Source organism: Streptomyces sp. NPDC006624, assembly GCF_040611555.1.
Taxonomy (GTDB): domain Bacteria; phylum Actinomycetota; class Actinomycetes; order Streptomycetales; family Streptomycetaceae; genus Streptomyces.
Genome location: NZ_JBEXOM010000003.1, coordinates 57120 through 112281 on the forward strand (window position 1 = coordinate 57120; position 55162 = coordinate 112281).

Genomic DNA, 55162 nt, shown 5'->3' on the forward strand with positions numbered 1-55162 from the left:
GCCTTCGGCTCGCCCGCCAACGCCCCCGTCGGGCCGCCTATTCCGGAATTGGCGAACACTTGGGAAGTGGCTTATCTCACCGCCCGTCAACCCCTTCCTACGGTCGCGTAGGTCACATTCGAGGGTGAATCATGAACGGCTGTGGCAGACGATTCGAAGAGTGACAGCAGAGTAGTGATCGGGTCGTACGTGGCGGTGGGGGACAGCTTCACCGAGGGCGTCGGTGACCCCGGCCCCGACGGGGCGTTCGTCGGCTGGGCCGACCGGTTCGCCGTCCTGCTCGCCGACCGCCGGCCCGAAGGCGACTTCCGGTACACGAACCTCGCCGTGCGCGGGAAGCTCCTCGACCAGATCGTGGCGGACCAGGTGCCGCGGGCCATCCAGATGGCTCCGGACCTCGTCTCGTTCTGCGCCGGGGGCAACGACATCCTCCGTCCCGGCACCGATCCGGACGAGCTGGCCGAGCGCTTCGAGCGGGCCCTCGCCCCGCTCGCCGCCGCGGCCGGCACGGTCATGGTGACGACCGGGTTCGACACGCGCGGCATGCCCGTGCTGAAGCATCTGCGCGGCAAGATCGCCACCTACAACGGGCACGTCCGTGCCATCGCCGACCGGTACGGCTGCCCGGTGCTCGACCTGTGGTCCCTGCGCAGTGTGCGGGACCGCAGGGCGTGGGACGCGGACCGGCTGCACCTGTCGCCGGAGGGGCACACCCGGGTCGCGCTCCGCGCGGGCCAGGTGCTCGGCATCGAGGTACCGGCCGACCCCGAGCAGGAGTGGCCCCCGCTCCCGCCGCGCGGCACCCTCGAGGTCCGGCGCGACGATGTGCACTGGGCTCGGCAGTTCCTGGTGCCGTGGATCGGGCGGCGGTTGCGCGGGGAGTCGTCGGGCGACCACGTGACCGCGAAGGGCGCGCTGTCCCCGGACGACATCCGGTCGCGGATCGCGGCGGTGGCGTAGCGGCGACGGCTTGATGGGGCGGTGGTCCGTGGCGGTTCCGGTGGGAGGCGCCACACCGGCTGACGGGGAGTGGACGCGCTCATGGCTGAGGGCGGACGCGCCTGTCGGCCACGTCCCGTGTGCGAAGCGGCAGTTGGGGGTGCCGTGCCGTGGGCGCGTCCCGGTGAGGGCGATCCGCGATCCGCTGCCCTCGTGCCGCCGGGGCAGCGGCGCGGTATGTCTCGCTGTCGGCCACGTGCCGTGCGTAGATGAGAAGTCGGGGCCCGCCCGCCCCAGGCCCGCATGGCGCCAGGGGCGGTCGGCAGCCCCTGCCGCCGTCCCTCAGCGGTACGCCGGGTCGCTCACCGGTGGGCGGGCGTCGCGCCCAGTTCGCGGGTCAGGGCCTCCTCCGCCCACTGCTGGGCCCGGGCCCGGGGCAGTGAGCCCGGATAGGACGTCAGCTGAACGGCCAGGCCGTCGAGGAAGGCCGTGAGGCGAAGGGCCGCGGCCCGGGGGTCCGGGCAGGGGAACTCGCCGGCCGCCACGCCCTCCGCGATGACCTCGGCGAGAGCCGCCTTCCACCGCCGGTCGAGGTCCTCGGCGACCTCCCGCAGGGCGGGCTCGCGCAGGGCGACCGCCCAGCCCTCGATCCACAGCCGCCAGCCCTTGGCCTGACCGGTCGGGGCGTACCACCGGACGGCCGACCGCAGCCGGCGCAGCGCCGACGTGCGGCGGCCGAGCAGTTTGCGCAGCCGCGCGAGGTCGGCCTCGGCCGCGTGCCGGAACGCGGCGGCGACCAGCTGCTCCTTCGTGGAGAAGTGGTACAGCACCAGCGCGTTGCTCACCCCGAGCGCCGAGGCCACGTCGGCGATGCGCACCGCCGCCACACCCCGGGCCTCGATCTGCTCGACGGCGGCCCGCAGCAGTTCCCCACGCCGCTCCGCCACGCTCAACCGGACTCTCGTCACGCCGTCACCCTACCCACGCCCCCGCGGCCGGCCGGCGCGCGGATCCGCCGCCGCGGCGGCGCTGCCTCAGCGGTACCAGCCGAAGCGTTCCGCCATCACCGGGAGCCGGTCCGCGGCGATCGCGTGCGCGGCGGCCCGCGGGGTCGTCCCGTCGGCCTCCGCGCGGGCCAGCATCCGCCCGACCAGAGCCCGCATGGAGCGGCGCGTGTGGGTGAACGCCTCCTCGGCGTCGGCCCCGATGTCCCCGAACAGGGTCCACCACCACCAGGCGTTCGTACCGGAGTTGACCACGACGTCCGGCAGCACGGTCACGCCCCGGGCGGCCAGCAGCGGCTCCGCCTCCGGCAGTACCGGCATGTTCGCCGCCTCCACCACCCAACGGGCGGTGATCCGCTCCTGGTTCCCGGTGTCGATCGCGTACGACACCGCCGCCGGCACCAGCACCTCCGCGTCCGCCGACAGCCAGGCGTCGCCGGGCAGTTCGAGGTCGCCGGGGCGCAACGCGCAGCGGTCGACGATGCCGTGCGGGTCCCGGGCGGCGAGCAGCGCCTCGACGTCGAGGCCCGCCGGGTTGGCGATCGTGCCCTTGAGGTCGGCGACCGCCACGACCGTGAGTCCCGCGCGCGCGAGGAACCGCGCGCTCGCCCCGCCCATGGTGCCGAACCCCTGGAGGGCGACCCGGGTCCCCGCGTACGGCACCCCGGCCCGGTCCAGCGCGGTGAGCGCCGCCTCGGCGACGCCGCAGCCGCCGGCCAGCTCGTCCAGCCCGATGCCGTCCACCTCGACGGCGAAGGCGTCCGCGAGCCGTCGCCGGGCCTCGGCCTCGTCGTCCAGCAGCGGATACACGGCCTGGATCGAGGAGACCAGTCCCGCCTCGGCGGCGGCCCGGTCGATCAGGTCCTGGGAGAGCCCGAGGTCCTCACCCGTCGTCCAGCAGCTCTCGAGGTACGGCCGCATGGCGCGCAGGTAGCGCACCAGCAGCGGGTACGCCTCCGGGTCCCGCGGATCGCAGTCGATGCCGCCCTTGGCGCCGCCGAGCGGGACGTAGCGCGCGGCCGGGTCGTAGTGCAGGGCCTCCTTCATCGTCATGCCGCGCGCCAGGCCGGTCACCTCCTCCAGGGTGCAGCCGGGGCGCATCCGCAGACCGCCGCTGGCGACGCCGCGCACCAGCCGGTCGACGACCAGGTGGCCCTGCCGTCCGGTGACGTGGTCGGTCCAGGTGAGGGACAGCAGAGGGCCGGCCATGGAGGGCTCCTTCGGTGGGTTGCTGAATCGCCGATCAGTATCGTGCCCGGTGGGGCCCCTGCGCCCGGGGGTTGCCGAAGAGACGGACCATAATGGAAAACCTGACCGACTCCACCTGGAGGTACCGTGGCAGGCTTCCGTCCCCTGAGCTCCGGGCTGCGCGCACTGCGCCCCGAAGCGTTCGGCGCGGACCCGCGCGGGGAGCGCATGGCGCGCATCCGCAGATCGCCCCACTTCAAGGACGGGGTCTTCCAGAACCCCGGCGGCCCCGCCCGGACCCGGCCCTCGGGCTCGACCCTGGACTTCGCGAAGGCCTTCTTCGACAAGGACACCCGGCCCCGCCGCTCCCCGAAGGGCGCGGTGCCGGTGTACGCCTCCACCCTGGCCGACCTCGCCCGGCCCCCGGCCACCGGTCTGCGGCTGACGTGGACGGGGCACTCCAGCGTGCTCGCCGAGATCGACGGCCGGCGGGTGCTGTTCGACCCGGTGTGGGGGCGGCGCTGCTCCCCGTTCTCCTTCGCCGGACCGAAGCGGCTGCACCCGGTGCCCGCGCCGCTGGCCGCGCTCGGCCCGGTCGACGTGGTGGTCATCTCGCACGACCACTACGACCACCTGGACCTGCCCAGCATCAAGGCGCTGGCCGGCACGGACACCCTGTTCGCCGTGCCGCTCGGCGTGGGCGCGCACCTGGAGCACTGGGGCGTGGCCGCGAGCCGGCTGCGCGAACTGGACTGGCACGAGTCCACGGAGATCGGCGGCCTCACCCTCACCGCCACCCCGGCCCGCCACTTCTGCGGCCGCGGCCTGCGCAACACCCAGCACACCCTGTGGGCCTCCTGGGTCGTCGCCGGTGAGGAGCACCGGATCTACCACAGCGGAGACACCGGCTACTTCGACGGCTTCCGGCAGATCGGCGCCGACCACGGCCCGTTCGACGCGACGATGATCCAGATCGGCGCGTACTCGGACTTCTGGCCCGACATCCACATGACGCCCGAGGAGGGCATGCGCGCCCACCTCGACCTGCAGGGCGGACCGGAGCACGGTCCGATGCTGCCGATCCACTGGGCCACCTTCAACCTGGCCACGCACCCCTGGGCGGAGCCCGGTGAGGGGACGGTCGCGGCCGCCCGTGCGGCGGGGGCCCGGATCGCCCTGCCCCGGCCGGGCGAGCCCTTCGAGCCGACGTCCGGAGCCGTCCCGTCCGAGCCGTGGTGGCGCGGGGTGGCGGTCGAGGCGCCGGGCGGCGGTCCGGCCGCGGAGGTCGTCACCGAGGCCGTGGTCAAGAGCGCCACGGACGCGGCAGCCATGGCCCAGGCCAATGCGGAGAGTGACCGCAATGAGGGCGCCTCGGACGGCTCCGGAAGCCCGGAGCGGCTGCCGACGGGCTGACCCGGGGCGTACGGCGGACACACGGCGAGGGCCGGGGAGCGTGAGGCTCCCCGGCCCTCGCCTTTGCGTGTGACCACTGCTGACCAGGTCTGATCGGTTCGTTTCTCTTCGAGTTCGGGTGTGCGGCGCGGTTATCGGTCTGTCGTACGAGCGCTCATACCAGAGCGGGACGCTCACCGCATGAGTTTGTCAACTGCCCACCGCACATGATGCGGTGGCAACTACTGTCAGTGGCCGTCGGGAAGCAGGACGGATCAAGGAGCGGGGGGCCGGCACGTGCGGGCGCAAGGCGGACGAGGGAGTCGCGGCGGCGGGGATCCCCGCTGCCCGCGCACCACCGACGCCGGTACCGGCGCCGCCCCGGCTCCCGGCTCCGGGCGGCACGCGGAACCCGCACGCGCCGGCGCCGGCCGGCCGCGAGGCGAGTCCGGGCACACGGCCCGGGACGCACGGCAGCGGCCGCGCGAACCCGGCCGCACCCCCGCAAGCCCCCCCGGCACCCAGGCCCGACGGACCAGTACGAGGACACCGATGTCTCACCTCCGCGCCCCGGCCGCACGCGCAGACCGCCGTGAGGGCGGGCGGCACGGGCGTCCGGCCGCCCGCACCGCACCCGCGCTGCCCGAGACCCACATACGGCCCCAGCTGCTGCGCCTGGCCGTACTGCCGCCCGTCGCCGTCGCCCTCAGCGGCTGCGCCGCCGTCCTCTTCACGGTCCGCTCCACCGGAGCCCGGCCGGGCCCCACCCTGTGGGCCGTGCTCGGCGGCGCGGTGTTCGTGACCCTCGTCGCCATCGCCGTCGCCGCCGTGGCCGCCAACCGGGCCGCCAGGTCCGTGCGCGACCGCATCGGCGTCCTGCGCCGCACCACCGCCCGCCGCGAGGCCGACCTGCGCACCCTGGTCGAGACACTGCGCCGCGGCGACGGACCCCCACAGCACAGCCCGCAGGGCCACCGCGGCCAACCCGCCGAGGACGCCGACGAGTTCGACCTCCTCGGCGCCGACCTGGCCCGCGCGCACGACGGCGCCGTCACCGCCGTCGTGCAGGCCTCCCAGCTGTCCAGCCAGGCGGGCAGCGAGCAGAAGCTCGAGGTCTTCGTCAACCTCGCCCGGCGTCTGCAGTCACTCGTCCACCGCGAGATCTCCCTCCTCGACGAGCTGGAGAACGAGATGGAGGACCCCGAGCTGCTCAAGGGGCTCTTCCACGTCGACCACCTCGCCACCCGCATCCGCCGCCACGCCGAGAACCTCGCCGTGCTCGGCGGGGCCGTCTCCCGGCGGCAGTGGAGCAGACCGGTCTCCATGACCGAGGTGCTGCGGTCGGCCATCGCCGAGGTCGAGCAGTACTCGCGGGTGAGACTCGTCCCGCCGATCGACGGCACCCTGCGCGGCCACGCCGTCGCCGACGTCATCCACCTGCTGGCCGAACTCGTCGAGAACGCCACGGTGTTCTCCGCCCCGCACACCCAGGTGCTGCTCCGCGCCAGCCTCGTCACCTCCGGGCTCGCCGTCGAGGTCGAGGACCGCGGACTCGGCATGCCCGTCGAGGAGCAGACGCGGATGAACGCCCTGCTCGCCGACCCGGACCAGGTGAACGTCGCCCGGCTCCTCGCGGACGGCCGGATCGGGCTGTTCGTCGTCTCGCAGCTGGCCCGGCGGCACGGCATCACCGTCCGGCTGCAGAGCAACATCTACGGCGGTGTGCAGGCGGTGCTCGTCGTGCCGCAGGCGGTGCTGGGCGCCGAGGCAGGGGCGCTCGAAGCCGGACCGGGGACCGGAACCGGGCGGGCGGGGCAGGACGGACCGGCCGGTGCCGCTGCCGGGCAGGGCTCCCGAGCCGGTGGCACGACCGGCGGAGGGCTGATCCCGGTCACGGGCGGCACGGCCGTACCGCCCTCCGCAGCACCCGTGCCCGCGCCCGGGACCCGGCGGCCCGTCCCGCCCGCGCCCGGGACCCGGCTGTCCGACCCGCCCGCGGCACCCCCCGCGTCCCGGGGACGGCACTCCGCGCCCGCCCCGGCCCCCGGCCGGACCGCCGACGGCGCCCGCCCCGCCCCGCTGCCCGTGCGCGGGGCCCGCCGGGAACGGCCCACCCCCGCCGAGGCGCGGCCCGGCATCAGCCCCGGCGACCGGCGCGTCCTCGCCGAGCACGGCACCGCGCCGCCCACCCCGCGCAACGGCGCGGTACGCGGCACCATGGGCAAGCCCCAACTGCCCCGCCGCCGCGCCCAGGAGCACATCGCACCGCAACTGCGCGACGGCCCCCTGCCGCGCCCGGACGACGGACTCCCGGCCGGCCACGACCCGGGCCTGATAGCGGCCTTCCAGCGCGGCATCGGCCTCGCCGAGGCCCAGCAGCACATGGAGACCGAGCCGCGTGGCGCGGAGCCCGCGCACCCGGAGCCCGCCCACGGCGATCCCGTCCCCCTGCAGCCGGTCCGCCTGGAGCCGTTCCCCGCCGAGCTGTCCCCACCGGCCGGCCAGGCCCGCGGGCGCGGGGACGCCGCGCGCGCGACCGGGGCAGCCGGCACGCACGGCGAGACGGCCGCGTCCCGCACCGACCACACCCCCACCCGGCACGACGGGAGCGCACCCGCCGGATGACCACCTCCGTGTCCACCCCCACCCCCAGCGCTCCCGCAGACCTTCGTACCCCAAGGAGTCGATCCACCATGGCGAGCGACGCGCCGACCGCCCAGGTATCCGATCTCGACTGGCTGATGAGCGGCCTCGTGCAGCGTGTGCCGCACACGACCGCGGCCGTGCTGCTGTCCTGCGACGGGCTCGTGAAGTCCGTGCACGGCCTCGACCCGGACAGCGCCGACCACATGGCCGCCCTGGCCTCCGGCCTGTACTCCCTCGGCCGCAGCGCCGGTGTCCGCTTCGGCGACAGCGGCGACGTACGGCAGGTGGTGGTCGAACTCGCCTCGACCCTGCTGTTCGTCACCACCGCCGGCTCCGGCACCTGCCTGGCTGTGCTGGCCGGCCGGGAGGCCGACGCGGCGGTGCTCGGCTACGAGATGGCGATGCTGGTCAAGAGCGTCCGGCCGTACCTGGTGACCGCTCCCCGGCAGTCCGTCGAATCCCCGGCGATGAGGCCTTGAGCGTGACGGCGGCCGGTGACGGGCCCTGGCTCGACGACGCGGCCGGGCGGCTGGTGCGCCCGTTCACGGTCAGCAACGGCCGCACCCTTCCCACCGTCGCGCTCGACCTCATGTCGCAGCTGATGGCCACCGGGGCGACCCCCCTCGGCTACCTCGGCCCTGAGCACGCGCAGGCGCTCGACCTGTGCCGCGCGCCCGTCCCGGTCGCCGAGGTCGCCGCCCATCTGGGACTGCCGGTGGCCGTCACCAAGGTGCTGCTGGCGGACCTCGTCGACTGCGGGGCGCTCACCACCAAGCCCCCCGCGTTCCACCACAACCCGACGGACCGGGCCCTTCTGGAGGCAGTGCTCGATGGACTACGACGACAGCTTTGACCACGCCGGCGGACCGGGCCACGGCGCCGACCCGTTCCCCACCGCGCTGAAGATCCTCGTGGCGGGCGGATTCGGCGTGGGCAAGACGACCTTCGTCGGCGCGGTCAGCGAGATCGCGCCGCTCAGCACGGAGGAGCTGCTCACCACCGTCAGTGCCGCGACCGACAACCTCGACGGCATCGAGAACAAGGTCGAGACGACCGTGGCCATGGACTTCGGCCGCATCACCCTCGACCCGCGCAACGTGCTGTACTTGTTCGGCACCCCCGGGCAGGAGCGGTTCTGGTTCATGTGGGACGAGTTGTGCGAGGGCGCGCTCGGAGCGGTGATCCTCGCCGACACCCGCAGGCTGCAGGAGTGCTTCGCGGCCGTCGACTTCTTCGAGCAGCGCGGGCTCGGCTTCATCGTCGCCGTCAACGAGTTCGACGGCGCCCACCGCTACGACCCCGAGGAGGTGCGAGGCGCCCTCGACCTGCCCGACGAGGTCCCCGTCGTGTGCTGCGACGCCCGGATCTCCAGCTCCGGGGTGCAGACCCTGCTGACCCTGGTACGCCACCTCATCGACCACACGCCCGCCCCCGCGACGGGGTCCGGCGCCCACCGGTGATCCGCCCGACCCGTCAGGAGTCCCGTATGACGCATGCCCACACCCCGGGAGCCCGCCCATGAGCTACGACCCGCCGCGCCCGGCCGGTCGTCTGCTCCTCACACCCGAGGACACGGAGGCCCCCGCCCGCGCCCGCCGGCTGCGCGGGCTGGGCCTGGGGGAACACCCCGAACCCGCACTCGACGCCTTCGCGTACCGCCTCGCCGAGCTCACCGGGGCGCCGTACGCCATGGTCAACTTCCCCGGTGAACAAGGCCAGTTCTACGCGGGCCTGTGCGTGCCGGCCGTGGCGCCCCTGGTGCGCGACGACGGCACCAGCCCTCACCTCGGCCGCACCCTGCCCCGCGACCATGGTTTCTGCCCCCACGTGGTGGCGCGTCGCAAGGCCCTGGCCCTGGAGGACGTGCGCGACTACCCGCGGTTCGCGGGCAACCCGGTCGTCGACGAGTTCGGAGTCCGCTCCTATCTGGGGGCGCCCCTCATCGACGGCGCCGGGCTGGTGCTCGGCACGGTCAGTGTCGCCGACGTCGAGCCCCGGGCCTGGGGCACGGCGGGGCTGACGGCGATCAAGGAGCACGCCGCGCGGCTCGCGCTGCAACTCCAGGGGCGGGACGACCTGCTGCCCTACTGACGCCCCGGTCCCCGGCCGTTACCGGCGACGGCGTGAAGGAAAGCTGAGGCGGCGCTTAAGAAAACCTCGATGGACCCGTGCCACCGCCGTACGGCAGATTGCTGTGCGATTCCACTCCTCTCCCGGCCAGGGGCTGCTTCGGCGTGCCCGGAGCCGGGACCCACCTTCAGGAGCCGCAGCGGTGAAGGCACTGGTCAAGCAGAAGGCGGAGCCCGGACTCCGGCTCACGGACGTCCCCGAGCCGGTGATCGGGCCGGGCGACGTCCTGATCAAGGTGCTGCGCACCGGCATCTGCGGCACGGACCTGCACATCCGCGCCTGGGACGGCTGGGCGCAGCAGGCCATCCGCACCCCGCTGGTGGTCGGTCACGAGTTCGTCGGCGAGGTCGTCGAGACCGGACGCGACGTCACCGACATCGCCGTCGGCGACCGGGTGAGCGGCGAGGGCCACCTGGTGTGCGGCAAGTGCCGCAACTGCCTGGCCGGCCGCCGCCACCTGTGCCGGGCCACGGTCGGACTGGGCGTGGGCCGCGACGGGGCGTTCGCCGAGTACGTCGCCCTGCCCGCCGGGAACGTCTGGGTGCACCGGGTGCCCGTCGACCTGGACGTGGCCGCCATCTTCGACCCGTTCGGCAACGCGGTGCACACCGCGCTGTCGTTCCCGCTCGTCGGCGAGGACGTGCTGATCACCGGCGCGGGCCCCATCGGCCTGATGGCCGCCGCCGTGGCCCGGCACGCCGGCGCCCGCAACGTCGTGATCACCGACGTCAGCGAGGAGCGGCTGGAGCTGGCCCGCAAGATCGGCGTGAGCCTGGCGCTCGACGTGTCCGGGGCGGCCATCGCCGACGGACAGCGCGCCCTGGGGCTGCGCGAGGGCTTCGACATCGGCCTGGAGATGTCCGGCCGCCCCGAGGCGCTGCGCGACATGATCGCCAACATGACGCACGGCGGCCGCATCGCCATGCTCGGCCTGCCAGCCGAGGAGTTCCCCGTCGACTGGGCCAGGATCGTCACCTCGATGATCACCCTCAAGGGCATCTACGGCCGGGAGATGTTCGAGACCTGGTACGCCATGTCCGTGCTGCTCGAAGGCGGCCTCGACCTGGCGCCCGTCATCACCGGCCGCTACAGCCACCGCGACTACGAGGCGGCGTTCGAGGACGCGGCGAGCGGCCGCGGCGGCAAGGTCATCCTCGACTGGACCGCGTAACTCCCCCTTTCCGCACGCCTTTTCAGGAGCCTTCCCATGTTCGACTCCGTGCGCGACGACCTGCGCGCCACCCTCGACGAGATCCGCGCCGCCGGACTGCACAAGCCCGAGCGCGTGATCGGCACCCCGCAGTCCGCCACCGTGAACGTCACCGCGGGCGGCCGTCCCGGCGAGGTCCTCAACTTCTGCGCCAACAACTACCTCGGCCTCGCCGACCACCCCGAGGTGATCGCCGCCGCCCACGAGGCCCTGGACCGCTGGGGCTACGGCATGGCCTCGGTGCGCTTCATCTGCGGCACGCAGGAGGTGCACAAGGAACTGGAGGCCCGCCTGTCGGCGTTCCTCGGCCAGGAGGACACGATCCTGTACTCCTCCTGCTTCGACGCCAACGGCGGTGTCTTCGAGACGCTGCTCGGCCCCGAGGACGTGGTCATCTCCGACGCCCTCAACCACGCGTCGATCATCGACGGCATCCGGCTCTCCAAGGCCCGCCGCCTGCGGTACGCCAACCGCGACCTCGCCGAGCTGGAGGCGCGGCTGAAGGAGGCCTCCGACGCGCGCCGCCGCCTGATCGTCACCGACGGCGTCTTCTCCATGGACGGCTACGTGGCCCCGCTGCGCGAGATCTGCGACCTCGCCGACCGCTACGACGCCATGGTCATGGTCGACGACTCGCACGCCGTCGGCTTCGTCGGCCCCGGCGGTCGCGGCACCCCCGAACTGCACGGCGTGCTGGACCGCGTGGACATCATCACCGGCACCCTCGGCAAGGCCCTCGGCGGCGCCTCCGGCGGCTACGTCGCCGCCCGCGCCGAGATCGTCGCCCTGCTGCGCCAGCGTTCCCGGCCGTACCTCTTCTCCAACACCCTGGCCCCGGTGATCGCGGCCGCCTCCCTGAAGGTGCTCGATCTGCTGGAGGCCGCGGACGACCTGCGCGTCCGGCTCGCCGAGAACACCGCCCTGTTCCGCCGCCGGATGACCGAGGAGGGCTTCGACGTCCTCCCCGGCGACCACCCCATCGCCCCGGTGATGATCGGGGACGCGGCGGTGGCCGGGCGCATGGCCGAACTCCTGCTGGAGCGCGGCGTGTACGTGATCGGCTTCTCCTACCCGGTCGTGCCGCAGGGCCAGGCCCGCATCCGCGTCCAGCTGTCGGCCGCGCACTCCACGGACGACGTGAACCGCGCCGTGGACGCCTTCGTCGCGGCCCGGACGGAGCTGGAGGCCGAAAACAGCCGATGACCTGAGAGAATCGGTCGCATGATCGAGGCACGGCGGCTCCACATCCTCCGTGCGGTGGCCGACCACCGCACGGTCACGGCGGCTGCCGCCGCGCTGTACCTGACCCCGTCGGCCGTGTCCCAGCAGCTCGCCGCGCTGGAGCAGGAGACCGGCCACCGGCTCGTCGAGCGCGGCGCCAAGGGCGTACGGCTGACCCCCGCGGGCGAGATCCTGCTCAACCACACCAACGCGGTCCTCGCCCAGCTGGAGCGGGCCGAGGCGGAGCTGGCCGCCTACAGCTCGGGCGCGGCCGGCACGGTCACGGTGGCCTCCTTCGCCACCGGCATCGCCCTGGTCGTGGCGCCCGCGGCGGCCCGCCTCGCCGCGTCGGCGCCCGGCATCCGCATCCGCGTCCAGGACGCCGAGGGCGACGCCAGCCTGCCGATGGTGCTGGACCGGCAGGTCGATGTCGCCGTGGCCGTCGAGTACCGGGGCGCCCCGCCCGCCGACGACCCGCGACTGGCCCACGTACCGCTGTACGCGGAGCCGTTCGACGCGGTCGTGCCGGTCACCCACCGCCTGGCCGACGCGGCCGAGGTGCCGCTCGCCGAACTGGCCAAGGACTCCTGGATCGGCCCCTACCCGGGCAACCCCTGCCATGACGTCGTCGTCCTGGCCTGCGAGAACGCCGGATTCCAGCCCCGTATGGAGCACTCCTCGGACGACTTCCGCGCGGTCGTGGCCCTCGCCTCGGCCGACGTGGGCGTGGCCCTCGTGCCGCGCTCGGCGCTGCGCGGCATGGACCTCGCCGGGGTCGTCGTCCGCCCCGTCGACGGCACGGCACCCACCCGGCGGGTCTTCGCCGCCGTGCGGCGGGGGGCCGAGGAGCACCCCCTGATCAGGCCGGTGCTGGACGCGCTCGCCGCCGCGGCCCGGGTGTGAGGACTCCGTAACCCCGCCGTCTCATATCCGGGATAGCGTCCCGGATATGAGAAGCGACGACGATCCGGACCCCGTCGACACCCGGCTGGGTGCCCGCCTGGCCGAACTGCGGGCCGGACAGGGCTGGTCCCTGGGGGAGCTGGCCGAGCGCAGCGGGGTGAGCCGGTCCACCCTGTCCCGGGCCGAACGGGCGGAGATCAGCCCCACCGCCTCCCTGCTGAACCGCCTCTGCGCCGTCTACGGACGCACCATGTCCCAGCTGCTCAGCGAGGTCGAGGCCGGGCCCGAGCCCGTGGTCCGGACCGCCGACCAGCCCGTCTGGCAGGACCGGGCCTCCGGGTTCACCCGGCGTTCGGTGTCGCCGCCGCACTCCGGGCTGCGCGGGGAACTCGTCGAGGGGCACCTGACCGCAGGCGCCGACCTCGCCTACGACCGCCCGCCCGTGGCCGGCCTGGAACAGCACATCTGGATCCTGGAAGGCGCCCTCGACGTGACCGCCGGGGAGACCGAGCACCACCTGCGCGCCGGGGACTGCCTGCGGATGCGGGTGTGGGGTCCGACCCGGTTCCGGTGCGCCGCTCCCGGGGGCGTGCGCTATCTGCTGGCGGTGGTGCGGCCGTGATGCGCCTGGACGCCGCCGGGCTGACCGAGCGCGCCGGGGAACTGGCGGGCCTGCTGGCCGACACCGTCGACGCGGGCGCCTCGATCGGCTTCCTCGCCCCGCTGGACCGCGCGGAGGCCCGCGCCTGGGTGGCGGGAGAGGGCGGCCGACGTGGCCGCGGGCCGGCTCGCCGTGTGGGCGGCGTACGACGGCGACCGGCTGCTGGGCACTGTCGGTCTGGCCTTTCCCGGCAAGGCCAACAGCCGGCACCGCGCCGAACTCGTCAAGCTGATGGTGTGCCCGCGCGCCCGCGGGCGCGGTCTCGGCCGCCGGCTGCTGGCCGTCGCCGAGGACGCCGCCGCGGCCGCCGGGGTGACCCTGCTGCACCTGGACACCGAGACCGGCAGCCCGGCGGAGCACCTGTACCGCTCCGCCGGCTGGACCGCGATCGGCGCGATACCCGACTACGCGGCGAGCCCCGACGGCGTGCTGCGGCCGACGACGATCTACTTCAAGCGGATCGCGGCAGCGGCTCCCGCAACGGCTCCCGCCAGGTGATTGTCAGCGGCAGCCGCTACGGTGCCTGCCATGCCGGATGCCGAAGACGTACGTCGTATCGCCCTGTCCCTGCCGGACACGACGGAGAAGATCGCCTGGAGCATGCCCACGTTCCGGGTCGCGGGCAAGATGTTCGCCACACTGCCGGAGGAGGAGACCTCCGTCGCCGTGCGCTGCCCCAAGGAGGAGCGCGACGAACTGGTGCTGGCCGAGCCGGAGAAGTTCTGGATCGCCGGCCACGAGGCGCAGTTCGCCTGGGTGCGCGCCCGGCTCGACGCGCTGGACGACGAGGCCGAACTGCGGGACATCCTCGCCGACTCCTGGCGCCAGGCGGCCCCCGCGTCCCTGCTGGAGGCCCACCCCCGGCTGGGCCTGCCCGCGACGGGCTGAACTTCCCTGGAGCACACCGGGCCCCTGGGCCACTGCCAATCCCCGGGGCCACGCCAGGCCCCGGGGTCACACCGGGGCTCTGGGGTTACACGGGCGCCGCGGCCCCGGCGAAAGCCCGGATGCGCTCCCGCAGCGAGCGGGCGTCGAGGCCGTGCGCGGCGACGTGCTCCTCCACCTGCCCGTACCGGCGCAGTTCACGGCGCCCGACGCCCAGCCCCAGCACCCGGTGCGGCACATCGGCCAGCGCGTCGTTCGCGGCGGCCGTCGACGTGCCGGCCAGGTACGGCTCGACCAGGACGACGTCCGTCCCGGCCGCCTCGGTGGCCCGGCGCAGGGCCGCCCCGTCGAAGGGACGGACGGTCGTCGCGTACAGCACGGTCACATCCAGGCCCTCGGTCGCCGCGAGCACGGCGTCGAGCATCGGCCCGACGGCGACCACGACGCCCGAGCGTCCCTCGCGGACGGTGCGGAACCGCTCCCCGTCGACGGGCAGCGCCCGTGCGTTGGACTGCACGGAGAGCCGGACGTACACCTTGTCGTCGCCCGCGGCGACCGCGTGCCGCAGCAGCGTCTCGGCCTCGTCCGGGTGGCCCGGCACATGGACGGTCCAGCCGTCCAGGGTGTCGAGCAGCGCCACGTCGCCCGGCGCCATGTGGGTGTAGCCGCCCGCCGGCCAGTCGAAGGAGGCGGCCGCGCTCACCAGCACCGCCCCCGCCTCCTGGTGCCCGAGGTCCAGCTTGAGCTGCTCGAAGGGCCGCTCCACGAGGAAGCTGGCGAAGGTGTGCACGACGGGCCGCAGCCCCGTCAGCGCCAGCCCTGCCGCCGCCCCGACCAGGAGCTGCTCCCGGATGCCGACGTTGACGACCCGGTCGGGATGCCGGCGCGCCGCCCCGGCGAAGCCGTCGACGCCGATCTCGGCGAGGACCACGGCGACCCGGGGGTCCTCGTCGAGCAGCCGGGAGACGACAGGGGCGAAACGGTCACGCATGGTGTCCATGGGGTACGGATTCCTTTCCAGTGGGCCGCGGGTCAGGCGGACTTGGGCTCGACCCGCGCCACCACCACGCGCGGGCGGCCCGGGTGGGGTGCGATGAAGGCGGCGTACAGGGCCTCGTGGTCACGGCCGTCGACGGTCAGCGCGGACCAGCCCGCGGCCTCGAAGCGGGCGGCGATCCCGCCGGGCCGTGCGTGGCTCGCCGAGGCGTTGTCGACGACGACGGTGTGCAGCCGGTCGAGTCCGGCGGGCCCGGCGAAGGCGATCGCCTCGTGGTTGCTGCCCTCGTCCAGCTCGGCGTCCCCGATCAGCGTCCACACCCGCGGCTCGTCGAGCCCCTGGGCGCGCAGCCCGAGTGCCGTGCCGACGGCGATGGGCAGCCCGTGCCCGAGGGATCCGCTGCCGATCTCGGCCCCCGGCACGAGCGTGCGGTCGGGGTGGTGGCCGAGCGGGGAGTCGTAGGAGCCGAAGCCCGGCAGCCACTCCACCGGCACGAAGCCCTTGGCGGCCAGCACGGCGTAGTACGCCATCGGCCCGTGCCCCTTCGACAGCAGGAACCGGTCCCGCTCCGGGTCGTCCCGCCGCGCCGGGTCCACCCGGAGCACCCGGTCGTACAGCACCCACAGCACGTCCAGCGTGGACGTCGCGGCCGGGCCGTGCTTCTCGTCGCCGGTCATCAGGCCCATGAGTTCCGGCAGGTCGGCGTAGGTGCGGGTGAGTGTCGTCTCGGTCATGACCACGAGCGTGCAACCTCAAGCAAAGTCGAGGTCAAGCCGCCGCTCCACGGAAACGGATGCGCGATCACCGGCACGAGTGCGGTATTGTTTCCCTGCGCGTTCGGCCGGGGGAAACCTCCAGGTCAGACGGGCAACGGGACGTGGCGCAGCTTGGTAGCGCACTTGACTGGGGGTCAAGGGGTCGCAGGTTCAAATCCTGTCGTCCCGACTGTCGAGGCAGTCACTCAGAGGCCGTATCGGATTCAGCCGGTACGGCCTTCTTGCCGTCCTGTTCCCTTCGCCCGGCGGAGAGCAGCGGGCGGCGGTCGCTGGTGGCGATTCTCGTCGCCATCTCGGCCAGCTGCCCGCAGGCCTGCGCGATCTCGCGCTCGGTGCGGGCGCGTTCGGCGACGGCGGCTCCGAGTACCAGCGCGGTCAGTGAGGCCGAGGCGTTGAACGCCTGCAGGGTGAGCATGTCGGTGAACAGGTCGTGGCCGAGGAACGGGCCCTTCTGCTGGCCAGCCACGATGATCGCGAAGATCGAGACGGCGAGCGCGCAGGGCGCCGCCCCGGGCAGCTGGAAACGGAAGGCGGCCCAGATCAGCAGCGGGAAGCCGAGGAACAGCAGCGGTGTGCTGTTGTTGGTCTCCAGCACGCCGACACCGGCCGTGGCCAGTGCCAGCAGGACCGCCTCCGCCCAGCGCGACGGCGGGACGCCCCTGGGCCACCGTGCCCGGGGGAGCACCAGGAGCAGCGGGGTGACCGTCAGGACGCCCATCGCGTCGCCGGTCCACCACACCGACCAGGTCGTCCAGAAGTCGCCGGTGTCCAGCGCATCGGTCAGCGCGAGGGTTCCGCTGCCGATCGAGGCGCTGACCAGCATCCCCGTGAAGGCGCCGAGGAGGATCAGCGCGAGCGCGTCCCGCAGCCGGTTCAGGTCGGTGTGGAAGCCCGCGCGCCGCAGCAGCAGGTACGAGCAGAGCGGGGCGAGCGTGTTGCCCACGGCGATCGCGAGGACGGCCGCGAGGGACGGTCCGAGCGTGATGTTGGCCAGGAACGCGCCCAGCGCGATCCCGGGCCAGACCCGCGGTCCGCGCAGCAGCAGGCTCGCCAGGGCGATGCCGCTCGGGGGCCACAGGGGCGTGACCTGGCCGCGCACCAGCTGCTGGAGGAACCCCAGCTCGGCCGAGCCGTAGTAGAGCGCGGCGACGACGAGGATCTCCAGTACGGCCGAGGCGCCGCGCCGGGACCCTGCGTGCCGCGCGAACGTCATCGGCACCTCCGCATCGCCGCTGTTTCGACCATCATCCGCCCGATGACGCGGATCCTCCACCAGCGCACTTCCCGGGCGGGGAAGAGCCGGGCGTCATGCGGGCGGGGTGCGCAGGGCCAGGAGGGCGAGGTCGTCGTGACCGTCGCTGGGGTGCTGGTCGGCCAGCGCGCACGCGAACTCCTGCAGCGGCAGGGCGGCGTGGGCGGCGGCCAGCTCGGCCAGCTCGGCCAGGCTCGTGTCGATGGCGCGGGCGGGGTGCTCGATCAGGCCGTCGGTGAAGAAGACCAGCGTGGTGTCCGGCGGCAGGTGGCGGGAGTGGTCCGGGCGGGGCTCCTCCGGGTCGACGCCCAGGGGCAGCCCCGGCTCGGCGGACAGGATCTCGACCCGGCCGTCCGGGGTGATCAGCAGGGGCGGCACATGACCCGCCGAACTCCACCACAGCCGCCAGCCGGGCCCCGCCGGCTCGATCCGTGCCAGGGTCGTGGTGGTGACCGGGTTGGGGGTGACCGCCTGGAGAGTGCGGTCGAGACGGCTCAGGACCGCGCCGGGCGAGGTGCTCCGGTCGAACAGCAGGGCGCGCAGCATGTTGCGGGTGGAGGCCATGGCGGCCGCGGCCTGCAGATCGTGCCCGACCACGTCACCGATGACGACCGCCACGGCACCGCCGGGCAGCGGGATCGCGTCGTACCAGTCCCCGCCGAGCTGGCTGGGTTCGGCCGCCGGGCGGTAGACGGCGGCGGCGGTGAACGGCCGCAGGTCGGGCAGGGTCGGCAGCAGCAGCCGCTGGAACTGCTCGGCTCCGACCCGCACCCGCTCGAACAGCCGGACGTTCTCGATGGCGATGCCGGCGGCGCTGGCCAGTGCCAGGACCACGTTCTCGTCGTGGACGTCGAAGGGCTGCCCGTCGCGCCGCTCGGAGAGGTACAGATCGCCGTAGATCTCGCCGCGGACGCTGATGGCCACGCCGAGCAGGGTCCGCATGTGCGGATGGCCGGGCGGGAAACCGGCGGAGGACGGGTGGGCCGGGATGTCGTCGACCCGCAGCGGCTCGGGGTGGCTGATCAGATGGCCGAGGACACCCCGGCCGCTGGGCAGGTCGGTACCGCTCAGGCTGTCCCGTTCCTGCGTGGACAGACCCGCGGTGATGAACGCGTCCAGGCGCTCACCGGACTCGCTGAGCACGCCCAGCGCCCCGTACCGGGCGCCGACCAGCTCCATGGCGGTGGTCACGATGCGGTGCAGCACCGCCGGCAGCTCCACCTCCCGGCTGATGGCCACCACCGCGTCCAGCAGGCCCTGCATGCGGTCCATGGCGTCCAGCAGCGTGCGCAACTGGTCGTCGATCCGGCCCAGCTCGGACCGCAGGCGTTCGTGCAGTTCGGGCAAGGGAGTCCGGCCCGGGAGCTGCTCGTCGTCGTCTGCTGCCATCACGTAGCGTCCCATCGGCCGAGGACGGACACGTGATAGAGCTTAGTGCCTCAGATCACACATCCCGCATGCGCGAGCGCCTGCTTCAGCAGCACCCCGTGGCCGCCCGGCATCTCGCTCTGCACCGCCGGGGAGACGGCCTCGTGCGGGCTGAACCACACCAGGTCGAGCGCGTCCTGCCGGGGCCGGCAGTCGCCCGTCACCGGCACGATGTAGGCGAGGGACACCGCGTGCTGACGGGGGTCGTGGTACGGCGTGACGCCCTGCGTCGGGAAGTACTCCGCGACGGTGAACGGCTGGAGCGACGCGGGGACGCGGGGCAGCGCGACCGGGCCGAGGTCCTTCTCCAGATGGCGCAGGAGGGCGTCACGGACGCGTTCGTGGTGGAGCACGCGGCCGGAGACCAGTGTCCGGCTGACCGTACCGTCGGGCCCGATGCGCAGCAGCAGGCCGACACTGGTGACTTCGCCGCTGTCGTCGACGCGGACCGGGACGGCCTCGACGTACAGGATCGGCATGCGGGCGCGTGTCATCTCCAGTTCGTCGGAGGACAGCCAGCCGGGCGTGGTTTCGGTCATGTCAGACATCGCTTGATCATACTTTCAGCCGTTCGGACTTCCTGGATAGCCGCTCCGCGGGAACTGTGACCGTCCACACGCCGTTCCGTCCTCTCCCGGCATGTCGTCCGGCAGCCCGTAGACCCGCAGGGCGTTGTCCCGGCCGGTCCAGCGCGCGATCCGCAGCGCGTCCGGCAGGGAGAACTCGTCGGCGTCGACCCGGTCCTGGAGCAGTCCGGCCAGCCCCTGCCGGAAGGCGAGCGCCCCGAGGTGGAAGAACTCGGGCACCCCGTAGGCGTCGGAGCTGTACAGCAGCTTGCGGAACGGAGTGATCTCCAGGGCCTCCGCGAGGATCGCGCCGGCCCGGGCCGGGCCGACGTGGTGCAGGGTGAGGCCGACGTCGAGGTACACCTGCTCGAAGACCGCCGAGAGGTAGGCGGCCTGCCGCTGGTAGGGCCAGCAGTGCAGGAACAGCACGGGGATCGTCCCGGCGATCCGGTGCAGCCAGTCCGTGAGGTGGGTGGGGTCGGACCGGTGCAGCCGGATGTCGGCGTCGCCGAAGCCGGTGTGCAGCTGGAGCGGCAGTCCGAGGTCGACGGCGGTCCACAGCAGGTGCCGGACGAGGACCGGGTCGTCGAGACGGCCGCCGCGCGCCGACCAGCGCCGGGCCGCCGCGGTGACCTCCTCGCCGGCGGGGCGGGCCGGGTCCAGGCCGAAGCCGGTGCGGTAGGCCGCCACCGACTTCACGGCCACCACACCGGGCCGCCGCACGGCCTCAAGCGCCGCCGCGCGGAAGGCCTCCCCGTAGGCATCCGGTTCCGTCCCTGCCGCCCTCACCGCCTCGGCGACGCCCTCCAGCCGGACGACCTCGTACGACGCTCCGCCCGCCGCCTCGGCGATCTCGCCCGGCGTGGTGAGCGGGTGCGGGGCGTACCCGGTGTCGACGCAGAAGACGTCCGTGCCCGCGGCGCGCAGGAAGCGCCGCCGCACCTCGCGCGGGCCGAGTGCGGCGCGCCGGGCGACGTACTCGTCGGCGGGGGAGTGCCGGGGCAGGTCCAGCAGGGGAGCGCAGTGGCGGCGTACGGCCACGCCGACCGGGCTGTCGAACGGCGAGACACCCGGCCACGCCTCGCCCTCGGTCAGCAGCGACTCGAAGGCCGCGCGGTCGAGCCCGGTGGTGACGGTGCCGTGGCAGTGGTGGTCGACCAGCCCCAGCGCGTCCAGCGCCTCGCGGACCGCGCCCACGTCAGTACACCCACCGGTAGGCGGCCGCCACCTGCTCGTCGTCCAGCCCGGCGACGGACGCGAGCTCGCCGCGCCGTACGGCGATCACCGCGTCGGCCAGAACCGGGCCGAGCGCCGCCCGCAGCACCCCGTCCGCGCGGAACTCCTCGACGGCCTGCTCCAGCGTGACCGGCAGCCGCCGGACGCCCCGGGCCTCCGCCGCCTGCGCCGTCCCGGCCGCCGCCGGCCGCGCCGGGTCGCCGGTGGTCTCCCCGGGCAGGGCGGCGCGGGAGGTGAGGCCGTCCAGTCCGGCGGCGATCAGGGAACCGATGGCGAGATAGGGGTTGGCGGCCAGGTCGACGGGCTTGATCTCCAGGTTGGCCGCCCGGTCGCGCTGCCCGGCCGTGCCGGTGACGACGCGCAGCGCGGTCTCCCGGGTCTCGTGGCCCCAGGCGGTGAACACCCCGGCCCACTGGGAGGGCCTGAGCCGCAGATGGCTGGCGGGGCTCGGAGCCGTCACGGCCGTGAGCGCGGGCAGGTGGGCGAGGATCCCCGCCGTGAACGACTCGGCGTCCGCGGTCATGCCGTACCGGCCCTCGCCCCCGGAGTGCAGGTTGACGCCGTCGCGCCACGCGGAGAGGTGGACGTGCCCGCCGTTGCCGACGCCCTGCCCGACGACGGCCGGGGCGAAGGAGACGCGGAAGCCGTGCCGCAGGGCGACCGCCCGGACCGTCTGCCGGACCAGGACGCTGCGGTCGGCCGCGGCCACCGGGTCGAGGGCGCCCACCGAGATCTCGAACTGCCCGGGAGCGTACTCGGGATGGACCTGTTCGACGTCGATGCCCTGCGCCGCGCACGCCCGGAGCAGCTCGGCGGTGCAGTCGCCGAGTTCGACCTGCCGGACGGCCCCGTAGGCCGGGCCGGTCGTGGCGGGCACGAACGTGTCACCCGGCGCGTCGCCCCGGGCCATGGTCCACTCGACCTCCACGGCCGCCCGGAAGGTCAGCCCGTGCCGCTCCGCCGCGTCGGTCACGATCCGCCGCAGCAACGTGCGCGTGCAGCCGGGATGCCGTTCCCCGTCCTGGGTGACCCGGTCGACCGGCGCCCACGCCCAGCCCGGCTGCCCCGCCAGCACCACCAGCCGGTCCAGGTCCGGGTAGAGACGCAGGTCGCCGTCGGGGGAGCCGAGGACGTCGGTGGTGACGACGGAGTCGTTCGCCAGGAACGTGTCGAACACCGGCGACATGCCGACACCCCACGCGACGGCCGAGGCGAGCCGGGCCACCGGGACGGTCTTCACCCGGCCGACGCCCGCCGTGTCGACATAGGCGAGCACCACGCCGTGCACGCCCCGCCCGGCGAGTTCGCCGCTGAGCGCGGTGGCCCGCTCGACCTCGCCGGCGCGGCCGCCGGGCACCGGATCGGCCAGGGTGGTCATGCGTCCTCCTCGCTGCTCCTCGGTCCTCCCCGGCGGTCGGCCGCCGCCGCGGGTCAGGGCTTCACGGCCACCGCGCCGTACTGGGGCACCACGACGGCCGTGCCGGGCTCGGCGCGCCACTGCCCGCACGACACCATGCCCGGCTCCAGCACCTCCAGACCCTCGAAGAACGCCGCGATGTCCGCGCCGCTGCGGGCGGTGATCGGGGGCGTGGCGTTCTCGTTCCAGAACGCCATCGCCGGGATCTGGCCGGCGCCGCCGAGTTCGTCGTCGAACGTCGGGTGGGTGAGGACCAGGAAGCTGCCGGACGGCACCGCGGCCATCACCCGGCGCACGATGTCGCGGGCCTTGTCGGCGTCCAGGACGAAGTTGAGGATGCCCAGCATCATCACGGCGACCGGCTCGGTGAGATCCAGGGTCTGCCCGGCGCGTTCGACGATGGCGTCCGGGTCGTGCACGTCGGCGTCGATGTAGGCGGTGACGCCGTCCCGGGTGCCGGTCAGCAGGGTGCGGGCGTGCACCAGCACGATCGGGTCGTTGTCGACGTAGACGATGCGCGAGTCGGGGGCGATGCGCTGGGCGATCTCATGGGTGTTGTCCGCCGTCGGCAGGCCCGTGCCGATGTCGAGGAACTGCCGCACTCCGCGCTCACCGGCCAGGAACGACACGGCACGGCCCAGGAAGTCCCGGTCCGCCCGGGCGATGTCCCGGATGATCGGGAACATGCCGGCGACGTGCTCGCCGACCTGCTGGTCGACCTCGTAGTTGTCCTTGCCGCCGATCCAGTAGTTCCACACGCGCGCGTTGTGCGCCACACCGGTGTTCAGCCTCGCCGAGCCGCTCGGCGGGGTGTGGCTCTCACTCACGTCTCTTCCTCTCCTCGCCCGTGACGGCCGCGACCGGCCGTCGCCGCCATTGTGCCGCTCCCTTGATCACGCTGTCCCGGGAATCGGCGGGGCGGGCGGGGCCGCCGGGGTGCGGCGGGGGAGAGCCCGGGGCGCGCTACTCGATCTGGCTGGGGTTCGGGGTGGGCGTCCTGCCGGCCAGCACGTCCTTCAGACGCGGGGTGCCCTGCTTCACCGCCTGCTCCACGGAGTCGTTCTCGTCGCCGTCGAGCCCGCCCGCCGTGACGGTGATCGCGTCGTCGCCGACCCGCACGGCGGCGACGTCCAGGGTCAGCGTGGCGTTCTCGCCCCCGGTGGAGCCGCGCACGGTGACGCGCAGGCCCTCACGGGCGTCGCCCACGTCGGGCAGCGGGATGTCGATGACCTGGACGGTGCGCTGCCCGCCGTCGTCGGCGGTCACGGTGAACTGGTCGCACTTCTCCGGCAGTTTCGCCATCCAGTGCAGGGAGTCCTCCGGGTCGGTCCGCTCGTAGGAGGCGACCTGGTACAGCAGGCGGGAGTCGCCCTGCTCGAAGCCGCGCAGCGCGGAGGCGCCCGACGGCCTGCCCAGCAGGTCGTCGTCGAAGAGGGAGTTGATGAGCCGCTGGCAGGAGGCGGCCTGGGCCTTGGCGGTGAGGAAGTCGGAGACGTCGACCGTGCCGATGAGCAGGCTGTCGTGCCAGTTCTCCGCCTCGGTGTCCCTGACCTGCGTCCAGTCGTCCTCGATGTCCGCCTCGGTGATCAGCGCCATGCGGGCGCCGTCCGTGGTGAGGGTGGCGGTGGGCGAGGGGGTCTGCCGCTGCTGCTCCGCGGCCTGTTCGGCGGTGACGCCCCGGGCCCGCGAAGCGTCCGTGCCGCCGTCGCCCGAGCAGGCGGCGGTGGTCATCAGCGTGCCTGCCGCGAGGGCGCAGGAGACCGCACGGGCAAGGCGGGCGGGGCGACGGGTCATCGGGAGTGCCTCCTGGGGACGTGACGCGTGCCCTCAGCGCACCACCGGCGGCGGCCGCCCACCACCGGCGTCGGACCGTTCGGGTGAGCCCGGACCCGGGCGCTCCGGCGGGCCCCCGGGTCGGTGCGGACCCGGGCCCCGGTGGGTGAAGACCGGTCCCGGACCCCGGTGGGTGAGGGCCCGACCCGGGCCCCGGTGGGTGAGGACCGCAGTGGGTCACCGGCCCTTCTGGCGCGGCGCGCCGGACACGCTGTTCAATGTGGGTGAACAGGCAACGGCCTGCCGGCCGTGCCGCACCGTGAGAGGAGCCGCCCGTGTCCCCCGCCGTCGTGCCGCCCCTCGGCGAGCGCATCCGGCAGGCCCGGCTGGAGCGCGGCACCGGCCTGCGGGCGCTGGCCCGGGAGATCGGGGTGTCGGCGAGCCTGGTCTCCCAGATCGAGACGGGCCGCAGCCAGCCGTCCGTCAGCACCCTGTACGCGATCACGACCGCGCTGGGCATCTCCGTCGAGTCCCTCCTCGACGCCCGGCAGGACGGCGGGACGGCACCGGCCGCACCGCCGTCCCCCGGCACCGTGCCGCACGCCCTCGCCGTCCTCGCCGCCGACCCGGGCCTGCGCATCGGCCCGCTGGCCGCGCCCGGAGAGCGCGAGACGCTGGAGCTGGACTCGGGGGTCGTGTGGGAGCGGCTCGGCCGGGTGCCGGGCGCGGACGTCGACTTCCTGCTGGTGACCTACCGGCCGGGCGGCGTCTCCTCCGGCTCCGGCGCGCTGATGCGGCACGCCGGGACCGAGTACGGCTATCTGACCTCCGGCGAACTGGTCCTCACCCTCGGCTTCGACGAGTACACCGTGCGCGCCGGCGACTCCGTCTGCTTCGAGTCGACGACCCCCCACCGCTACCGCAACGATGGAGAGGTACCGGCCGTGGGTGTCTGGTTCGTCTCCGGCGATGCCCGGTGACGCTGTGTTCAGTGACACTTGACACCCGTGGCACCCGGGCGTTCACTCCGAAGTGGGGGTGGTCGCCATGGCGATCCGCACATACGGCCCCAACGCCGTCGACTGGGAAGAGCGCCTCGACCCGGACCGGCTGCGGCGGCAGCGGCTGGCCCGGCTGCGCGCGTCGCTGAACGGCTCGGGGCTCGGCGCGGTGCTCGGCTTCGACTTCGCCAACATCCGCTACATGACCGCCACGCACATCGGCACCTGGGCGATGGACAAGCTGATCCGCTTCGCCCTGCTGGTGCGCGACGGCGAACCGGTCGTCTGGGACTTCGGCTCCGCGGCCCGCCACCACCAGCTGTTCAACCCCTGGCTCGACCACGGCGACGGCGCGGGCGGACCGCCCACCGGTGCCCGCGCCGGCATCTCCACCCTGCGCGGTGCCTTCCACCCGGACGCGGGCATCGCCGAGGACGTCGCCGCCAGGATCGCCGCCGAGCTGCGCGCCCACGGGCTGGCCGGCGAACCGCTCGGCGTCGACGTCGCCGAGATGCCGGTGCTCGCCGCGCTGCGCGCCGAGGGCATCGACGTCGTCGACGGGCAGCAGGTGTTCCTGGAGGCCCGCCGCATCAAGACGGGCGACGAGATCGCCCTGCTCACCCAGGCCTGCGCGATGGTCGACGCCGCGTACGAGGAGCTGTACGGCTACCTGCGGCCCGGTGTCCGCGAGAACGAGTGCGTCGGCGTGGTCAGCAAGGTGCTGTACGACCTCGGCAGCGAGTACGTCGAAGGCGTCAACGCCATCTCGGGCGAACGCTGTTCACCCCACCCGCACGTCTACAGCGACCGGCTGGTCCGCCCCGGGGACCCCGCGTTCTTCGACATCCTGCACAGCCACCTCGGCTACCGCACCTGCTACTACCGCACGTTCGCCGTCGGCAGCGCCTCGCCGGCGCAACGGGACGCCTACGTGCGCTGCCGGGAGTACATGGACGAGGCGATCGCGCTCGTCCGGCCCGGTGCCACCACCGCCGACATCGTGCGGGTCTGGCCGCGCGCCGAGGAGTTCGGCTTCGCCGACGAGACCGCCGCGTTCGCCCTGCAATACGGCCACGGCGTCGGGCTGTCGATCTGGGAGAAGCCGGTCTTCAGCCGCCTGGTCTCCCTCGACCACCCCGAAGTCCTCGAAGAGGGCATGGTGTTCGCCCTGGAGACCTACTGGCCGGCCGCCGACGGCTGGTCCGCGGCACGGATCGAGGAGGAAGTGGTCGTCACCGCCGACGGCTGCGAGGTCATCACCAAGTTCCCCGCCGAGGAACTGCTCGTGGCCGGCCGCAAGTACTGGACGGTGGGCGGCGAGCTGAACACCCGGCGGGAGGCGCAGTCCCACCTCAACACCGCGCGCCGGGACGGGGCACCCTGATGGACGCGGCCCGCCTCCTCGGCGCCTACGAGCGGATGGCCGTCGTCCGCCGCACGGAGAAGGCCGCCCACGACCTGTTCCTGCGGGGCCTGGTGAAGGGCACCACCCACCTGGCCGCCGGGCAGGAGGCGATCGCCGTGGGGGCGAGCGAAGCGCTGCGCCCGGACGACTACGTCTTCGCCACCTACCGGGGCCACCACCACGCCCTGGCCCGGGGCGCCTCCCCCGAGGAGTGCCTGGCCGAGCTGATGAGCCGGGCGACGGGCCTGTGCAGGGCCAAGGGCGGCTCCATGCACCTGACCAAGGCCGCCACCGGCATGCTCGGCTCGTACGCCATCGTCGGTGCCCATCTGCCCATGGCGGTCGGCGCCGCCTGGTCGGCCCGGCTGCGCGGCACCGAGCAGCTCGCGGTGGCGTTCTTCGGCGACGGCGCGACCAACATCGGCGCCTTCCACGAGGCGCTCAACCTGGCCGCCGTGTGGAGGCTGCCCGTGCTGTTCGTGTGCGAGAACAACCTGTACATGGAGTACACGCCGATCGCCGACGTCACGGCCGTGCCCCGGCCGGCCGCCGACCGCGCCCCCGCCCACGGCGTTCCCGGCGAGGTCGTCGACGGCAACGACGTCGTGGCCGTGGCGGAAGCGGTCGCGCGGCTCGCACGGCGGGCCCGGGCCGGGGACGGGCCCGCCGTGCTGGAGGCCGAGACGTACCGGCACTACGGGCACAGCCGCACCGACCCGGCCGCCTACCGCCCGGCCGAGGAGGTCGAGCGGTGGCTGAAGCACGACCCGCTGGAGGTCGCGCGCGGGCGCCTGGCCGACCTGGGCGTCGGCGAAGCAGCGGTCGCCGCGGCCGGCGAACGGGCCCGGGCCGTCGTGGAGCGGGCCGTCGAGGCGGCGAAGGCCGCGCCCGCCCCCGATCCGCGCGAGGCGGTGACCGACGTGTGGGCGGACGGAGGTGCGGCATGGCGGACGTGATCAGCTACCGGGACGCCGTCGCCGAGGGCATCGCGCGCGAGATGCGCCGGGACGCGTCGGTCGTGTGCCTCGGGGAGGACATCGGCGCGGCCGGCGGGGTGTTCAAGACGACCGCGGGGCTGCACGAGGAGTTCGGGCCGGAGCGGGTGTGGGACACGCCCATCTCCGAACAGGCCATCGTGGGCGCGGCGATGGGCGCCGCCCTGACGGGCATGCGGCCCGTCGTGGAGATCATGTTCTCCGACTTCCTGGCCTGCTGCTGGGACTACCTCGCCAACGAGATCCCCAAGGTGCGGTACATGACCGGCGGCCAGGTGACCGTCCCCCTCGTCGTGCGCACCGCCAACGGCGGCGGGCTCGGCTTCGGGGCCCAGCACTCCCAGGCCACCGAGAACTGGGCGTTCACCGTCCCCGGCCTGAAGATCGCCGCACCGGCGACCCCCGCCGACGTCATCGGCATGATGGCGGCGGCCGTCCGCAGCGACGACCCCGTGGTCTTCTTCGAGCACAAGGCGCTGCTCGCCACCAAGGGCAGCCCGCCGCCGCCCGGCCACGTCGTCGGCCTGGGCCGGGCCGCGGTGGTGCGCGAGGGCGCCGACGTCACGCTGGTCGCGCTCGCCTCGACGGTGCAGCTGGCGCTGCGGGCCGCCGAGGTGCTGTCCGGGGAGGGCGTCGAGGCGGAGGTGATCGACCTGCGCTGCCTCGTCCCGCTGGACGCCGCGACCGTCCTGGACTCCCTGGCCCGGACCTCGCGGCTCGTCACCGTCGAGGAGAACCCCTACCAGGGCGGCTGGGGCGCCACCGTCGTCTCGATCGCCGCCGACGAGGGCTTCGGCCTGCTGGACGCGCCGGTGCGGCGGGTGACGGGGGAGTGCGTGCCGCTGCCGTTCGCCGACGCCCTGGAGGAGCAGGTCGTGCCCACCGTCGCCAAGGTCGTCACGGAGGTCCGCCGACTCGCCGCCTACTGACCCGCACCGACCACCGCAGACCCCATGGGAGGAAGCGCGATGACCACCAGGACCCTGCTGCGCTCCGGTCACGTGATCTCGATGGACCCCGCCGTCGGGGACCTCCCCAGGGGGACGTCCTCGTCGAGGACGGCAGGATCGCGGCCGTGGAGCCCGAGATCAGCGCCGACGCCGAGATCCTCGACATGACCGGCCGCATCGTCATCCCCGGCTTCGTCGACACCCACCGGCACACCTGGGAGGCCCCGATCCGCGGCGTCGCCCCCGACGCCACCCTGGACGACTACTTCGTCGAGGTCCTCGACACCTTCGCGCCCCTCTACACCCCCGAGGACGTCTACGCGGGCAACCTGGCGGGCGCCCTGGAGTGCCTCGACGCCGGGATCACCACGCTGGTGGACTGGTCGCACATCAACAACACCCCCGAGCATCCGGACGCCGCCGTCCGGGCCCTGGCGGAGTCGGGCATCCGCGCGGTGTACGCGTACGGCAGCGCCAACACCTCCCTCGCCGAGTACTGGTTCGAGAGCAGGCGCGTGATCCCCGCGGACGACGTACGGCGGATCCGCTCGGCGTACTTCGCGTCCGACGACGGCCTGCTCACCATGGCGCTCGCCACGCGCGGCCCCGGCTTCTGCGTCGACGAGGTCGTCGCCGCGGAGTGGGCCATGGCGCGCGAGCTGGGCCTGCCGATCACCGTGCACGTGGCCATGGGGCGGCTCGCCGGCCGCTTCGGCATGGTCAGGCGGCTGGACCGGCTGGGCCTGCTCGGCCCGGACACCACCTACATCCACTGCTGCCACCTCAACGACGAGGAGTGGCGGATGGTCGCCGGCAGCGGCGGCACGGTGTCGGTGGCGCCGCAGGTGGAGCTCCAGATGGGGCACGGCTGGCCGCCCGTCATGCAGGCGATCGAGCACGGGCTGCGGCCCGCGCTCAGCGTCGACGTCGTCACCACCGTGCCCGGCGACATGTTCACCCAGATCCGCGCGGCCTTCGGCGCCGAACGCGCCCGGGTCAACGCCGACTGCTGGCAGGCCAACCTGCCGGTGCCGGACACCATGCTGACGGCTCGTCAGATGCTGCGGGCCGCCACCCTGAACGGCGCCCATGTCGCCGGTCTGGAGGACCGCACCGGCTCCCTGACCCCCGGCAAGCGCGCCGACATCGTCGCGATCGACGCCACCGCCCCCAACATCGCCCCCGTGCACGACGCGGTGGCCGCGGTGACGCTGTGCGCGGACACGTCCAACGTGGACACCGTGCTCGTGGACGGCGTGGTCCACAAGCGCGACGGCAGGCTGCTCGCCGACACCGCACGCGCCGTACGGCTCGTCACCGAGTCCCGCGACCGGCTCCTCGCGGCGAAGGAAGCCGCGACGGCGAAGGCCCCGGCATGAGCGGCCACCTGGTGCGCCACACCGCCGACCCGCCCGCACCGCCCTACGACGGCCACGGCCACCGGCGGCGGACGCTGGTCGGCGAGGACGACGGCAGCGTGCACACCGGCTTCGGCGTGTGCGAACTGCACCCGGACGGCCGGGTGCCCGCCCATGTGCACTCGTACGAGGAGACCTTCCACGTCCTCGACGGCGCCGTGGTCCTCGACGTGCCCGAGGGCGCGTACCGCCTCGAGGCGGGGGACTACGGACTGCTGCCCGTCGGCGTCCCGCACGCCTGGCGCGGGGCCGGGGACACCGGCGGCCGCTGGGCGGACATGCTGGCCCCGGTGCCGCGGGCCCGCTACGGCCACGACACCCAGGCGGTACCGGAACTGCCCGCGCGCCACCCGGTCCGCGTCGACGTACGCGACCCGCGCACCCGCTCCTTCGGGCGTTTCGAACCCGCCCAGATGGATCCCGGCAGGCAGTCCCAGGACCTGCTGGCCGCCACCGCCAGCATGCGGACGGCCCTGCTGGTCTACAGCGGCATCACGGTGAAGATGATGGTCGACGGCGAGCTGGGCGCGGTCGGCTCGACGATGTTCATGGTGCGGTACGCCGCCGACGGGATCATCGGCACCCACGACCATCCCTTCGAGGAGACGTACCTGATCCTGGAGGGCGTCGCGGAGGCCACCCTCGACGGCGAGCGGTACCGGCTGGAACCCGGGGACGTGGCCTGGGCGGGCGCCGGCTGTGTGCACGGCTTCGCCAACGCCGGGCGGGGCGCGCTGCGCTGGCTGGAGACCCAGGCGCCGCAGCCGCCGTCACGGCACGCGTACCGGTTCACACGGGACTGGGACTACCTGCGTACGGCATCGGGGGAGAGGTCATGAGCAGTGTTCTCGTCGTCGGCGGCACCTCCGGCATCGGTCTCGCGTTCGCCCGGGCACGCGCCGGGCGCGGGGACGACGTGATCCTCACCAGCCGCGAGACCCAGCGGGCCGAGGCGGTCGCCAAGGAGGCCGGAGCGCGGGGCATCGCCCTGGACCTGGCGCGGCCGCTGGAGATCGCGGCGGCGCTGGCCGGCGTGGGCCGCGTCGACCACCTGGTCCTCGCGGGCGTCTCCCGGGACGACAACAAGGTGAGCGAGTACGACATCGACGCGGCCCTGCGCCTGGTCACCCTCAAGCTCGTCGGCTACACCGAGGTCGTGCACACGCTGCGCGGCCGGCTGCACGACGGCAGCGCCATCGTGCTGTTCGGCGGCCAGGCCAAGGAACGCCCCTACCCCGGCGCGACGACCGTGGCGACCGTCAACGCGGGCGTGCGGGGCCTGATGAACTCCCTCGCCGTCGAACTCGCGCCCGTCCGCGTCAACGCCGTGCACCCCGGGGTCGTCGGCGACAGCCCGTACTGGCAGGCCAAACCGGAGAAGGTGCTGGAGACACTGCGCACCGAGACGCCGACCGGGCGCCTGGCCACGATGGCGGACGTCGTGGACGCGGTCGACTTCCTGCTGCGCAACGGGTCGGTCAACGCGGTCGAACTGACCGTGGACGGAGGCTGGTTGCTGGGCTGAGGGCGGTTGCCGGGCTGAGGGTGGGGCAACGGCCGACGGGCGCGTCGGCCGGCGCGGCGGAGCGTGCCGTCGGCGACCCGCTGGTCCACCGCCGCCCGTACCAGCGCGGCGGCGGGCACGGACGGCTCCGCCTCACCGGCCGGTGCGGCCGGGCACCGCGGGTCCTCCGGCAGCCCCAGCCGCTGCGCCCCCTGGAGTGCCGTGGCGTCCAGGCGGGGGGCGGCCTCCGGCCGGACGTCCTGGGCCTCACGCGGGAAGATGCCGGCACCGGCCGGTCCCATGCCCTGGGAAGCAGCCGGTACAGCGGCTGCGGTGTGTCCGTCAGCCGGACGCCCGCCTCGTCGGCCCGGGTCCGGCCGTGCGCGTCGAACAGTTCGCGGGCGACGCGCTCCCCGCGGTCCACAACTAGCCCTTCAGCGGGTCGTGCCCGAGCGTCATCAGCCGGTGCCGGCGGCGGGTGTCCTCGTCCGTCGTCTCCGGCTCGGGCTCGTTCTCCAGGTCCGCCTGTTCCGTGACCGTCTCCACGACCTCGCGCATCACGCGCAGGTCGTCGTCGGTCAGATCCGTGCGCCGCTTCTGCAGGATCGCCAGGACGTGCTGGCCGGTCCGCGTGCCCGCGTGCTCCGGCAGCGGCTCGGTGGCCTCGTCGGCGTCCCGCACCCGCAGCCAGGCGGCGAGCTCCTGCGAGGTCATGTTCACCACGCGGTGGAAGTCCTCCCACAGCGCGTCGAGTTCGAGGGCGTCGGTCATCGCGTGCCCCTTCCGTGCATACGTCGGTGCTGTGCGCCGGACCCGGTTCCCCGGGGCGTCCCGTCCCGGGGAGGGCTCTACTGGGGGAAGTTCTCGGCGTCGAACATCCAGCGCTGCTTCTCCAGGTCGGCGGTGATGCTGATCAGCAGGTCCTGGGTCACCGGGTCGGCCTCCTCGGTCGCGGCGATGCGCTCGCGCAGCCGGCCGACGGCGCCCTGCAGCGACTCCACCATCACCTCCACGGCGTCCGAGTCGCGCACCCAGCCCTCCTCGGGGACGGGCAGCGTGAAGGCCTGGGCGATGGTCGCCGGGCGGCCGTCCGGCGGCACGCCGAGCGCCGCGGACCGCTCCGCCACCGTGTCGGCGAACTCCCGCGCGGCGGTGACCACTTCGTCGAGCTGCAGGTGGATGGACCGGAACCGGGGGCCGACGATGTTCCAGTGCGCCTGCTTCCCGGTCAGGGAGAGCCCGAGCAGATCGACCAGCGTGTCCTGGAGTGCCTCGCAGGCCACCTTCCGGGCGTCGTCGGGCAGGGTGCTCCGCACAGCCGTCATAGGGCGCTTCTCCTTCTCATGTCGTGCATCGTCGTCCTCCGGAGCAGTGCGTCGCGCTCCTCCTCGCAGGTGCCGCCCCACACGCCCGAGGCCTGGCCGCTGCTCAGCGCGAACGTCAGGCAGTCGTCGGTGACCGGGCAGCGCGCGCAGATCCGTTTCGCGGCGTCGACGTCCCGCAGAGCCGGTCCCGCGGTCCCCACGGGAAAGAACAGTTCGGGGTCCTCGTCGACGCAGGCGGCGCTCCGCAACCACTCCATGGACGCGCGGGTGCCCCGGCCGCATCCACGCAAACCCGAGCCGGAATGCTCGCCGCCGGGGTGATCCGGCCTGCGATCACACCGCCCGAGGGCTCTTGTGCCCTCGAAATCTTCCCAGCGGCCGGGCCGAAGGCTATAGTCCGAAACTAGCAGTGCTAATCAGCAGGCGGTGTGAGGAGCCTCTTGTGCGTCCCGTCCACTTCGCGGCCGCCCGCCGCACCCCCATCGGCAGACTGCGGGGATCCCTCTCCTCGGTACGGCCCGACGACCTCGCCGCGACCGTCGTGCGCGCCCTGGTCGGCGACGTACCGGCGCTGGACCCGGCCCGGGTCGACGACGTCTACTGGGGCGCCGCCAACCAGGCCGGCGAGGACAACCGCAACGTCGCCCGCATGGCCGTCCTGCTCGCGGGCCTGCCCGAGTCCGTGCCCGGCGCCACCGTCAACCGGCTGTGCGCCTCCGGCCTGGAGGCGGTGACCACCGCCGCCCGCACCATCGCCGCCGGCGAGGCCGACATCGTCATCGCGGGCGGTTCCGAGTCGATGAGCCGCGCGCCCTTCGTGCTGCCCCGCCCCGACGAGGCCCTGCCGCACCGCATGGAGACCCACGACACGCGCCTCGGCTGGCGCCTGGTCAACCCGGCGATGCGCGACCTGCACGGCCTGCTCGCCATGGGCGAGACGGCGGAGGAGGTCGCCGAGCGGTACGGCATCCCGCGCGAACGCCAGGACGACTTCGCCCTGCGCAGCCACCGCCGCGCCGCCCTGGCCCGCAAGAACGGCCACTTCGACGACGAGATGCTGCCGGTCGAACGCCCCGACGGCGTGGTCGTCGACGTCGACGAGAGCGTCCGCGAGGACACCTCCCTGGAGAAGCTGTCCCGGCTCAAGCCCGTCTTCCGGCAGGGCGGCACGGTCACCGCGGGCAACGCCTCCCCGATGAACGACGGCGCCGCCGGCCTCCTCCTGGTCAGCGAGGAGGCCCTGAACGAACTGAACCTGGAGTCCCTCGGCCGCTACGTCGCCGGCGCCTCGGCCGGAGTCCACCCCGACGTCATGGGCATCGGCCCGGTCCCCGCCACCCGCAAGGCCCTCGCCCGGGCCGGCTGGAGCATCGGCGACCTGGAGGAGGCCGAGTTCAACGAGGCCTTCGCGGCCCAGGCCCTGGCCTGCGTCGACCAGCTCGGCATCGACCCGGACCTGGTCAACCCCTCCGGCGGCGCCATCGCCCTCGGCCACCCGCTGGGCTGCTCGGGCGCCCGCATCCTCACCACGCTGCTGCACCGCATGCGGCGGACCGGGGCGGGCCGCGGGCTGGCGACGATGTGCGTCGGGGTGGGGCAGGGCACGGCGGTCCTCGTCGAACGGCACTAGCCGGGCCCTACCCGCGGCGCCGGGGCCGGGCCCGACCGGCCCACCAGGCGAGACGCCGCCGACCCCACCGGTTCGTTGCACATAGCATCGGTGTTCGCATGAACACCATGACGCTCTGGCACATCACCGGCTGGGAGTTCGCCGCCCTGGCCTTCGCGGCCCTGCTCGTCGGTTTCTCCAAGACCGCCGTCAGCGGGGCCAACACGGTCAGCCTCGCCATCTTCGCCGCGGTGCTGCCCGCCCGCGCCTCCACCGGTGTGCTGCTGCCCATCCTGATCGCCGGTGACCTGCTCGCCGTCGCCACCTACCGGCGGCACGCGCACTGGCCCACCCTGTGGCGGCTGTTCCCGGCGGTCGCCGCGGGCGTCGTCGTCGGCACGGTGTTCCTGACGTGGGCCGACGACGCGGTCGTACGGACCTCGATCGGCGCGATCCTGCTGCTGATGGCCGCCGTGACGGTGTGGCGCCGGCGGACGGCGGACCGGGACGCGGAGCCCGAGGCGGTCACCAGCCGGGCGGGCCGCCTCAAGGCCCGCTCCTACGGCGTGCTCGGCGGCTTCACCACCATGGTGGCCAACGCCGGCGGTCCGGTGATGTCGATGTACCTGCTGTCGGCGGGCTTCCGCAAGCTCGGCTTCCTCGGCACGTCCGCCTTCTTCTTCCTGATCGTCAACACCTCCAAGCTGCCCTTCAGCGCCGGGCTCGGCCTGATCGACGGCCGCTCCCTGCTCCTGGACCTGGCGCTCGTGCTGTTCGTCGTGCCCGGCGCGCTGTTCGGCACCTGGGCGGTCGACAAGATCAACCAGCGGCTGTTCGAACGGCTGGTCATCGCCGCGACCGTCGTCGGCGGCCTCCAGCTACTGCTGCGCTGACCCGCGCAGCAGCGCCGGCAGGTCCGCGAACGAGTCGATCACATGGTCGGGTGTGCCGTCGGCCGCCCGGAGCGCCTCCGGCTGGAACTTGCCGGTCCGCACGAGGACCCCGGTGATCCCGGCCCGCTGCGCCGCCAGCACGTCGGACTCGACGTCGTCCCCGACCATCACGGCCTCGTCCGCGCCTGCGCCCAGCCGGGTGAGCGCGGACGCGAAGAACGCCCCGGCCGGCTTGCCGGTGATCTCCGCCTCCACCCGGGCGGCCCGCTCCAGCCCGGCCAGGAACGCCCCCGCGTCCAGCCGCAGCCCCTCGGCCGTACGCCAGTACAGGTTGCGCTGCATCGCCACCAGCCGGGCCCCGCGCCGCAGATGCCCGAAGGCCCGGTCCAGCGCCTCGTACGAGAACTCCGGACCGGCCCCGCCGACCAGCACCACGTCCGGGGCGGCGCCGGTGTCGGCCGGGTCCACGACCGTCACCCCGTCGAGGTCCTCCGCGATGTCGCCGCTGTTCAGCAGGGTGCACCGGGCGCCGGGGAAGTGCTCGGCGAGATACGCGGCGGTGGCCGCGGGCGCCGTCAGGATGTCCCCGGCGGACACCGCGAACCCCGCGTCCGCCAGCGTCCGCGCGATCGACGCACGCGTACGGGACGTGGTGTTGGTGACCAGCAGGACACCGAGCCCCGCCTCCCGGATCTTCCGCAGCGCCTCCACAGCACCGGGCAGCGGCCGCCACGAGACGGTGAGCACCCCGTCGATGTCGATGAGCACGGCCCGCACGGACGTCATGACGGGACGATAACCAGGGTGAGCGGAGCGCGCCGCTTCCGGACGCCGGGTCGCCGGTGCCGCACGGGGCAAGGGGGGAGGGGGAAACGTCCGCCCGGGTGCCCGGTGCCGGACCGGCCCCGTCGTGTCAGTCGCGGGGGTGCCTGCGCAGCAGGTACGTGTCCATGATCCAGCCCTTGCGCGCACGCGCCTCGGCGCGCAGCCGCTCGATCCGGGGCGCCGCCTCGGCGATCGGCCCGGAGACCAGGATCTCGTCCGGGGTGCCGAGGTAGGCGCCCCAGTAGATGTCGACGTCCTCGTCCGCGTACCGCCGGAACGCCTGGTGGGAGTCGAGCATCACCACCACGTCGTCCACGCCCTCGGGGAAGCCCTCGGCGAGCCGCCGGCCCGTGGTGATCTGCACCGGCCGGGCGACGCGGCTGAGCCCTGTCCGGTGCCGGGCGGCGAGCGCCGAGACACTGCTGACGCCCGGCACGACGTCGTACTCGAACGCCACGGTGCCACGCTCCAGCACCTCTTCCAGGACCGCGAGGGTGCTGTCGTAGAGCGAGGGATCGCCCCACACCAGGAACGCGCCGGTCTGCTCCTCGCCGAGCTCCCCGGCGATCAGCCGCTCCCAGAGACCGGCCCGGGCGGTGCGCCAGTCCTCGACGGCGGCGGCGTAGGCGGCGCCGCCGTCGGACCGGTCGCGCTCCGGGTCGCGTGCCTCGACGACCCGGTACGTCCCGTCCGGCAGGTGCGCCCGGAGCATGTCCCGCCGCAGCCCGGCGAGGTCCGCGGTCACCTCGCCCTTGTCCGGCACGAAGAACACGTCCGTGCCACGCAGCGCCCGGACCGCCTGGAGGGTCAGCTGGTCGGGGTCGCCCGCGCCGATGCCGATGACGTGAATCCTTCGCACACCCCGAGTCTGCCCCACGCCGACGGCGGCCCGTCCACCGCGCCGCCGGGGCCGGCGTCGGGCCGCCGCCGCAGCCCCGGGGCGGCCGTGTCGTGCCGGGGCCGCGGCGAGGTCTCGTGCACAGGGGGCCATGGCCAGGGCGCCGGGGTCAGCGCCCGGGTACCGGCGTGCGCAGTCTCGGTGCTGCCGCGTCCTCGGGACGGCCGCCCTGCCGCGGGGCCGTGGCGAGATGCCGTGCGGCTGCGCCCGTGCGGGCACGACACGACCGGCGGTCCGGCTGCCGCGCTGGGGGCAGCGTCCTTCGGGACGGCCGTCCCGTTCCGGGGCCGGGCCGGGCCGGGGCCGGACCGTGGCCGTGGCTGTGGCTGTGGTGCCAGGTGGCCAGGTGGCCAGGTGCCGTGCGCGGAGGGCCAGGGCCGCGACGCCGATGCCGTGCTGCTGCTGCGCCCATCCGGGCCGGGCACCGCACCACCGGCGGTCCGGCTGCCGCGCCGGGTCAGCGTTCGGGCGTCGGCGTGCGGAGTTTCGGTGCTCGTGCCGACGCGTCCACGGGACGGCCGTCCCGTTCCAGGTCCGTGGCCAGGTTCCGAGCCCAGGCGGCCATGGCCGCGATGTCGATGCCGTGCGGCTGCGTCCGCCCGGAGTCGGACGTCCAGGTCTCGGCCGCGCCCGCGCCACGGCGGAGCAGCCGGGCACCGCCCGTGAGGTTGCCACGGGCCGCGTGTGTCAGGCCCACGGCGAGCTGGGCCAGACCGCGCCACAGCTCCCGCTCCTCCTCGGGACCCGACTTCCAGGCGTCCTCGAAGACCTCGTGCGCGTGGAACGGTCTGCCCTCGTCCAGCAGCCGCTGCGCCTCCGTCACCGTCTCCTGCGGGGTGCGCACCACGCCCTCGGGCTGCCGGGGCACCCCGTCCTCGCCGTACGGCAGGGGCCTGCCGAGACCGTCCCGGGGCCGGGCGTTGCGCGCCCGGCCCTCCTCGTCGCGGTCCCGGGCGCCGCCCGGCCTCTCTTCGCTGCCGTTGCTCGTGCTGCCCATACGCCGATTGTCGCGCCCGGCCCGCTTTCGGCGCGGCCGGGGGTGTGGGGTAAAGTGCTGTTCGCGCGATCACGCCGGGTACGGCGAGGGCGCGCACCGGGACGTGGCGCAGCTTGGTAGCGCACTTGACTGGGGGTCAAGGGGTCGCAGGTTCAAATCCTGTCGTCCCGACTTGTGCACACGCAGGTCGGAGGCCATTTCGGAGTGATCCGAAATGGCCTCTCCGCTTTTCCGGGTCCGGTTCCGGCGGTCAGGCCGCCGGGGCGAGGAGCGGTTCCCACCAGTCGCGGTGGGTGCGGTACCAGGCGATCGTCTCGGCCAGCCCGGTGGCGAGGGGAACGGACGGGCGGTAGCCCAGTTCCCGGGTGATCCTCGCGTGGTCGACGCAGTAGCGCCGGTCGTGGCCCTTGCGGTCCTCGACCCACCGCACCTGCTCCCACGAGGCGCCGCACGCCCGGACGATCCGGTCGACCAGGTCCCGGTTGGTCGACTGGGTGCCCCCGCCGATGTTGTAGGTCGCGCCCGGGCGGCCCCGGGTCCTGACCAGCTCCACCGCGCGCACGTGGTCCTCGACGTGCAGCCAGTCCCGTACGTTGCCGCCGTCGCCGTACAGCGGGGCCTCGCCGCCGTCGAGGAGCCGGGTGACGAACAGCGGGATCAGCTTCTCGGGGAACTGGTACGGGCCGTAGTTGTTGGAGCAGCGGGTGACCCGGACGTCCAGCCCGTGCGTGCGGTGCTGGGCCAGCGCGAGCAGGTCGGCGCCGGCCTTCGACGCGGCGTACGGGCTGTTCGGCCGCAGCGGCGAGTCCTCCGTCCACGCACCGTGCTCGATGGAGCCGTACACCTCGTCCGTGGAGATGTGCACGAACGGCCCGATCCCGTGCCGCAGCGCGGCGTCCAGCAGCACCTGAGTGCCCGTCATGTTGGTGCGCACGAAGTCCGCCGCGCTCACGAGGGAACGGTCGACATGGGACTCGGCGGCGAAGTGCACGACCTGGTCGTGCTCCGCCGTCAACCCGTCCACCAGCCCGGCGTCGCAGATGTCGCCCTGCACGAAGGCCAGCGCCGGGTGCCGGGCCACCGGGGCCAGGTTCTCCCGGTTGCCCGCGTAGGTGAGGGCGTCCAGCACGGTGACGCTCACCCCGCCGGGACCGTCCGGGCCGAGGAGCGTGCGCACGTAATGGGAGCCGATGAAGCCCGCTCCGCCCGTGACGAGAATTCTGGTCGTCCCGTCCCTGGTCATCTCGGCATCACGCTTTCCGGTCATCACCGCTCTCAGATGACGCGGACGTCCGGCACATAGAGAATCCACTTGCCGCCCTGCTCGCGGAAGGCCTCTTCCCTCGCGATGATCTCCTCGGCGTGATTCCAGGCGAACAGCAGCGCGTATTCCGGATACGGCGCCGAGAACTCCTCCATCGGCCGGACCGGAATGTGCATACCGGGGGAGACGCGCCCCTGTTTGGCGACCGTCGTGTCGAAGATCGCGGGAACGAGGTCCGGGCCGATACCGCAGTAGTTCGACACCGTCGCGCTCTTCGCCGTGGCGCCGTACGCGGCGACCGTGTGGCCGGCCTCGCGCAGCCGGTGCAGCAGCGCCGTCAGCTCCTCGCAGTTCCGCTTCACCTGCATGCCGAACCGTTCGAGGATCGTGCTGTCGGTGAGCTGGCGCCGCTCCTCCTCGGCCGTCAGCTCCGTCACGGCCGCGCTCGGCGTACGGCGTCCCGCGCGCGCCAGGGTGTAGCGCACCTCGCCGCCGTGCACCGGCAGGCGCTCCACGTCGACCAGGTCGAAGCCGAAGCCCCGGGCCGCCGAGCGCACCGACGAGGCGGAGAAGAGGTAGAAGTGCTCGTCGTAGATCTGGTCGAAGCTGGCCCGCTCCACGATGTCGCCCAGGTAGGGGTCCTCGAAGACGAACACGCCGTCGTCGGCCAGCAGGGCGTCCACCCCGCGGAACACCGAGTCCAGGTACGGGATGTGGCACATGGTGTTGGCCGCGTAGATGACGTCGGCCGGCCCGTCGGCGGCCCGGATCTCCCGGGCGGTGGACTCCTGGAAGAAGTCGAACCGCACCCGCACGCCCTGCGCCGCGGCCAGCTCCACCACGTCGCGCGAGGGGTCGACGCCCAGGTGGCGCACGCCGCGGGCGGCGACCGTGCGCAGCATGGCGCCGTCGTTGCAGCCGACCTCGACCACGAAGGGGTCGTCGCCGCGGCACTCCGTGTCCAGCAGACGGTGGGCGGTCGCGGTGAAGTGCTCCCGCATGACCGACGACATCGAGGAGCGGTACGGGTAGTCCTCGCGGAACATCCGCTCCCGCGGCACCTCCTCCATCAGCTGCACCATGGCGCATTCCTCGCAGACGCCGACCGCGAGTCGGTAGAAGAATTCGTCCGACGTGTCCTCGGGGCGGCGAAACGCGTCGGACAGCGGCTGGCGGCCGAAATCGAAGAACTCGGTGACGGAACTCCGGCAGACACGGCAAGTGGTCATGGCGGGAACGCTAGGCACGGTTCCTCGAAAGGAACTAGACGCCTGCTGGACCACCGCGGCTATGGGACTGTCGAGCGCGCGTCGAGGCGTCCTCGAATACGGAACGGATGAATGGGCGCCGACCCGATTCACCGCAAACCGAGGGCGGGAGCGATCCGTGAAGGGGATCATTCTGGCGGGCGGCGCGGGAACACGGCTGCGTCCCCTGACGTTCGCCGTCTCCAAACAGCTGCTGCCGGTCGGCGACAAACCGATGATCTACTACCCGCTGAGTGTGCTGATGCTGACCGGCGTGCGGGACATCCTGATCATCTCCACGCCGGTCGACCTGCCGCAGTTCCAGCGGCTGCTGGGCGACGGCTCCCAGCTCGGCCTGTCGCTCACCTACCGCGCGCAGGACGAGCCCAGGGGACTGCCGGACGCCTTCGTCCTCGGCGCCGAGCACATCGGCGACGACTCGATGGCGCTGATCCTCGGCGACAACATCTTCCACGGCCACCACTTCTACTCCGTCCTGGCCGAGCACAGCCGGGACGTGCGCGGGTGCGTCCTCTTCGGGTACCCGGTGCACGACCCCGAGCGGTACGGCGTGGGCGAGGTCGACGCCGAGGGCCGGCTGGTGTCGATCGAGGAGAAGCCCGAGAAGCCGCGCTCCAACACGGCCATCACCGGGCTGTACTTCTACGACAACGCGGTCGTCGACGTGGCACGCGGCCTCAGGCCCTCGGCCCGCGGGGAACTCGAGATCAGCGACGTCAACCGCTGGTACCTCGAGCGCGGCGAGGCCCGGCTGGTCAACCTCGGCCGGGGCTTCGCCTGGCTCGACACCGGCACGCCCGAGTCCCTCCTCCAGGCGGGCCAGTACGTCGGCACCCTGGAGGCCCGGCAAGGCGTGCGCATCGCCTGCGTGGAGGAGGTCGCCCTGCGCATGGGCTTCATCGACAGCGACGCCTGCCACCGGCTCGGAGTGCGCATCGGCCCGTCCGGCTACGGCGCCTACGTGCGCGCCATCGCCCTGGAGATGGCCGGGGTCTGACGCCGCGTCACCGGCCGGGGACGTCGGTGAAGCGGATGTCGTGCGTCTCGGCGTCCGCCGCCGCGAACCGCAGCAGCCGCGCTCCCTCCTCCAGCACCTCCGACTCCTCCCGCGCGGTCAGCGGCGAGAAGCGCTTCACGGTCAGGACCGCCTTCGCCTTGTCCCGGCCCTCCCGTTTGATCACCCACAGCGCGCGGACCGAGCCGTCCACGAGCACGGCCGCCTCGACGATGACGTGCCGGCGCTGCTCGTCGGTCATCAGCCGGGAGCGGTCGGCGTGGCCGAGCACCACGTTGTCCAGGGCCGCGAGGAAACGCACGGGCACGGCCGTGTCCGGGTCGGGCAGCGGGGCGTCGGGGACGTCGAACAGCTCCTCGCCGCCCTCACCCGCGAACACCCGCAGCCCGGGCCGCAGTTCCTCGACCACCTCGCGCAGCCGGGTCATGCCGCTCCAGGCCTGGACGTCCTTCACGGTGGCGGGACCGAACGCGGCGAGATGCCGCAGCACCAGCCGCCCGGGCGAGGCGTCCTCGGCGAGCGGCCGGCCCAGCCACTCCCCGGCCAGCGCGAACGGCGTCGTGCCCCGCCGCCCCCAGGTGCCGTCCGGCGGCGGGTGCACGATCGGCAGCAGCCCCTGCAGCGACCGGGCGAGGGCGACCGGATCGTGCCCCGGGCGGTCCTGCGCCAGCAGCCGGCCCAGCTCGGGCCGGGCCACCGTCCGGCCGGTCAGCGCCGCACGCGCCGCCGCGGCCAGCTCGTCGAGGTCGAGGCCCGCCGTCTGCTTGCCGAACGCCGCCTTCTGCCAGCGGTCCAGCATCGGCTGCAGCAGCGGCCGCAGCCACAGGTAGTCGTCCGCCGTGACCAGGTGCTGGGTGCCGCGGAACAGCGTGGCGCGCACCACGGCGCGCTCCTCCAGGAGCTTCGTCAGCTCCTCCAGCCGGAAGCCCTCGATCCGGCTCCACAGCCCCACGTACGGCGGATCCGGGTCCTGCGCCTGCAGCCCGGTGAGCGTCTCGATCACCGCGGGGGCGGGCACGTCCGCGCGCCGCGTCAGCAACTGGCGTTCCAGCGTCGCCCGGTTCAGGGCCCGGCGGGTGAGACGTGCTGCCATGGCGTCCTTTCGGCCGTGTGCGCCCCGCCCGGGCACACCGGGCGCGGCGACGCGGAGAACGCTTCCCCGCCCGGCCAACCTAGACCCGATCGCGGTCAGCCACTGACCGCGATCACGCGCGGGCCTGCACCGGACCTCCAGCGGGGTTCGAGGCGCCCGGGCCACAGTCCGGTCCGGCGACCGTCGCCGGCGGCACCCGCCCGGGAGGAGACAGATCGGCCATGGAAGCGAAAGAGCTCGGCGTCACCGGGGCGTTCGTCTTCACCCCCGAGGTCTTCGGCGACGAACGCGGCCTGTTCGTCTCGCCCTTCCAGGGGGAGGCGTTCACGCGGGCGACCGGCCGCCCCCTCTTCCCGGTGTCGCAGCTCAGCTGCAGCAGGTCCCGCGCGGGTGTCGCACGCGGGGTGCACTTCACCCGTACGCCGCCCGGCACGGCCAAGTACGTGTACTGCGCCGGGGGACGGGCCCTCGACATCGTGGTGGACCTGCGGCAGGGGTCGCCGACCTTCGGCCGCTGGGACACGGTGGTCCTGGACCCCGTGGACTGCCGTGCCGTGTACTTCCCGGTCGGCGTCGGCCACGCCTTCGTCGCCCTGGAGGACGACACCGTGATGGCCTACACGCTCTCCAGCGGCTACGTCCCGGAGAACGAACTCGCGCTGTCCCTGTTCGACCCGGAGCTCGCCCTGCCGCTGCCCGAGGGCGTCCGGCCCGTCGTCTCCGCCCGCGACCGGGAGGCCCCCACCCTCGCCGAGGTCCGCGCGGCGGGACTGCTGCCGGGCTACGAGGAGTGCCGGAGGATCGAGGACGCCCTCACGGCCGCGCGCGGCGCAGGGGCCTGACCCCTGCACCCGCCGTCCCAGCCGGATTCGAGCGCCGTTCCGGCCCGTTTCCGGCCCGTCCGCCTACGTTCCCCCGCATGAAGACACTGGTGGCCACCGGCCCAGCTCACCCGTTGTACTACCCGATCGTGCCCCTCGCGTGGGCGCTGCGCGCCGCGGGCCACGAGGTGCTCGTGGCGGCCCCCGAGAGCTTCGACGGCCCGGTCCGCGGCTCCGGACTGCCCATGGCCCCGGTCTGCGGGCCCCTCGACATGGGCGAGGTCATGGCCAAGGACCGGGATGGAGGACGCGTCCAGGTGCCCGACTCCGACGAGGAGATGGCGGAGGGTATCGGCCGCGGCTTCGGCCGGCTCGCCGCGCGCACCCTGGAGGGCACCGCCGAACTGGTGGCGCGCTGGAGCCCGGACCTCGTCGTCGCCGAGTCCTACGGATACGCCGCCGCCGCGGCCGCGGCGGCCCGCCACGGCATCCCCTGGGTCAAGCACGTCGTGGGCCCCGGCGACCTGCCCGTCGACCCCTGGGTCGCGGCCGAGCTGCAGCCGGAGCTGAAGGAACTCGGGCTCGACGCCCTGCCCGAGCCCGCCCTCGTCCTGGACAACTGCCCGCCCCTGCTGGGCGATCCGGTCCCCGGCGCCCGGCCGCTGCGGTACGTGCCCTACGGCGAGCCCGGCACCGTGCCCGAGTGGGTCCTGCGCCCGCGGACCCGCCCCCGGCTGCTCATCACGCTGGGGTCCGTGCAGCCCCAGATCGGCGGGGCCCCGATGCTCGGGCAGATCGTCCGCTCGCTGGGCGAGCTGGACGCGGAGCTGGTCGTCGCGGTGGCGGACCACCTCGTCGGACAGCTCGGCCCGCTGCCGGACAGCGTCGTCGCCACCGGCTGGCAGTCGCTGACCTCCGTGCTGCCGGGGTGCGACGCCGCCGTCCACCACGGCGGGCCCGGCACGATGATGGCCTGCCTCGTCCACGGGGTGCCCCAGGTGGTGGTGCCCGGGCGGGGCAAGCCGCTCGACGCGATCGCCCGCCTCGTCGACCACGGCGCCGTCCGGCACATCCACCCGCCCGAGCTGACCCCCGAGTCGATGCTCGACGCCGTCCGCACGCTGCTGGAGGACCCCTCCTACGCGGAGCGGGCCCGGTCCGTGGCGGAGGACATCGCCCGGCAGCCGTCACCGGGACTCGCCGTGCCGGTGCTGGAGGACCTCGCCGCCGGGCACCGCGCCTGAGGGGGAACCGGGCGGCCCGCTCCGGGCCGCCCGCAGGACAGCGAGCAGCAGCACGCAGACGGGGAGAGCCGCCATGACCGCACCGGAGCAGCACGGCACCCCACGGCGGCGCGTCGCCGTGCTCGGCGGCACCGGCTGGGTGGGCCGGCACGTCTGCGCCGCGCTGGCCGCCCGGGGCGACGACGTCCTCGTCGTCGCCCGGCACCCCGCCGAGCACGTCCGCCCCCACGCCTTCGAGCGCCTCGACCTCGCGGAGGCGAGCGAGGCGCGTCTGACGGCCCTGCTCGGCGACCACCGGATCGACGCTGTGGTCAACGCCACCGACGCCCTCAACGCCACGGACGGCTGGACCCGCGGCGAGGCGGAGCTGCACGCCCTCAACGTCGCCCTGGTGCACCGGCTGCTGGCCGCCATGAGCGCCCTGCCCCGGCGCACCCGCGTGGTGCACATCGGGACGCTGCACGAGTACGGCGACGTCCCCGCGGGGACGCTCATCGACGAGTCGCTGCCCCCACGCCCCGCGAGCGCCTACGCCCGCACCCGGCTGGCCGGTTCGCGGGCCGTGCTCGACGCCGTGCGCGCCGGCCGGGTCGAGGGCCTGGTGCTGCGCGTGGCCAACGTGTGCGGACCCCACCCGTCGCCGGCGAGCTTCCCCGGCAAGCTGGTCGGCATGCTGCGCCGGGCCCTGGCCGCCGGCGAGCCCATGACGGTCGTCCTCGCCGACGCCCGGCGCGACTTCGTGGACGTCCGCGACGTCGCCGACGCCGTGGTGCGGGCCGTCCGCTCCCCGGCGACCGGCCACGCGCTGAACATCGGCAGCGGCGAGGCCGTCGACCTGCGCACCCTGGTCCGTCTCTTCGTCACCGGGGCCGGACACCCCGTCGGCCTGATCGACGAGCGCACCCGCGCCGACACAGGGCTCGGCGGCACCTGGACGAAGACCGACGTCCGCCTCGCCGCCCGGCTGCTCGGCTGGCGGCCGCGCACCGCGCTCGCGGACTCCCTGCGCGACATGTGGACCGTCGCGACGCGGGAGGACCCCCTGCAGGCCGGAGCCTGAGGGGGCCTCGCGTCCGCCCGGGCCCTACGCCCGTACGCCCACGAACAGACCGCAGCCGAACCGGCCCGTGGTGAGGTACTCGACCGAGCAGCCGGCCCGCTCGAAGGCCGTCTCGTACTGCTCCCTGGTGAACAGCCGCATCCGGTGCACGTCCGTGAAGTGCCGGATCCCCGCGTCCTTCCGGGCGTCGATGTAGTGCACGACGATCGGCACGTCGTCGCCGTGGCGCCGGGAGTGGGAGACCCGTACCGTGACGCGGTCCTCGGTACGGACCAGGTCGTCCGCGATGTAGCCGGGCAGGAACCGCTCCGGGAAGTACCAGGGCTCCAGGACGAGCACCCCGCCCGGCACCAGGTGCCCGGCCATGGCGGCGAGCGCGCCGTTCAGCTCCCCGGGCGAGCGGGTGTAGCCGATCGAGCTGAACATGCAGCTGACGGCGTCGTAGCGGCGGCCGAGGGCGAAGTCCCGCATGTCGCCCTGATGGACGCGCACCCCGGGCAGCCGCCGCTCCGCCTGCGCGCTCATGTGCTCCGAGAGCTCCAGCCCCTCCACGGTGGCGAAGTGGTCCCGGAAGAAGGCCAGATGACCGCCGGTGCCGCAGGCCACGTCGAGCAGCGCCGAGGCGTCCGGCCTGCGCTCCTTCACCAGCGCGGTCACCTCGGCGGACTCGGCGGCGTAGTCCTTCCCCCGTGCCGCGTAGACGAGTTCGTAGATCTCGGCCAGCCCGGGACCGTACGCCTCCTCGGTGCCGGCGTCCGTGCGCAGGGCCATCGCGTGCTCCATCGCGCCCCCTCACACGTCCCAGGTGACGGGCAGCTCGCGCACCCCGTAGACGATGGCGCCCTCCTTGCGGGGGATCTCCTCCAGCGGCACGGCCAGCCGCAGCGACGGGATGCGCCGCAGCAGCGTCGCCCAGGCGATCTGCATCTCCAGCCGCGCCAGTTCGGCGCCGATGCACAGGTGCGGGCCGTGGCCGAACCCCATCTGCTTGCGGCTGCCCCGGCTCAGGTCCAGCTTCTCCGGCTCGGGGAAGACCTCCGGGTCCCGGTTGGCGGTCAGCAGCAGGCACAGGATGCCGTCGCCGGCCGGGATGACCGTGCCGTCGATCTCGATGTCCTCCAGGGCGACCCGCGGGACCCCGATGTCCCCGATGGTCACCATGCGCAGCAGCTCCTCGGTCGCCGGGCCGATCAGCGTCTCCGGGTCGGCCCGCAGCGCCGCCAGCTGGTCCGGGTGCTCCAGCAGGCACGCCGTGCCCAGCGACAGCATGCTCGCCGTGGTCTCGTGACCGCCGTTCATCAGCATCCGCACCATGTTGACCAGGTCCCGCCGGGTGTACTCCTCGCCCGACGCCCGGTACTCGGCGATGATGTGGCTGGTCAGGTCCTCGCGCGGGGTGCTCTCCCGCTGCTCGACCAGCTTCTCCACATAGGAGTTGACCTCCACGATCGCCGCCACCCGCTGCTCCGGGGTGCTGTGGATGCCGAACATGTTGTTGCTGTGCTCGATGATGAAGTCGTGGTCGTCCTGGGGGATGCCCAGCATGTCGCAGATGATCGTGGTGGGCAGCGACAGGGAGAACAGCCGGTGGAAGTCCACCGGCGGTGCCAGCGCCAGCAGCCGGTCGACGTGCTCGTCGACGATCTCCTGGATGCGCGGGCGCAGCTTCTGGACGCGCTGGTAGGTGAAGGCGCCGGCCGCCTTGTGCCGCGCGGTGGTGTGCTCGGGCGGGTCGTACCCGATGAAGGAGGTCTCGGTACGGGCCTCGGGCGGGGCGACGAAGTAGAAGGGGAAGTTGGCGTGCTTGCGCGAGGCGCTGGCGCGCGGGTCGGTCAGGACACGGCGGATCGCCTCGTGCCCGGTGACCGTCCACACGCGCAGCCCGGTGTTGGCGAGGGTGACCCGGGTGACGCCCTGCTTCACCATGGCCTCGTACTGCGGCGGCGGGGTGAACGGGCCCGGCCGCACGTAGGGGAACGTCTCCGGCGCACCGGATTCGTGGGCGGTACTGGTCATCGTCGGGTCTCCTCAGCGGGTTCCGGGGTGTGCCAGTCGATGTGGTGGCTGCTCATCCAGGTGGGGTCGGAGCCGTCGCCGTTCCTGAAGGCCCGGGCGAGGAAGTAGTTGCGCAGGAAACGGCCGACCGGGCCGCGGCGCATGTTGCCCTCGTTGTTGTACTTGCCCTGGGCCACGATGTCCTCGACGCGCTTGCGCCGGACCGACTCGTAGGTGACGAAGGCCTTCTCGGCGCTCGGCGCGTCGCGCAGGCACTTGGCCAGCACCACCGCGTCCTCCATGGCCACCGAGCAGCCCTGGCCCGCGGTGGGCGACACGGCGTGCGCGGCGTCGCCGATCACGACGAGCCGGCCCCGGTGCCAGTGCGGGACTCTGGGCAGGTCGTACGTCGGCGACGGCGGCGCAGGGTCCGGGGTGGCCCGGATGATGTCCGCGGCGGGCGTCCGGTCACCGGCGAACAGATCGATCAGGTACCGGTGCCAGTCCTGCCCCAGGGCCCGCAGCTGCGCGCTGTCGGGCTCGCTCGGGCACGGCGGGTTGGCGAACCACCACAGGTCGCCGTTGGGGTGCTTGGTGTAGCTGAAGAAGCTGTTCCTGCCGAAGAACATCCGGATGACGCCGGGCGGGCCCTCGGCCGGGAAGCCCTTGGCGCAGCCGAACGCGTTGAGCACCCCGAGGTAGCGCGGCACGGGCGCGGCCGGGTCGATCACGCGCCGCACCCGCGAGCGCAGTCCGTCCGCGCCGACGAGCAGGTCGCCCTCGGCGTGGGTCTCGTCCGCGAACACCGCCCGGACCGCGCCGCCGGCACCGGTGGCGTCCACGATCCGCTTGCCGTACTCGATGGGGATGCCGCGCCCGGCCGCCTCGTCGCGCAGGGCGACGTAGAGGTCGGAGCGCCTGATCGTCTGGATGATCTGCCCGTCGGCGGCGAGCCGGTCGGTGCGGACGTCACCGGTCAGCGCCCGCCCGGTGTGGGCGTAGAAGGCGATCGCGGGCGTGTCGAAGCCGTACTTGCGGACCAGGTGCCCCAGGTCGATGCTGTCCAGGGCGTCGATGCCGTTCGGAGCGATGTTGACGAAGTTGCCGATGCCGTCGGCGGTGCGGTCGTACGCCTCGTAGAGGACGGGGTCGAGACCGGCCTTCTGCAGGGCGATCGCGGTGACCGTGCCGGCGATGCCGGCGCCGATGACGAGTGCGCGTGCCATGGTGTCTTCCTTCCTTCTCGGGCACGGTCGGTCAGGCGCCGACGGTGCCCCCGGGCGCGCCGTCGGCGGGGATGCCGGGGCGGGCGACCGTGCTCGGGCACACGGTGTCCTCGGGCACCACCCCGTCGACGAGATAGGCGTCCACGAGGGCGTCCACGCCGGGATTGCCGTTCAGCGCGTAGATCTCGTGCTGGCCGGAGTCGGCCACGGTGATCAGCCGGTAGCCGAGCCGTGCGGCCATCGCGGCCCCGCCCTCGTAGATGTCCGTCGGGTCGCCGTCGGCGTGCACCACCAGGCCGGGGGAGAGCCCCTCGCCGGTCAGCGGGACCGGCCGCTCCGGCGGGGTGAAGGAACGGAAGGCGCCGACCCACGGCTGGGCGCGCATCATGCCGTAGCCATAGGGATATTGCTCGCGGAAGCGGCGCAGGTCCGCGTAGTAGACCTCGAGGTCGGTGGGCCAGTCCTTCTCCAGGGTGACCGCGTCGAGCACACCGCACCGCGTGGTGCCCTCCGTCTCCGTCGGCGGCCACACCCGCTCGTCGGACAGCCACCGGGTGACCGCCGCCGCGTCCCCGGTGCGCAACTCGGCGACCAGACGGCCGAGTTCGGACCAGCGGGCCCGGTCGGCGGAGCGTGAGCCCATGGCGCCGTCGAAGAGCGTGCGCAGGGCGGTGCCCGACTGCCCGGCGACGTTGCGGGCGGCCTCCTCGACGGCGCCGAGCACCGCGTCGCGGGTGCTGCCCAGGCCGAACGTCCGGTCGCGCTCGGCGATCCAGCCGGCCCAGGTGTCGACGTTGGCCCGGTTGGCCCGGCCCTGCGCCATGAACTGCTCCCGCCAGGACCAGTCCGGATGCACGCAGGAGTCGAGGACGCAGCGGTCCAGCCGGTCGGGGAACAGCGCCCCGTACACGGCGCCCACGTACGTGCCGTAGGTGTAGCCGACGAAGCTGATCCGCTCCTCCCCGAGGACCCGGCGGATCAGGTCCATGTCGCGGGCGACGTTGGGGGTGTTGTGGTGGCGCCGCGCCTCGCCGCCGAGCCGCTGGGCGCCCTCTTCGCGGATCCGGGCGTCCTCGGCGGTCAGCGGGAAGTCCGCGTCGGGCAGCCGGGAGTCGAAGGGCGCCTTCGCCGGGGTGATCTCGCCGAGCAGCGGCGTGGACGCGCCGGTGCCGCGGGGGTCGAAGCCGATCAGGTCGTAGGCCTCGGTGAGACGGGTACGGGCGAGGGCCGCCGGGAAGCGGCGGCCCAGGCCGAAGTAGCCGCCCGGCCCGCCGTTGAGGGCGAGCAGCACCCCGCGGCGCCGGGCCGGGTCCTTCGCCCGTAGCCGGCTCAGGGCGAGTGTGATCCGCGGCCCCTCGGGGCGGGCGTGGTCGAGCGGCACCTCGATCGTGCACTGTTCGCTGCCGTCGCCCGAGGGCGCGGGGGCCCACGCGGGGCGCTGCCCGGCGAAGTCGTCGAGGGCGTCCGGGGAAAGGTGACGTGTCGTCATGTCGTCAGTGGGCCTCCGTGTCGGCGGGGCAAGCGGTGGGAGTCGGGGCCGGGGCGCGCGTCGCACACCCGGAGCACCTCGGTCACAGCCTCGGAGCGGGCGCTGGAATCGGCGTGGAAGGGCGGTCGACGAGCACGCGGTCGGTGTGGGTGTGGGTGAGGGTGTGGGTGTGGGTCGGTGGTGAGGGGCTCGCGTGGCGTGGCCGACGAGCACGCGCCCGTCGTACCCGCGGCGGTCGCCGAACACATGGCCGGCGTGCCGCAGTGGTCGACGGGGACGTGCCCCGCGTGCGGCCGGGGTCGAGTAAGGGGGCGGGTGGCCGGGTGGCCGGCGGGACCGTGCTTCTCCGCCGTCCGGGGCCGGTTCACTCGTCGAAGGACGGTGACGGCGGAGCCTCGTCGAGGATCTCCAGGACGGCGACCGACCAGGCGAACCCGCCGCCCGCGCTCACCAGCGCGCACAACTGCCCCGGCCGCAGGGCCCTGGTGCCGGCCAGCCGGGCGAGCCCCGCGAACGGGTCGCCCGCTCCCAGATGCCCCACCCCCGAACCCCAGGACCAGGTGGTGCGCTCCGGGTCGATGTCCAGGACCTGGAAGAACTGGGCGTCCATCTTGGGGCGTCCGAGGTTCGGCAGCACGAACCAGTCGACGTCGGACGCCTTCGCGCCCGCCTCGCCGAGCGCCCGGTCGAACGCCTCGCGCTGACCCGACTGGAGCCGCTCCAGCAGCCGTGTCAGGCCCATGTCCTTCACCAGCCGCTCCCGCGAGCCCGCGACACTGATCGGCGCGCGGGCGTGCAGCGGCACCGGGGCGAAACCGTCGCCGTCCCGGCCCATGGCCTCCAGCGTCGGGTCGGACACCGTGACCAGGCTGCGCAGCCGCGCGAACCCGCCGGCCCGGGACAGCACCAGCGCGGTGCCGCCGTCGCCGCACACCGTCCCGGGGTCGGTGTGCCACCGGTCGAACCCCGGCAGGCAGAACCGGTCCCCGGTGGTGATCAGCGCACTGTGCGGCCCCGCTCCGGCCCGCAACCGCGCCACGGCCATCTCCATCGCCGCCATGCCCCCGTTGGACAACTGCCCGACCTCCAGGGCCAGGCAGCTGTTGCCCACCGCCTCGCGCTGTACGTACGAGGCCGGAGCCCACAGGTCGTGCCCCTGGAACCAGGTGCCGGCGTGCAGCACCACGTCGATGTCGGACGGACCGGTGCCCGACATGCGCAGCGCGGCACGGGCGGCCAGGACGGCCATCTCCGGCCCCGACCGCTCCCCGGCGCACACCGAGCGCATGCCCGAGCGCCGGACCGTGCGCGGGTCGGCCAGCCCCCGCTCCACCACCTCGGCGGCGGGCATGCGCCGCGCCAGATGCAACCCGACCCCGGACACGTACACGTCCGCGATGTCCACAGCTCTCCCCGTCGTACCGCTCCGTGGGGCGGCGGTGATGCGCCGCCCGGAGGGGGAGTGTCGGTCCGCGATGTCGAAGGCGGCTCGAGCCGGGGCGGATCAGCGAGGTTCGAACGCCCCTCAGGCGCGCCTCTAACCCCGGGGACCACGGTCGGACGACACGAGAGAGGGGTGGGGGATGCCGGACACGGCAGGACGGGCCCGGCCCGTGGTCCTGATGTTCGCCGGACAGGGCGCGCAGCACCCGAGAATGGCGGCCGGGCTGTACGGCCGCGAGGAGACCTTCACGTCCTGGATGGACGAGGCCTTCCGGCTGCTCGGACCGGACGGCGCACGGCTGCGGGAGCACTGGCTCGCGCCCGAACCGCCGCCCGTCTACCACGATGTGACGGTCGCTCAGCCACTGCTGTACGCGGTGGGGCACGCCCTGGGGCGACTGCTGCTGGACCGGGGGGTGCGGCCCGCGGCGCTCTTCGGGCACAGCGTCGGGGAACTGGTCGCCGCCACCCTGGCGGGCGTGCTCGGCTTCGCCGACGGGATGCGGCTGATGCGCGACCGGATGGCGCTGTTCGCCGACACCCCGCCCGGCGGGATGCTCGCGGTCGCCGCCTCCGTCGACGAGGTCAAGGACGTCCTCGGCACCCGGGTGCACCTGGCCGCGGTCAACGCCGCCCGTCAGCTGCTGCTGGCCGGCGAACGCGCGGCACTGGACGAGACGGCCCGCCTCCTCGGCGCACGCGGACTGGTGTGCCGGGACGTCCTCGCCCGCCAGGCCTTCCACAGCCCCGTCGTCGCCGAGGCCGTACAGGCCTCCCTGCCCGTCTGGCGGGACGTCCCCCTCGCGGCGCCCCGCCGCCCCCTCTACTCCGCCTACACCGGCGGACCGCTCGACCCGGAGCGGGCCCGCGACCCGGAGTTCTGGGCCCGGCAGCCCGCCGAGACGGTCCACTTCGCGCCCACCCTGAGGGCCGTCCTCGACGACCGCCCGGGCTGCCTGCTCGTCGAGGCCGGACCGGGCAACAGCCTGTCCGCGCTGGCCAGACGGCAGCGCGCCGTCACCACGGGAGGCGGCACCGTCGTGCCCCTGCTGCCCGACCGCTGCCGCGGCGACGACGCCGACGTCCGCTCCGTGGAACGGGCGCTGCGCCTGCTCGCCGAGCGGGCCGCGCCCGGCGGGACGGCGGCCGGCCCGCCCCCACCGCCCGGCCCCCCACCGCCCGGCCCCGCACCGATCAGGCACGCAGCGACAGGGAGGACACCATGAGCGACGACGACCGTGGACGAGACGCGCAGGCCGGGGCGGACGGCGCACCGGTGGCCGTGGTCGGCATGGCGTGCAAGTTCCCCGGCGCCGACGGACTCGCCGCGTTCTGGCGCCTGCTGGCGTCCGGCGAAGACGCCGTCGCCCCCGGCGGCGGCACCCGCGCCGGCCGCCGCCCCGGCGGCTACCTGCCGGACGTCGACCTGTTCGACGCGGAGTTCTTCGGCGTCCCGGCCCCCGAGGCCGCCGCGCTCGACCCGCAGCAGCGGCTGCTCCTCGAACTCACCTGGCACGCCCTGGAGGACGCCCGCACCACACCGGAGGGCCTGACCACCGGCCCCGTCGGCGTCTTCGTCGGCGCCGGATCCGACGAGTACGCCTTCCTCAGCCGCACCGGGAACGCGCGGCCGTCCACGTACACGATGACCGGCACCGGCCGCACCTTCCTCGCCAACCGCCTCTCCCACTTCTACGGCTTCACCGGCCCGAGCCTGGTCGTCGACACCGGTCAGTCCTCCTCCCTGGCCGCCCTGCACCACGCCGTGCTCGCCGTGCGCCGCGGCGAGTGCGCCGCGGCCGTGGTCGGCGGCGTGCAGCTCAACCTCACCGCCGAGGGCGACGAGGTGGTCGAGGCGCTCGGCGCCCTCTCGCCCAGCGGGCGCTGCCACACCTTCGACGCCCGCGCCGACGGCATCGTGCGGGGCGAGGGCGCGGGCGTCGTCGTCCTCAAGCCGCTGGACCGGGCGCGGGCCGACGGCGACCGCGTGTACTGCACCGTGCTGGGCGGGGCCATGAACAGCGACGGCGACCGCACGGGCCTGACCGCGCCCAGCGAGACCGCGCAGCGCGAGGTCCTCGCCGCCGCCTGCCGCCGGGCCGGGGTGGCACCCGCCGACGTGCGCTACGTGGAGCTGCACGGCACCGGCACCGCCGTGGGCGACCCGGTCGAGGCCGCCGCGCTGGGCGGGGTCCACGGCCAGGGGCGGCGCGCCGACCGGCCGCTGCTGGTCGGCTCCGTCAAGACCAACATCGGGCACCTGGAGGCGGCCGCCGGCATCGCCGGGTTCATCAAGACCGCGCTCGCCCTGTCCCACCGCCGGCTCCCGGCCAGCCTCAACTTCCGTACGCCCAACCCGGCCATCGACCTCCAGGCGCTGCACCTGCGGGTGTGCGCCAGGGGCCGCGACTGGCCCGCCGGTGGCACACCGCGCCTGGCCGGGGTGTCCTCGTTCGGCCTCGGCGGCACCAACTGCCACGTCGTGCTGGGCGAGGCACCCGAACCGGCCGCACCCGCCGGCCCGGACACCGCGCCCGGCTCCGCCGTGCCCGTGGTGCTGTCCGGCCGCACCCCGGCGGCCCTGCGCGAACGGGCCCGCGACCTCGCGGGCGCCGTCGCCGGCCGCCCCCTCCGGCTCGCCGACCTCGCCTGGACGGTGGCGACGGCCCGCAGGGCGTTCCGCCACCGCGCCGCCGTGATCGCCTCGGACCCGGACGAACTCGTCCGGCGGCTGCGGGACCTGGCCGACGGTTCGCCCGACGACGGCGAGCGGGGCCTCGTCCAGGGCACCCGCGGCGAGGGCCGCACCGCGTTCCTCTTCGCCGGGCAGGGCGCGCAGCGCGTCGGCATGGGGCAGGGGCTCTACAAGGAGTTCGGGGCGTTCGCCCAGGCCTTCGACGAGGTGCGCACCCGGCTCGAACCGGTGCTGGGCGCCGACCTCGCCGACACCATGTGGCACCGGCAGGACGTCGACCGCACCGAGCACGCGCAGACCGCCCTGTTCGCCGTCGAGGTCGCCCTGTACCGGCTGCTGGAGTCCTTCGGCATCGTGCCGGACGTGCTGATCGGCCACTCCCTGGGCGAGATCGCGGTCGCCCACGTCACCGGCGTGCTCTCCCTGGAGGACGCGGCCACCCTCGCCGCGCACCGGGCCCGGCTGATCGGCCTGCTGCCCCCGGGCGGCGCCATGATCGCCGTACAGGCCCTGGAGGAGGAGGCCCGCGAGGCCGTGGCGCGTGAGCCGGGGCTGGTCGGCATCGCCGCCGTCAACGGACCGCGGTCCGTGGTCCTGTCGGGTGAGGAACAGGCCACGGTACGGGCCGCCGCCCGCTTCGAGGCGTTGGGCCGCCGCATCCGCAGGCTGCGGGTCTCCGTGGCCGGGCACTCCCCGCTGATGGCCCCGGTCCAGGACGAACTGCGGTCCGTCGCCGAGGGACTCACCTGGAACCCGCCCTCGGGACCGCCGGTCGTGTCCACCGTGACCGGGGAGCCGGTCGACCCGGAGCAGTTCGCCGCGCCCGGCTACTGGGTCCACCACGTGTGCGCACCCGTGCGGTTCGCGCCCGCGCTCACCACGGCCCACCGGCTCGGCGCCCGCTTCTTCGTCGAGGTCGGACCCGGCCGGGCCCTGACGACCCTGGCGGCGGAGACCGTCGACCACGGCGAGGAGCGCTTCGCGGCGCCCCTGGCGTCCCAGCACGAGGCCGCGGCCGTCGCCGAAGCCGTCGGCTCGGCCCATGTGTTCGGGCTGCCCGTGCGCTGGGAGGCCGTCCTCGGCGGGCGGGCCCGGCGCGTCGGCC

51 protein-coding genes, 2 tRNA genes and 3 pseudogenes (1 of these 56 running past the window's edge) are annotated in these 55162 nt (G+C 74.0%); 30 read left to right on the plus strand and 26 right to left on the minus strand.

Going from position 1 to position 55162, the window contains the following annotated elements; genetic code table 11:
- The first annotated feature begins 174 nt into the window (after positions 1 to 174).
- Positions 175 to 960, plus strand: coding sequence for an SGNH/GDSL hydrolase family protein (locus tag ABZY20_RS06690; RefSeq protein WP_356438650.1), 786 nt, complete (start codon positions 175 to 177; stop codon positions 958 to 960).
- A gap of 341 nt (positions 961 to 1301) precedes the next feature.
- Here the strand turns inward: ABZY20_RS06690 and ABZY20_RS06695 are convergent, their stop codons facing one another.
- Positions 1302 to 1907: a TetR/AcrR family transcriptional regulator gene (locus ABZY20_RS06695; protein ID WP_356437572.1), complete on the minus strand. Its 606-nt coding sequence runs from the start codon at positions 1905 to 1907 to the stop codon at positions 1302 to 1304.
- Positions 1908 to 1973: 66 nt separating this feature from the next.
- Positions 1974 to 3152, minus strand: a complete 1179-nt coding sequence (locus ABZY20_RS06700) for a Glu/Leu/Phe/Val dehydrogenase dimerization domain-containing protein (protein WP_356437575.1) — start codon at positions 3150 to 3152, stop codon at positions 1974 to 1976.
- 126 nt (positions 3153 to 3278) lie between these two features.
- Between ABZY20_RS06700 and ABZY20_RS06705 the strand changes: the two genes are divergently transcribed.
- The 12 genes and pseudogenes from ABZY20_RS06705 (at position 3279) to ABZY20_RS06760 (ending at position 14182) form a co-directional block, all read left to right on the plus strand.
- Positions 3279 to 4544, plus strand: coding sequence for an MBL fold metallo-hydrolase (locus ABZY20_RS06705; RefSeq protein ID WP_356437577.1), 1266 nt, complete (start codon positions 3279 to 3281; stop codon positions 4542 to 4544).
- Between the two features lie 531 nt (positions 4545 to 5075).
- Complete coding sequence (locus ABZY20_RS06710; protein ID WP_356437580.1) at positions 5076 to 7148, plus strand: ATP-binding protein; 2073 nt, start codon at positions 5076 to 5078, stop codon at positions 7146 to 7148.
- A 68-nt stretch (positions 7149 to 7216) separates the two neighbouring features.
- Entirely contained in the window at positions 7217 to 7648 is a 432-nt protein-coding gene (locus tag ABZY20_RS06715) for a roadblock/LC7 domain-containing protein (RefSeq protein WP_356437583.1), read from the plus strand.
- A gap of 2 nt (positions 7649 to 7650) precedes the next feature.
- Positions 7651 to 8022: a DUF742 domain-containing protein gene (locus ABZY20_RS06720; RefSeq protein ID WP_356438652.1), complete on the plus strand. Its 372-nt coding sequence runs from the start codon at positions 7651 to 7653 to the stop codon at positions 8020 to 8022.
- On the plus strand, positions 8000 to 8629 hold the full coding sequence (locus tag ABZY20_RS06725; RefSeq protein WP_356437586.1) for an ATP/GTP-binding protein: 630 nt from the start codon (positions 8000 to 8002) through the stop codon (positions 8627 to 8629). Before ABZY20_RS06720 ends, ABZY20_RS06725 begins: the two co-directional genes overlap by 23 nt.
- A 58-nt stretch (positions 8630 to 8687) precedes the next feature.
- The gene (locus ABZY20_RS06730) at positions 8688 to 9260 is read left to right on the plus strand and encodes a GAF domain-containing protein (RefSeq protein ID WP_356437589.1); all 573 of its coding nucleotides are present in this window, start codon (positions 8688 to 8690) and stop codon (positions 9258 to 9260) included.
- Positions 9261 to 9441: 181 nt separating this feature from the next.
- Complete coding sequence (gene tdh / locus ABZY20_RS06735) at positions 9442 to 10470, plus strand: L-threonine 3-dehydrogenase (protein ID WP_356437592.1); 1029 nt, start codon at positions 9442 to 9444, stop codon at positions 10468 to 10470.
- A gap of 36 nt (positions 10471 to 10506) precedes the next feature.
- Positions 10507 to 11712: a glycine C-acetyltransferase gene (locus tag ABZY20_RS06740; RefSeq protein WP_356437595.1), complete on the plus strand. Its 1206-nt coding sequence runs from the start codon at positions 10507 to 10509 to the stop codon at positions 11710 to 11712.
- 18 nt (positions 11713 to 11730) lie between these two features.
- Positions 11731 to 12633 carry a LysR family transcriptional regulator gene (locus ABZY20_RS06745; protein WP_356437598.1) on the plus strand — a complete coding sequence of 301 codons (903 nt, stop codon included), beginning with the start codon at positions 11731 to 11733 and terminating at the stop codon, positions 12631 to 12633.
- 46 nt (positions 12634 to 12679) lie between these two features.
- A complete protein-coding gene (locus ABZY20_RS06750) occupies positions 12680 to 13255 on the plus strand; it encodes a helix-turn-helix domain-containing protein (RefSeq protein ID WP_356437601.1) in 576 nt (191 codons plus the stop codon).
- Positions 13255 to 13792, plus strand: a pseudogene (locus ABZY20_RS06755) (GNAT family N-acetyltransferase). Before ABZY20_RS06750 ends, ABZY20_RS06755 begins: the two are co-directional and overlap by 1 nt.
- A gap of 30 nt (positions 13793 to 13822) precedes the next feature.
- Positions 13823 to 14182, plus strand: coding sequence for an MmcQ/YjbR family DNA-binding protein (locus ABZY20_RS06760; RefSeq protein WP_356437603.1), 360 nt, complete (start codon positions 13823 to 13825; stop codon positions 14180 to 14182).
- A gap of 85 nt (positions 14183 to 14267) precedes the next feature.
- On the opposite strand, the gene ABZY20_RS06765 is transcribed toward ABZY20_RS06760, so the two are convergent.
- Both ABZY20_RS06765 and ABZY20_RS06770 read right to left on the minus strand, forming a co-directional pair.
- Positions 14268 to 15179, minus strand: coding sequence for a transketolase (locus ABZY20_RS06765; RefSeq protein WP_356437605.1), 912 nt, complete (start codon positions 15177 to 15179; stop codon positions 14268 to 14270).
- A 32-nt stretch (positions 15180 to 15211) separates the two neighbouring features.
- The gene (locus ABZY20_RS06770; protein WP_356437607.1) at positions 15212 to 15910 is read right to left on the minus strand and encodes a transketolase; all 699 of its coding nucleotides are present in this window, start codon (positions 15908 to 15910) and stop codon (positions 15212 to 15214) included.
- A gap of 137 nt (positions 15911 to 16047) precedes the next feature.
- Here ABZY20_RS06770 and ABZY20_RS06775 point away from each other — a divergent pair.
- Positions 16048 to 16121 (plus strand) — tRNA-Pro (locus ABZY20_RS06775).
- A gap of 12 nt (positions 16122 to 16133) precedes the next feature.
- Here the strand turns inward: ABZY20_RS06775 and ABZY20_RS06780 are convergent.
- The 7 genes from ABZY20_RS06780 to ABZY20_RS06810 form a co-directional block, all read right to left on the minus strand.
- Positions 16134 to 17165 (minus strand): MASE1 domain-containing protein, encoded by a 1032-nt coding sequence (locus ABZY20_RS06780; RefSeq protein WP_356437610.1) that lies wholly within the window; start codon positions 17163 to 17165, stop codon positions 16134 to 16136.
- A gap of 93 nt (positions 17166 to 17258) precedes the next feature.
- The gene (locus ABZY20_RS06785) at positions 17259 to 18476 is read right to left on the minus strand and encodes a GAF domain-containing SpoIIE family protein phosphatase (protein ID WP_356438654.1); all 1218 of its coding nucleotides are present in this window, start codon (positions 18474 to 18476) and stop codon (positions 17259 to 17261) included.
- 167 nt (positions 18477 to 18643) lie between these two features.
- Positions 18644 to 19171, minus strand: a complete 528-nt coding sequence (locus ABZY20_RS06790; RefSeq protein WP_356438657.1) for an NUDIX hydrolase family protein — start codon at positions 19169 to 19171, stop codon at positions 18644 to 18646.
- Positions 19172 to 19195: 24 nt separating this feature from the next.
- On the minus strand, positions 19196 to 20395 hold the full coding sequence (locus ABZY20_RS06795) for an amidohydrolase family protein (RefSeq protein WP_356437612.1): 1200 nt from the start codon (positions 20393 to 20395) through the stop codon (positions 19196 to 19198).
- Position 20396: 1 nt separating this feature from the next.
- The gene (locus ABZY20_RS06800) at positions 20397 to 21812 is read right to left on the minus strand and encodes a glutamine synthetase family protein (RefSeq protein WP_356437614.1); all 1416 of its coding nucleotides are present in this window, start codon (positions 21810 to 21812) and stop codon (positions 20397 to 20399) included.
- Positions 21813 to 21865: 53 nt separating this feature from the next.
- Complete coding sequence (locus ABZY20_RS06805) at positions 21866 to 22678, minus strand: SAM-dependent methyltransferase (RefSeq protein WP_356437617.1); 813 nt, start codon at positions 22676 to 22678, stop codon at positions 21866 to 21868.
- Positions 22679 to 22814: 136 nt separating this feature from the next.
- Positions 22815 to 23645 carry a hypothetical protein gene (locus ABZY20_RS06810; RefSeq protein WP_356437620.1) on the minus strand — a complete coding sequence of 277 codons (831 nt, stop codon included), beginning with the start codon at positions 23643 to 23645 and terminating at the stop codon, positions 22815 to 22817.
- Positions 23646 to 23959: 314 nt separating this feature from the next.
- Between ABZY20_RS06810 and ABZY20_RS06815 the strand changes: the two genes are divergently transcribed.
- The 7 genes and pseudogenes from ABZY20_RS06815 (at position 23960) to ABZY20_RS06845 (ending at position 30918) form a co-directional block, all read left to right on the plus strand.
- Entirely contained in the window at positions 23960 to 24604 is a 645-nt protein-coding gene (locus tag ABZY20_RS06815) for an XRE family transcriptional regulator (protein WP_356437623.1), read from the plus strand.
- Positions 24605 to 24671: 67 nt separating this feature from the next.
- Positions 24672 to 26009 carry a Xaa-Pro peptidase family protein gene (locus ABZY20_RS06820; protein ID WP_356437625.1) on the plus strand — a complete coding sequence of 446 codons (1338 nt, stop codon included), beginning with the start codon at positions 24672 to 24674 and terminating at the stop codon, positions 26007 to 26009.
- Positions 26009 to 26986: a thiamine pyrophosphate-dependent dehydrogenase E1 component subunit alpha gene (locus ABZY20_RS06825; protein WP_356437628.1), complete on the plus strand. Its 978-nt coding sequence runs from the start codon at positions 26009 to 26011 to the stop codon at positions 26984 to 26986. The genes ABZY20_RS06820 and ABZY20_RS06825 overlap by 1 nt, the downstream gene beginning before the upstream one ends.
- Positions 26974 to 27954 (plus strand): alpha-ketoacid dehydrogenase subunit beta, encoded by a 981-nt coding sequence (locus ABZY20_RS06830; protein ID WP_356437630.1) that lies wholly within the window; start codon positions 26974 to 26976, stop codon positions 27952 to 27954. Before ABZY20_RS06825 ends, ABZY20_RS06830 begins: the two co-directional genes overlap by 13 nt.
- Before the next feature lie 39 nt (positions 27955 to 27993).
- Positions 27994 to 29354 (plus strand): annotated as a pseudogene (locus tag ABZY20_RS06835) (amidohydrolase family protein).
- On the plus strand, positions 29351 to 30232 hold the full coding sequence (locus ABZY20_RS06840) for a cupin domain-containing protein (RefSeq protein ID WP_356437632.1): 882 nt from the start codon (positions 29351 to 29353) through the stop codon (positions 30230 to 30232). Before ABZY20_RS06835 ends, ABZY20_RS06840 begins: the two are co-directional and overlap by 4 nt.
- Positions 30229 to 30918, plus strand: coding sequence for an SDR family oxidoreductase (locus ABZY20_RS06845; RefSeq protein WP_356437634.1), 690 nt, complete (start codon positions 30229 to 30231; stop codon positions 30916 to 30918). The genes ABZY20_RS06840 and ABZY20_RS06845 overlap by 4 nt, the downstream gene beginning before the upstream one ends.
- 50 nt (positions 30919 to 30968) lie before the next feature.
- Here the strand turns inward: ABZY20_RS06845 and ABZY20_RS06850 are convergent.
- The 4 genes and pseudogenes from ABZY20_RS06850 to ABZY20_RS06865 all read right to left on the minus strand — a co-directional run.
- Positions 30969 to 31321 (minus strand): annotated as a pseudogene (locus tag ABZY20_RS06850) (hypothetical protein); the annotation flags it as partial.
- A gap of 2 nt (positions 31322 to 31323) precedes the next feature.
- On the minus strand, positions 31324 to 31668 hold the full coding sequence (locus ABZY20_RS06855; RefSeq protein ID WP_356437637.1) for a DUF3140 domain-containing protein: 345 nt from the start codon (positions 31666 to 31668) through the stop codon (positions 31324 to 31326).
- Positions 31669 to 31745: 77 nt separating this feature from the next.
- Positions 31746 to 32222 carry a DNA starvation/stationary phase protection protein gene (locus tag ABZY20_RS06860; protein WP_356437640.1) on the minus strand — a complete coding sequence of 159 codons (477 nt, stop codon included), beginning with the start codon at positions 32220 to 32222 and terminating at the stop codon, positions 31746 to 31748.
- Positions 32219 to 32479, minus strand: a complete 261-nt coding sequence (locus ABZY20_RS06865; protein ID WP_356437642.1) for a WhiB family transcriptional regulator — start codon at positions 32477 to 32479, stop codon at positions 32219 to 32221. The genes ABZY20_RS06860 and ABZY20_RS06865 overlap by 4 nt, the downstream gene beginning before the upstream one ends.
- Before the next feature lie 185 nt (positions 32480 to 32664).
- Here ABZY20_RS06865 and ABZY20_RS06870 point away from each other — a divergent pair, with 185 nt between their 5' ends.
- A complete protein-coding gene (locus tag ABZY20_RS06870; RefSeq protein WP_356437645.1) occupies positions 32665 to 33852 on the plus strand; it encodes a thiolase family protein in 1188 nt (395 codons plus the stop codon).
- A 98-nt stretch (positions 33853 to 33950) separates the two neighbouring features.
- The gene (locus ABZY20_RS06875) at positions 33951 to 34724 is read left to right on the plus strand and encodes a sulfite exporter TauE/SafE family protein (protein ID WP_356437648.1); all 774 of its coding nucleotides are present in this window, start codon (positions 33951 to 33953) and stop codon (positions 34722 to 34724) included.
- Here ABZY20_RS06875 and ABZY20_RS06880 read toward each other — a convergent pair.
- From ABZY20_RS06880 to ABZY20_RS06890, 3 genes are all read right to left on the minus strand, one after another.
- Entirely contained in the window at positions 34710 to 35510 is an 801-nt protein-coding gene (locus tag ABZY20_RS06880) for an HAD-IIA family hydrolase (RefSeq protein WP_356437651.1), read from the minus strand. The genes ABZY20_RS06875 and ABZY20_RS06880 overlap by 15 nt on opposite strands.
- A 127-nt stretch (positions 35511 to 35637) precedes the next feature.
- Positions 35638 to 36408 carry a precorrin-6A synthase (deacetylating) gene (gene cobF, locus ABZY20_RS06885; protein ID WP_356437654.1) on the minus strand — a complete coding sequence of 257 codons (771 nt, stop codon included), beginning with the start codon at positions 36406 to 36408 and terminating at the stop codon, positions 35638 to 35640.
- A gap of 496 nt (positions 36409 to 36904) precedes the next feature.
- The gene (locus ABZY20_RS06890) at positions 36905 to 37444 is read right to left on the minus strand and encodes a DUF309 domain-containing protein (protein WP_356437657.1); all 540 of its coding nucleotides are present in this window, start codon (positions 37442 to 37444) and stop codon (positions 36905 to 36907) included.
- 97 nt (positions 37445 to 37541) lie between these two features.
- Here ABZY20_RS06890 and ABZY20_RS06895 point away from each other — a divergent pair.
- Positions 37542 to 37615 (plus strand) — tRNA-Pro (locus tag ABZY20_RS06895).
- Between the two features lie 79 nt (positions 37616 to 37694).
- Here ABZY20_RS06895 and rfbB read toward each other — a convergent pair.
- The gene (gene rfbB, locus ABZY20_RS06900) at positions 37695 to 38687 is read right to left on the minus strand and encodes a dTDP-glucose 4,6-dehydratase (protein ID WP_356437660.1); all 993 of its coding nucleotides are present in this window, start codon (positions 38685 to 38687) and stop codon (positions 37695 to 37697) included.
- A 32-nt stretch (positions 38688 to 38719) separates the two neighbouring features.
- On the minus strand, positions 38720 to 39937 hold the full coding sequence (locus tag ABZY20_RS06905; protein WP_356437663.1) for a class I SAM-dependent methyltransferase: 1218 nt from the start codon (positions 39935 to 39937) through the stop codon (positions 38720 to 38722).
- A gap of 157 nt (positions 39938 to 40094) precedes the next feature.
- On the opposite strand from ABZY20_RS06905, the gene rfbA reads away from it, so the two are divergent.
- A complete protein-coding gene (rfbA, locus tag ABZY20_RS06910) occupies positions 40095 to 40973 on the plus strand; it encodes a glucose-1-phosphate thymidylyltransferase RfbA (RefSeq protein WP_356437666.1) in 879 nt (292 codons plus the stop codon).
- A gap of 7 nt (positions 40974 to 40980) precedes the next feature.
- Here rfbA and ABZY20_RS06915 read toward each other — a convergent pair whose 3' ends face one another.
- A complete protein-coding gene (locus tag ABZY20_RS06915; protein WP_356437669.1) occupies positions 40981 to 42084 on the minus strand; it encodes a winged helix DNA-binding domain-containing protein in 1104 nt (367 codons plus the stop codon).
- A 221-nt stretch (positions 42085 to 42305) separates the two neighbouring features.
- Here ABZY20_RS06915 and rfbC point away from each other — a divergent pair, with 221 nt between their 5' ends.
- The 3 genes from rfbC to ABZY20_RS06930 all read left to right on the plus strand — a co-directional run bounded on the left by rfbC (position 42306) and on the right by ABZY20_RS06930 (position 45209).
- Positions 42306 to 42926, plus strand: coding sequence for a dTDP-4-dehydrorhamnose 3,5-epimerase (gene rfbC / locus ABZY20_RS06920; protein ID WP_356437672.1), 621 nt, complete (start codon positions 42306 to 42308; stop codon positions 42924 to 42926).
- A gap of 77 nt (positions 42927 to 43003) precedes the next feature.
- Complete coding sequence (locus ABZY20_RS06925; RefSeq protein WP_356437674.1) at positions 43004 to 44149, plus strand: nucleotide disphospho-sugar-binding domain-containing protein; 1146 nt, start codon at positions 43004 to 43006, stop codon at positions 44147 to 44149.
- Positions 44150 to 44222: 73 nt separating this feature from the next.
- On the plus strand, positions 44223 to 45209 hold the full coding sequence (locus ABZY20_RS06930) for an NAD(P)-dependent oxidoreductase (RefSeq protein WP_356437677.1): 987 nt from the start codon (positions 44223 to 44225) through the stop codon (positions 45207 to 45209).
- A gap of 24 nt (positions 45210 to 45233) precedes the next feature.
- Here the strand turns inward: ABZY20_RS06930 and ABZY20_RS06935 are convergent, their stop codons facing one another.
- From ABZY20_RS06935 to ABZY20_RS06955, 5 genes are all read right to left on the minus strand, one after another.
- Positions 45234 to 45992: a class I SAM-dependent methyltransferase gene (locus tag ABZY20_RS06935; RefSeq protein ID WP_356437680.1), complete on the minus strand. Its 759-nt coding sequence runs from the start codon at positions 45990 to 45992 to the stop codon at positions 45234 to 45236.
- Between the two features lie 9 nt (positions 45993 to 46001).
- Positions 46002 to 47225: a cytochrome P450 gene (locus ABZY20_RS06940; RefSeq protein ID WP_356437683.1), complete on the minus strand. Its 1224-nt coding sequence runs from the start codon at positions 47223 to 47225 to the stop codon at positions 46002 to 46004.
- Positions 47222 to 48430: an NAD(P)/FAD-dependent oxidoreductase gene (locus ABZY20_RS06945; RefSeq protein WP_356437686.1), complete on the minus strand. Its 1209-nt coding sequence runs from the start codon at positions 48428 to 48430 to the stop codon at positions 47222 to 47224. Before ABZY20_RS06945 ends, ABZY20_RS06940 begins: the two co-directional genes overlap by 4 nt.
- Before the next feature lie 31 nt (positions 48431 to 48461).
- Complete coding sequence (locus ABZY20_RS06950) at positions 48462 to 49919, minus strand: alpha/beta fold hydrolase (protein WP_356437689.1); 1458 nt, start codon at positions 49917 to 49919, stop codon at positions 48462 to 48464.
- 364 nt (positions 49920 to 50283) lie between these two features.
- Positions 50284 to 51324 carry a ketoacyl-ACP synthase III family protein gene (locus ABZY20_RS06955; RefSeq protein WP_356437692.1) on the minus strand — a complete coding sequence of 347 codons (1041 nt, stop codon included), beginning with the start codon at positions 51322 to 51324 and terminating at the stop codon, positions 50284 to 50286.
- Positions 51325 to 51502: 178 nt separating this feature from the next.
- Here ABZY20_RS06955 and ABZY20_RS06960 point away from each other — a divergent pair, with 178 nt between their 5' ends.
- Positions 51503 to 52588, plus strand: coding sequence for an acyltransferase domain-containing protein (locus ABZY20_RS06960; protein WP_356437695.1), 1086 nt, complete (start codon positions 51503 to 51505; stop codon positions 52586 to 52588).
- On the plus strand, positions 52585 to 55162 hold the 5' portion of the coding sequence (locus tag ABZY20_RS06965) for a type I polyketide synthase (protein WP_356437698.1). Its footprint extends 332 nt past the window's final position; only the first 2578 of its 2910 coding nucleotides appear in the window; its start codon is at positions 52585 to 52587; its stop codon lies beyond the right edge, outside the window. Before ABZY20_RS06960 ends, ABZY20_RS06965 begins: the two co-directional genes overlap by 4 nt.

What these genes read in the sequence shown, in the direction of transcription:
- ABZY20_RS06700 (WP_356437575.1), bottom strand. Translation starts at nt 3,152, where the DNA reads ATGGCCGGCCCTCTGCTGTCCCTCACCTGGACCGACCACGTCACCGGA.
- ABZY20_RS06710 (WP_356437580.1), top strand. Translation starts at nt 5,076, where the DNA reads ATGTCTCACCTCCGCGCCCCGGCCGCACGCGCAGACCGCCGTGAGGGC.
- ABZY20_RS06715 (WP_356437583.1), top strand. Translation starts at nt 7,217, where the DNA reads ATGGCGAGCGACGCGCCGACCGCCCAGGTATCCGATCTCGACTGGCTG.
- ABZY20_RS06725 (WP_356437586.1), top strand. Translation starts at nt 8,000, where the DNA reads ATGGACTACGACGACAGCTTTGACCACGCCGGCGGACCGGGCCACGGC.
- ABZY20_RS06730 (WP_356437589.1), top strand. Translation starts at nt 8,688, where the DNA reads ATGAGCTACGACCCGCCGCGCCCGGCCGGTCGTCTGCTCCTCACACCC.
- ABZY20_RS06740 (WP_356437595.1), top strand. Translation starts at nt 10,507, where the DNA reads ATGTTCGACTCCGTGCGCGACGACCTGCGCGCCACCCTCGACGAGATC.
- ABZY20_RS06745 (WP_356437598.1), top strand. Translation starts at nt 11,731, where the DNA reads ATGATCGAGGCACGGCGGCTCCACATCCTCCGTGCGGTGGCCGACCAC.
- ABZY20_RS06750 (WP_356437601.1), top strand. Translation starts at nt 12,680, where the DNA reads ATGAGAAGCGACGACGATCCGGACCCCGTCGACACCCGGCTGGGTGCC.
- ABZY20_RS06760 (WP_356437603.1), top strand. Translation starts at nt 13,823, where the DNA reads ATGCCGGATGCCGAAGACGTACGTCGTATCGCCCTGTCCCTGCCGGAC.
- ABZY20_RS06765 (WP_356437605.1), bottom strand. Translation starts at nt 15,179, where the DNA reads ATGGACACCATGCGTGACCGTTTCGCCCCTGTCGTCTCCCGGCTGCTC.
- ABZY20_RS06770 (WP_356437607.1), bottom strand. Translation starts at nt 15,910, where the DNA reads ATGACCGAGACGACACTCACCCGCACCTACGCCGACCTGCCGGAACTC.
- ABZY20_RS06780 (WP_356437610.1), bottom strand. Translation starts at nt 17,165, where the DNA reads ATGACGTTCGCGCGGCACGCAGGGTCCCGGCGCGGCGCCTCGGCCGTA.
- ABZY20_RS06785 (WP_356438654.1), bottom strand. Translation starts at nt 18,476, where the DNA reads ATGGACCGCATGCAGGGCCTGCTGGACGCGGTGGTGGCCATCAGCCGG.
- ABZY20_RS06790 (WP_356438657.1), bottom strand. Translation starts at nt 19,171, where the DNA reads ATGACCGAAACCACGCCCGGCTGGCTGTCCTCCGACGAACTGGAGATG.
- ABZY20_RS06800 (WP_356437614.1), bottom strand. Translation starts at nt 21,812, where the DNA reads ATGACCACCCTGGCCGATCCGGTGCCCGGCGGCCGCGCCGGCGAGGTC.
- ABZY20_RS06810 (WP_356437620.1), bottom strand. Translation starts at nt 23,645, where the DNA reads ATGACCCGTCGCCCCGCCCGCCTTGCCCGTGCGGTCTCCTGCGCCCTC.
- ABZY20_RS06820 (WP_356437625.1), top strand. Translation starts at nt 24,672, where the DNA reads ATGGCGATCCGCACATACGGCCCCAACGCCGTCGACTGGGAAGAGCGC.
- ABZY20_RS06825 (WP_356437628.1), top strand. Translation starts at nt 26,009, where the DNA reads ATGGACGCGGCCCGCCTCCTCGGCGCCTACGAGCGGATGGCCGTCGTC.
- ABZY20_RS06830 (WP_356437630.1), top strand. Translation starts at nt 26,974, where the DNA reads ATGGCGGACGTGATCAGCTACCGGGACGCCGTCGCCGAGGGCATCGCG.
- ABZY20_RS06840 (WP_356437632.1), top strand. Translation starts at nt 29,351, where the DNA reads ATGAGCGGCCACCTGGTGCGCCACACCGCCGACCCGCCCGCACCGCCC.
- ABZY20_RS06845 (WP_356437634.1), top strand. Translation starts at nt 30,229, where the DNA reads ATGAGCAGTGTTCTCGTCGTCGGCGGCACCTCCGGCATCGGTCTCGCG.
- ABZY20_RS06855 (WP_356437637.1), bottom strand. Translation starts at nt 31,668, where the DNA reads ATGACCGACGCCCTCGAACTCGACGCGCTGTGGGAGGACTTCCACCGC.
- ABZY20_RS06860 (WP_356437640.1), bottom strand. Translation starts at nt 32,222, where the DNA reads ATGACGGCTGTGCGGAGCACCCTGCCCGACGACGCCCGGAAGGTGGCC.
- ABZY20_RS06865 (WP_356437642.1), bottom strand. Translation starts at nt 32,479, where the DNA reads ATGGAGTGGTTGCGGAGCGCCGCCTGCGTCGACGAGGACCCCGAACTG.
- ABZY20_RS06875 (WP_356437648.1), top strand. Translation starts at nt 33,951, where the DNA reads ATGAACACCATGACGCTCTGGCACATCACCGGCTGGGAGTTCGCCGCC.
- ABZY20_RS06880 (WP_356437651.1), bottom strand. Translation starts at nt 35,510, where the DNA reads ATGACGTCCGTGCGGGCCGTGCTCATCGACATCGACGGGGTGCTCACC.
- ABZY20_RS06890 (WP_356437657.1), bottom strand. Translation starts at nt 37,444, where the DNA reads ATGGGCAGCACGAGCAACGGCAGCGAAGAGAGGCCGGGCGGCGCCCGG.
- rfbB (WP_356437660.1), bottom strand. Translation starts at nt 38,687, where the DNA reads ATGACCAGGGACGGGACGACCAGAATTCTCGTCACGGGCGGAGCGGGC.
- ABZY20_RS06905 (WP_356437663.1), bottom strand. Translation starts at nt 39,937, where the DNA reads ATGACCACTTGCCGTGTCTGCCGGAGTTCCGTCACCGAGTTCTTCGAT.
- ABZY20_RS06915 (WP_356437669.1), bottom strand. Translation starts at nt 42,084, where the DNA reads ATGGCAGCACGTCTCACCCGCCGGGCCCTGAACCGGGCGACGCTGGAA.
- rfbC (WP_356437672.1), top strand. Translation starts at nt 42,306, where the DNA reads ATGGAAGCGAAAGAGCTCGGCGTCACCGGGGCGTTCGTCTTCACCCCC.
- ABZY20_RS06925 (WP_356437674.1), top strand. Translation starts at nt 43,004, where the DNA reads ATGAAGACACTGGTGGCCACCGGCCCAGCTCACCCGTTGTACTACCCG.
- ABZY20_RS06930 (WP_356437677.1), top strand. Translation starts at nt 44,223, where the DNA reads ATGACCGCACCGGAGCAGCACGGCACCCCACGGCGGCGCGTCGCCGTG.
- ABZY20_RS06935 (WP_356437680.1), bottom strand. Translation starts at nt 45,992, where the DNA reads ATGGAGCACGCGATGGCCCTGCGCACGGACGCCGGCACCGAGGAGGCG.
- ABZY20_RS06940 (WP_356437683.1), bottom strand. Translation starts at nt 47,225, where the DNA reads ATGACCAGTACCGCCCACGAATCCGGTGCGCCGGAGACGTTCCCCTAC.
- ABZY20_RS06945 (WP_356437686.1), bottom strand. Translation starts at nt 48,430, where the DNA reads ATGGCACGCGCACTCGTCATCGGCGCCGGCATCGCCGGCACGGTCACC.
- ABZY20_RS06950 (WP_356437689.1), bottom strand. Translation starts at nt 49,919, where the DNA reads ATGACGACACGTCACCTTTCCCCGGACGCCCTCGACGACTTCGCCGGG.
- ABZY20_RS06960 (WP_356437695.1), top strand. Translation starts at nt 51,503, where the DNA reads ATGCCGGACACGGCAGGACGGGCCCGGCCCGTGGTCCTGATGTTCGCC.